The 57,671-nt window shown below is 38.4% G+C and carries 50 protein-coding genes, 1 tRNA gene and 3 pseudogenes (1 of these 54 running past the window's edge); 23 read left to right on the top strand and 31 right to left on the bottom strand.

Annotation, left to right across the window (positions count from 1 at the left end):
- On the top strand, window positions 1–710 hold the 3' portion of the coding sequence (locus A9Y75_RS13410) for an undecaprenyl-diphosphate phosphatase (RefSeq protein ID WP_071190145.1). The gene continues 226 nt to the left of window position 1, outside the view; only the last 710 of its 936 coding nucleotides appear in the window; its start codon lies beyond the left edge, outside the window; it ends in the stop codon at window positions 708–710.
- A 17-nt stretch (window positions 711–727) separates the two neighbouring features.
- Here A9Y75_RS13410 and A9Y75_RS13405 read toward each other — a convergent pair whose 3' ends face one another.
- On the bottom strand, window positions 728–1,102 hold the full coding sequence (locus A9Y75_RS13405; RefSeq protein WP_071190144.1) for a hypothetical protein: 375 nt from the start codon (window positions 1,100–1,102) through the stop codon (window positions 728–730).
- A 20-nt stretch (window positions 1,103–1,122) separates the two neighbouring features.
- Here A9Y75_RS13405 and A9Y75_RS13400 point away from each other — a divergent pair, with 20 nt between their 5' ends.
- Both A9Y75_RS13400 and A9Y75_RS13395 read left to right on the top strand, forming a co-directional pair.
- Window positions 1,123–2,451: a TIGR03279 family radical SAM protein gene (locus A9Y75_RS13400; protein WP_071190048.1), complete on the top strand. Its 1,329-nt coding sequence runs from the start codon at window positions 1,123–1,125 to the stop codon at window positions 2,449–2,451.
- Between the two features lie 93 nt (window positions 2,452–2,544).
- Window positions 2,545–5,610 carry a family 10 glycosylhydrolase gene (locus A9Y75_RS13395; RefSeq protein WP_236721396.1) on the top strand — a complete coding sequence of 1,022 codons (3,066 nt, stop codon included), beginning with the start codon at window positions 2,545–2,547 and terminating at the stop codon, window positions 5,608–5,610.
- A gap of 480 nt (window positions 5,611–6,090) precedes the next feature.
- Here A9Y75_RS13395 and A9Y75_RS30175 read toward each other — a convergent pair whose 3' ends face one another.
- The gene (locus A9Y75_RS30175; protein ID WP_269086296.1) at window positions 6,091–6,219 is read right to left on the bottom strand and encodes a hypothetical protein; all 129 of its coding nucleotides are present in this window, start codon (window positions 6,217–6,219) and stop codon (window positions 6,091–6,093) included.
- Between A9Y75_RS30175 and A9Y75_RS13390 the strand changes: the two genes are divergently transcribed.
- The 4 genes from A9Y75_RS13390 (at window position 6,214) to ung (ending at window position 13,374) form a co-directional block, all read left to right on the top strand.
- A complete protein-coding gene (locus tag A9Y75_RS13390) occupies window positions 6,214–10,908 on the top strand; it encodes a PAS domain S-box protein (RefSeq protein WP_071190047.1) in 4,695 nt (1,564 codons plus the stop codon). The genes A9Y75_RS30175 and A9Y75_RS13390 overlap by 6 nt on opposite strands.
- A gap of 3 nt (window positions 10,909–10,911) precedes the next feature.
- The gene (locus A9Y75_RS13385) at window positions 10,912–12,123 is read left to right on the top strand and encodes an EAL domain-containing response regulator (protein WP_071190046.1); all 1,212 of its coding nucleotides are present in this window, start codon (window positions 10,912–10,914) and stop codon (window positions 12,121–12,123) included.
- 184 nt (window positions 12,124–12,307) lie between these two features.
- Window positions 12,308–12,694, top strand: coding sequence for a phosphomannose isomerase type II C-terminal cupin domain (locus tag A9Y75_RS13380; protein ID WP_071190045.1), 387 nt, complete (start codon window positions 12,308–12,310; stop codon window positions 12,692–12,694).
- Window positions 12,694–13,374, top strand: coding sequence for a uracil-DNA glycosylase (gene ung, locus A9Y75_RS13375; protein WP_071190044.1), 681 nt, complete (start codon window positions 12,694–12,696; stop codon window positions 13,372–13,374). Before A9Y75_RS13380 ends, ung begins: the two co-directional genes overlap by 1 nt.
- 163 nt (window positions 13,375–13,537) lie before the next feature.
- Here ung and A9Y75_RS28485 read toward each other — a convergent pair whose 3' ends face one another.
- The 10 genes from A9Y75_RS28485 to dndC all read right to left on the bottom strand — a co-directional run bounded on the left by A9Y75_RS28485 (window position 13,538) and on the right by dndC (window position 22,217).
- Window positions 13,538–13,951: a hypothetical protein gene (locus A9Y75_RS28485; RefSeq protein WP_071190043.1), complete on the bottom strand. Its 414-nt coding sequence runs from the start codon at window positions 13,949–13,951 to the stop codon at window positions 13,538–13,540.
- Entirely contained in the window at window positions 13,929–14,687 is a 759-nt protein-coding gene (locus tag A9Y75_RS13365) for a HEAT repeat domain-containing protein (protein WP_071190042.1), read from the bottom strand. Before A9Y75_RS13365 ends, A9Y75_RS28485 begins: the two co-directional genes overlap by 23 nt.
- A gap of 97 nt (window positions 14,688–14,784) precedes the next feature.
- Window positions 14,785–15,297 (bottom strand): GNAT family N-acetyltransferase, encoded by a 513-nt coding sequence (locus A9Y75_RS13360; protein WP_071190041.1) that lies wholly within the window; start codon window positions 15,295–15,297, stop codon window positions 14,785–14,787.
- 101 nt (window positions 15,298–15,398) lie between these two features.
- Window positions 15,399–15,563 carry a hypothetical protein gene (locus A9Y75_RS28480; protein WP_177176177.1) on the bottom strand — a complete coding sequence of 55 codons (165 nt, stop codon included), beginning with the start codon at window positions 15,561–15,563 and terminating at the stop codon, window positions 15,399–15,401.
- Between the two features lie 39 nt (window positions 15,564–15,602).
- A complete protein-coding gene (locus A9Y75_RS13355) occupies window positions 15,603–16,004 on the bottom strand; it encodes an ABC transporter permease (protein WP_071190040.1) in 402 nt (133 codons plus the stop codon).
- Window positions 15,989–17,278, bottom strand: coding sequence for an AmpG family muropeptide MFS transporter (locus A9Y75_RS13350; RefSeq protein ID WP_071190039.1), 1,290 nt, complete (start codon window positions 17,276–17,278; stop codon window positions 15,989–15,991). Before A9Y75_RS13350 ends, A9Y75_RS13355 begins: the two co-directional genes overlap by 16 nt.
- A 94-nt stretch (window positions 17,279–17,372) precedes the next feature.
- Entirely contained in the window at window positions 17,373–17,768 is a 396-nt protein-coding gene (gene dndE, locus A9Y75_RS13345; RefSeq protein WP_071190038.1) for a DNA sulfur modification protein DndE, read from the bottom strand.
- Between the two features lie 70 nt (window positions 17,769–17,838).
- Entirely contained in the window at window positions 17,839–19,827 is a 1,989-nt protein-coding gene (gene dndD, locus A9Y75_RS13340) for a DNA sulfur modification protein DndD (protein WP_071190037.1), read from the bottom strand.
- A 214-nt stretch (window positions 19,828–20,041) separates the two neighbouring features.
- Window positions 20,042–20,476 carry an IS200/IS605 family transposase gene (tnpA, locus tag A9Y75_RS13335; RefSeq protein WP_071190036.1) on the bottom strand — a complete coding sequence of 145 codons (435 nt, stop codon included), beginning with the start codon at window positions 20,474–20,476 and terminating at the stop codon, window positions 20,042–20,044.
- Between the two features lie 124 nt (window positions 20,477–20,600).
- Window positions 20,601–22,217 (bottom strand): DNA phosphorothioation system sulfurtransferase DndC, encoded by a 1,617-nt coding sequence (dndC, locus tag A9Y75_RS13330; RefSeq protein WP_071190035.1) that lies wholly within the window; start codon window positions 22,215–22,217, stop codon window positions 20,601–20,603.
- A gap of 175 nt (window positions 22,218–22,392) precedes the next feature.
- On the opposite strand from dndC, the gene A9Y75_RS13325 reads away from it, so the two are divergent.
- Entirely contained in the window at window positions 22,393–23,991 is a 1,599-nt protein-coding gene (locus A9Y75_RS13325) for a DGQHR domain-containing protein (protein ID WP_071190034.1), read from the top strand.
- 7 nt (window positions 23,992–23,998) lie between these two features.
- Here the strand turns inward: A9Y75_RS13325 and A9Y75_RS13320 are convergent, their stop codons facing one another.
- From A9Y75_RS13320 to A9Y75_RS28475, 7 genes are all read right to left on the bottom strand, one after another.
- Window positions 23,999–24,895, bottom strand: coding sequence for an HNH endonuclease (locus A9Y75_RS13320; protein WP_071190033.1), 897 nt, complete (start codon window positions 24,893–24,895; stop codon window positions 23,999–24,001).
- A gap of 19 nt (window positions 24,896–24,914) precedes the next feature.
- Window positions 24,915–25,391 (bottom strand): DNA phosphorothioation-associated protein 4, encoded by a 477-nt coding sequence (locus A9Y75_RS13315; protein WP_071190032.1) that lies wholly within the window; start codon window positions 25,389–25,391, stop codon window positions 24,915–24,917.
- Between the two features lie 137 nt (window positions 25,392–25,528).
- Complete coding sequence (locus tag A9Y75_RS13310) at window positions 25,529–26,089, bottom strand: Uma2 family endonuclease (RefSeq protein ID WP_071190031.1); 561 nt, start codon at window positions 26,087–26,089, stop codon at window positions 25,529–25,531.
- Window positions 26,090–26,165: 76 nt separating this feature from the next.
- Window positions 26,166–28,058, bottom strand: a complete 1,893-nt coding sequence (locus tag A9Y75_RS13305) for a DUF3370 family protein (RefSeq protein WP_071190030.1) — start codon at window positions 28,056–28,058, stop codon at window positions 26,166–26,168.
- A 38-nt stretch (window positions 28,059–28,096) separates the two neighbouring features.
- Complete coding sequence (locus A9Y75_RS13300) at window positions 28,097–28,735, bottom strand: Uma2 family endonuclease (RefSeq protein WP_071190029.1); 639 nt, start codon at window positions 28,733–28,735, stop codon at window positions 28,097–28,099.
- Between the two features lie 42 nt (window positions 28,736–28,777).
- Window positions 28,778–30,850 carry an AAA family ATPase gene (locus A9Y75_RS13295; protein ID WP_071190028.1) on the bottom strand — a complete coding sequence of 691 codons (2,073 nt, stop codon included), beginning with the start codon at window positions 30,848–30,850 and terminating at the stop codon, window positions 28,778–28,780.
- Window positions 30,847–31,020, bottom strand: coding sequence for a hypothetical protein (locus A9Y75_RS28475; protein ID WP_177176176.1), 174 nt, complete (start codon window positions 31,018–31,020; stop codon window positions 30,847–30,849). The genes A9Y75_RS13295 and A9Y75_RS28475 overlap by 4 nt, the downstream gene beginning before the upstream one ends.
- Window positions 31,021–31,357: 337 nt before the next feature.
- On the opposite strand from A9Y75_RS28475, the gene A9Y75_RS13290 reads away from it, so the two are divergent.
- Window positions 31,358–31,915: a Uma2 family endonuclease gene (locus A9Y75_RS13290; RefSeq protein WP_071190027.1), complete on the top strand. Its 558-nt coding sequence runs from the start codon at window positions 31,358–31,360 to the stop codon at window positions 31,913–31,915.
- 61 nt (window positions 31,916–31,976) lie between these two features.
- Here A9Y75_RS13290 and A9Y75_RS13285 read toward each other — a convergent pair whose 3' ends face one another.
- The 4 genes from A9Y75_RS13285 to argF all read right to left on the bottom strand — a co-directional run bounded on the left by A9Y75_RS13285 (window position 31,977) and on the right by argF (window position 35,892).
- On the bottom strand, window positions 31,977–32,312 hold the full coding sequence (locus A9Y75_RS13285; RefSeq protein WP_071190026.1) for a hypothetical protein: 336 nt from the start codon (window positions 32,310–32,312) through the stop codon (window positions 31,977–31,979).
- Window positions 32,313–32,642: 330 nt separating this feature from the next.
- Complete coding sequence (locus A9Y75_RS13280) at window positions 32,643–34,115, bottom strand: DNA phosphorothioation system restriction enzyme (RefSeq protein ID WP_071190025.1); 1,473 nt, start codon at window positions 34,113–34,115, stop codon at window positions 32,643–32,645.
- Between the two features lie 93 nt (window positions 34,116–34,208).
- A complete protein-coding gene (lexA, locus tag A9Y75_RS13275; protein ID WP_071190024.1) occupies window positions 34,209–34,814 on the bottom strand; it encodes a transcriptional repressor LexA in 606 nt (201 codons plus the stop codon).
- 157 nt (window positions 34,815–34,971) lie between these two features.
- On the bottom strand, window positions 34,972–35,892 hold the full coding sequence (gene argF, locus A9Y75_RS13270) for an ornithine carbamoyltransferase (protein WP_071190023.1): 921 nt from the start codon (window positions 35,890–35,892) through the stop codon (window positions 34,972–34,974).
- Between the two features lie 311 nt (window positions 35,893–36,203).
- On the opposite strand from argF, the gene A9Y75_RS13265 reads away from it, so the two are divergent.
- The 3 genes from A9Y75_RS13265 to A9Y75_RS13255 all read left to right on the top strand — a co-directional run bounded on the left by A9Y75_RS13265 (window position 36,204) and on the right by A9Y75_RS13255 (window position 37,273).
- Window positions 36,204–36,275, top strand: a tRNA-Thr gene (locus tag A9Y75_RS13265).
- A 243-nt stretch (window positions 36,276–36,518) separates the two neighbouring features.
- Window positions 36,519–36,935 carry a hypothetical protein gene (locus tag A9Y75_RS13260; RefSeq protein WP_071190022.1) on the top strand — a complete coding sequence of 139 codons (417 nt, stop codon included), beginning with the start codon at window positions 36,519–36,521 and terminating at the stop codon, window positions 36,933–36,935.
- Window positions 36,932–37,273 (top strand): protein kinase, encoded by a 342-nt coding sequence (locus tag A9Y75_RS13255; protein WP_071190021.1) that lies wholly within the window; start codon window positions 36,932–36,934, stop codon window positions 37,271–37,273. The genes A9Y75_RS13260 and A9Y75_RS13255 overlap by 4 nt, the downstream gene beginning before the upstream one ends.
- A gap of 36 nt (window positions 37,274–37,309) precedes the next feature.
- On the opposite strand, the pseudogene A9Y75_RS13250 reads toward A9Y75_RS13255, so the two are convergent.
- Window positions 37,310–37,765: pseudogene (locus A9Y75_RS13250) on the bottom strand (IS701 family transposase); the annotation flags it as partial.
- A 171-nt stretch (window positions 37,766–37,936) separates the two neighbouring features.
- Between A9Y75_RS13250 and A9Y75_RS29610 the strand changes: the two are divergent.
- Window positions 37,937–38,119: pseudogene (locus A9Y75_RS29610) on the top strand (acetyl-CoA carboxylase, biotin carboxyl carrier protein); the annotation flags it as partial.
- Between the two features lie 16 nt (window positions 38,120–38,135).
- On the opposite strand, the pseudogene A9Y75_RS13245 reads toward A9Y75_RS29610, so the two are convergent.
- A pseudogene (locus A9Y75_RS13245) lies at window positions 38,136–38,807 on the bottom strand (IS701 family transposase); the annotation flags it as partial.
- 220 nt (window positions 38,808–39,027) lie between these two features.
- On the opposite strand from A9Y75_RS13245, the gene A9Y75_RS13240 reads away from it, so the two are divergent.
- The 4 genes from A9Y75_RS13240 to A9Y75_RS13225 all read left to right on the top strand — a co-directional run bounded on the left by A9Y75_RS13240 (window position 39,028) and on the right by A9Y75_RS13225 (window position 44,783).
- The gene (locus A9Y75_RS13240; protein ID WP_071190020.1) at window positions 39,028–40,095 is read left to right on the top strand and encodes an aromatic ring-hydroxylating dioxygenase subunit alpha; all 1,068 of its coding nucleotides are present in this window, start codon (window positions 39,028–39,030) and stop codon (window positions 40,093–40,095) included.
- Between the two features lie 84 nt (window positions 40,096–40,179).
- A complete protein-coding gene (locus A9Y75_RS13235; RefSeq protein WP_016953364.1) occupies window positions 40,180–40,428 on the top strand; it encodes a ribbon-helix-helix protein, CopG family in 249 nt (82 codons plus the stop codon).
- Window positions 40,425–40,796, top strand: a complete 372-nt coding sequence (locus tag A9Y75_RS13230; RefSeq protein WP_071190019.1) for a PIN domain-containing protein — start codon at window positions 40,425–40,427, stop codon at window positions 40,794–40,796. The genes A9Y75_RS13235 and A9Y75_RS13230 overlap by 4 nt, the downstream gene beginning before the upstream one ends.
- 309 nt (window positions 40,797–41,105) lie before the next feature.
- Window positions 41,106–44,783 carry a TaqI-like C-terminal specificity domain-containing protein gene (locus A9Y75_RS13225; RefSeq protein WP_071190018.1) on the top strand — a complete coding sequence of 1,226 codons (3,678 nt, stop codon included), beginning with the start codon at window positions 41,106–41,108 and terminating at the stop codon, window positions 44,781–44,783.
- A gap of 438 nt (window positions 44,784–45,221) precedes the next feature.
- On the opposite strand, the gene A9Y75_RS13220 is transcribed toward A9Y75_RS13225, so the two are convergent.
- The gene (locus A9Y75_RS13220; protein WP_071190017.1) at window positions 45,222–46,358 is read right to left on the bottom strand and encodes a cob(I)yrinic acid a,c-diamide adenosyltransferase; all 1,137 of its coding nucleotides are present in this window, start codon (window positions 46,356–46,358) and stop codon (window positions 45,222–45,224) included.
- 407 nt (window positions 46,359–46,765) lie between these two features.
- Between A9Y75_RS13220 and fraC the strand changes: the two genes are divergently transcribed.
- The 3 genes from fraC (at window position 46,766) to A9Y75_RS13205 (ending at window position 49,230) form a co-directional block, all read left to right on the top strand.
- Window positions 46,766–47,317 carry a filament integrity protein FraC gene (gene fraC / locus A9Y75_RS13215; protein ID WP_071190142.1) on the top strand — a complete coding sequence of 184 codons (552 nt, stop codon included), beginning with the start codon at window positions 46,766–46,768 and terminating at the stop codon, window positions 47,315–47,317.
- Window positions 47,318–47,367: 50 nt separating this feature from the next.
- The gene (gene fraD, locus A9Y75_RS13210; protein ID WP_071190016.1) at window positions 47,368–48,378 is read left to right on the top strand and encodes a septal junction protein FraD; all 1,011 of its coding nucleotides are present in this window, start codon (window positions 47,368–47,370) and stop codon (window positions 48,376–48,378) included.
- 72 nt (window positions 48,379–48,450) lie between these two features.
- Window positions 48,451–49,230 carry an ABC transporter permease subunit gene (locus A9Y75_RS13205; RefSeq protein ID WP_071190015.1) on the top strand — a complete coding sequence of 260 codons (780 nt, stop codon included), beginning with the start codon at window positions 48,451–48,453 and terminating at the stop codon, window positions 49,228–49,230.
- Between the two features lie 141 nt (window positions 49,231–49,371).
- Here the strand turns inward: A9Y75_RS13205 and A9Y75_RS13200 are convergent, their stop codons facing one another.
- Window positions 49,372–50,259 carry a sugar ABC transporter permease gene (locus A9Y75_RS13200; RefSeq protein ID WP_071190014.1) on the bottom strand — a complete coding sequence of 296 codons (888 nt, stop codon included), beginning with the start codon at window positions 50,257–50,259 and terminating at the stop codon, window positions 49,372–49,374.
- Between the two features lie 49 nt (window positions 50,260–50,308).
- Between A9Y75_RS13200 and purN the strand changes: the two genes are divergently transcribed.
- From purN to rdgB, 3 genes are all read left to right on the top strand, one after another.
- On the top strand, window positions 50,309–50,968 hold the full coding sequence (gene purN, locus A9Y75_RS13195; RefSeq protein ID WP_071190013.1) for a phosphoribosylglycinamide formyltransferase: 660 nt from the start codon (window positions 50,309–50,311) through the stop codon (window positions 50,966–50,968).
- Between the two features lie 69 nt (window positions 50,969–51,037).
- A complete protein-coding gene (locus A9Y75_RS13190; protein WP_071190012.1) occupies window positions 51,038–52,480 on the top strand; it encodes a phosphoglucomutase/phosphomannomutase family protein in 1,443 nt (480 codons plus the stop codon).
- 78 nt (window positions 52,481–52,558) lie between these two features.
- Complete coding sequence (rdgB, locus tag A9Y75_RS13185) at window positions 52,559–53,137, top strand: RdgB/HAM1 family non-canonical purine NTP pyrophosphatase (RefSeq protein WP_071190011.1); 579 nt, start codon at window positions 52,559–52,561, stop codon at window positions 53,135–53,137.
- A 145-nt stretch (window positions 53,138–53,282) separates the two neighbouring features.
- Here the strand turns inward: rdgB and A9Y75_RS13180 are convergent, their stop codons facing one another.
- The 4 genes from A9Y75_RS13180 to hetF all read right to left on the bottom strand — a co-directional run bounded on the left by A9Y75_RS13180 (window position 53,283) and on the right by hetF (window position 56,970).
- On the bottom strand, window positions 53,283–53,594 hold the full coding sequence (locus A9Y75_RS13180) for a HigA family addiction module antitoxin (RefSeq protein WP_071190010.1): 312 nt from the start codon (window positions 53,592–53,594) through the stop codon (window positions 53,283–53,285).
- A gap of 133 nt (window positions 53,595–53,727) precedes the next feature.
- On the bottom strand, window positions 53,728–54,009 hold the full coding sequence (locus tag A9Y75_RS13175) for a hypothetical protein (RefSeq protein WP_071190009.1): 282 nt from the start codon (window positions 54,007–54,009) through the stop codon (window positions 53,728–53,730).
- Between the two features lie 18 nt (window positions 54,010–54,027).
- Window positions 54,028–54,366 (bottom strand): P-II family nitrogen regulator, encoded by a 339-nt coding sequence (locus tag A9Y75_RS13170; protein ID WP_016953382.1) that lies wholly within the window; start codon window positions 54,364–54,366, stop codon window positions 54,028–54,030.
- 135 nt (window positions 54,367–54,501) lie between these two features.
- On the bottom strand, window positions 54,502–56,970 hold the full coding sequence (gene hetF / locus A9Y75_RS13165) for a cell division protein HetF (RefSeq protein WP_071190008.1): 2,469 nt from the start codon (window positions 56,968–56,970) through the stop codon (window positions 54,502–54,504).
- Window positions 56,971–57,671 lie beyond the last annotated feature (701 nt).

Raw genomic sequence — 57,671 nt, 5'->3', positions numbered from 1 at the left:
TAGGTTCTAAAGATTTTGTCGATGCCATTCAATTTGGCAGTGTTATCGCAATTTTGTTGTATTTTTGGTCGCTGATTTCTAGTATTATTAAAGGTGCAATTAAAGCACTAAAGGATAAAGATTGGCAACAGGAAGAGTGGAAAATTGCGGTGGGGATTGCAGTAGGAACTTTGCCTGCATTAATAATTGGCTTTCTTTTGAAAGACGTTTTACCTGATAGTGCATTAATTATTGCTATAATGTCAGTTATCATGGCGATTCTACTAGCTTTAGCCGAAAAAATCGGCACTCGCAAGCGAGATTTCAATTCATTACAAATTCGGGATGGTGTTTTAGTAGGATTAGGACAAACTCTAGCTTTGATTCCCGGCGTTTCTCGTTCTGGTTCGACATTGACAACTGCTTTATTTTTAGGACTAGAACGTGATACAGCCGCTAAGTTTTCATTTTTGTTAGGTTTTCCCACTCTGACTATTGCTACCCTGTACAAAAGTCTGAAAATATTCAAGCAATTTCAAGCTCAAGAATTGCCAGATAATATTGTTTTACTGTTAATTGTCGGGATCATTTCTACTTTTATTTTTTCCTACCTATCAATTGCCTTTTTGATTCGGTACTTACAAACCAAAAACACTTTGATATTTGTATGGTACAGATTAGCCTTTGGCAGTGCTATCTTATTAGCGATCGCCGCCGGTTGGCAAGGTTGAATGCTGACACTTACGAATTAAGAGACGCAGGGACAGGGATAAAATTCAGAATTACCGGATAACTGACCAATGACCAATGACCAATGACCAATGACCAATGACCAATGACCAATGACCAATGACCAATGACCAATGACCAATGACCAATGACCAATGACCAATGACCAATGACCAATGACCAATGACCAATGACCAATGACCAATGACCAATGACCAATGACCAATGACCAATGACCAATGACCAATGACCAATGACCAATGACCAATGACCAATGACCAATGACCAATGACCAATGACCAATGACCAATGACCAATGACCAATGACCAATGACCAATGACCAATGACCAATGACCAATGACCAATGACCAATGACCAATGACCAATGACCAATGACCAATGACCAATGACCAATGACTACTATTCATCCTGCCAAAATTACCAAGGTGCTTCCTGAATCAATTGCTGCCGAAATTGGCTTTGATGCGGGGGATGCGATTGTTGCTATTAATGGGACACGTCCCCGTGATTTAATTGATTATCAATTTTTATGCGCTGATGAAGTTTTAGAACTAGAAGTTTTAGATGCGACAGGAAAAACTCATCATCTTGAAATTGAAAAAGATTATGATGACGACTTGGGGCTAGAGTTTGAAACTGCTTTATTTGATGGTTTAATTCAGTGTAATAACCGTTGTCCATTTTGCTTTATTGATCAACAACCACCTGGTAAACGTTCTAGCTTGTACTTCAAAGACGACGATTATCGTTTGAGCTTTTTGTATGGTTCTTATCTAACTTTGACAAATTTACCTGAAAAAGAATGGCAGCGAATTGAACAAATGCGGTTATCTCCTTTATATGTTTCTGTTCATGCGACAGAACCAGAAGTGAGAATTAAACTATTGAAAAATAATCGTGCAGGACAAATTTTAGAACAACTTAAATGGTTTCAAGAAAAACGATTACAAATTCATGCTCAAGTAGTAGTTTGTCCAGGAATAAATGATGAAAAACATCTAGAACAAACATTACGAGATTTAACATCTTTTCATACTGGAGAAATACCTGCTGTGGCATCAATAGCCGTGGTTCCAGTCGGTTTAACTCGTTTTCGTCCCCAAGAAGATGAACTGATCCCAGTGACGCAGGAAAAGGCTCAGGAAGTGATTTCTCAAGTTAAATTGCTTTCTCAAGAATTTAGGCAAAAATTCGGTTCCAGTGTGGCTTGGTTAGCCGATGAATGGTTTTTAATTGCTGGTGAAGAATTACCTAGCGAAGCGGAATATGAAGAATATCCACAAATTGATAATGGTGTTGGTTCTATTCGCTTATTTGTTAAGCAATTCACCCATGCTGCTCAGGAATTATTACCGCCAAAAGTATCACCCCAAAGAAAACTCACTTGGGTTGTAGGTAACGCTGTTGAAAAAGCATTTAAACCGATAGTTAAACAGTTAAATGCTGTGCAAGGATTAGAGGTAAATATGCGGGCTTTATATAGCGATTATTGGGGACAAAATATCAGTGTGACAGGATTAATCACAGGACATGATTTACTCTTTCACTTAAAAGGGCAGGATTTAGGAGAGGGAATTTTATTACCCAATGTCATGCTCAAACATGGGGAATTGATCTTTTTAGATGATATGACTGTGGAGGAAGTAGCTCATCAACTGAATACAGAAATATTCCCAGTTGCAGGAGTTGAGGATTTAATCAATACCTGTATTAATTCGTAATTCGTAATTCGTAATAGTGCTTACAGCAGGCTACCGCCAACGTAATTCGTAATTAAGAATTTGTAGGGTGCGTTAGGCTTCCGTAACGCACCAATGCTAAAACTTAGACACCAAGAAACTTTTAGCACTGTCACCTGCTATAGGAATCCGGTTTGGTTTCTGAATTTACTCGTAGAGGTAGGGAACAGGGAACAGGGAACAGGGAACAGAAAAGAAGGAATCAAGGTATACGGAGTTCTGTTCAAAATTCAAATAGGAGTCCTATATATTATCTATTCTCACCATTTAGCTGTCTGTGTTTATCTACTAATTTTTGAGGTAGGACTCGTGAAAAATCACGAAGAAAAAGCTAAAAATAGGATCAAATTAAAAATTAGAATTGGGGGATTATTTCTTTTAAATTTTAATTTTTTAACAGTGAATTTGGGGGGAATGTTGCCGGCAAAAGCGGTGACAGAAGCAGCTGTATTGAGCGTAGTCAAAAGCCAAGATAATGCCAATCAATGGATAGGGATTACTAAACGCTTAGAGACTGTGGGGGTGAGATATTGTGTAATTCCCCTGGGTAGTGTGAACAATGTGGCAGATTTAGGAAAGCCACGGGTGTTATTGTTGCCAAATATAGAGACATTAACGACAGTACAAGCGATCGCACTCAAAGAATGGATGAATCGGGGTGGACGCTTAATTGCTAGTGGTCCTGTCGCCAGTTTATCAACACCGGGAGTGCGCCATTTGTTGCGAACTCTGCTAGGAGGTTATTGGGGATTTAGCTTAAATGCGGCTCAAGAGTTACAACCAGCAAAAACTAATCCCCAGGAATGGACAACCAGCAAAGAACTATTTGGTAAAGTTGTGGGTGCTGTAATGATTCCTGATCATCTTCATACTCAAATAGCTGCTGTTTGGAATTCCCCAGATCATCCGGCCGCAGTATTAACAACTGAGCAATCCACTTTTTTAGGCTGGCGCTTAGGAACAGATACAGCTTCAACCGCAGATTTAGATAGTATTTGGTTAAAAGCAGCACTCAATCGTTATCTAAAATTGCCAACGACAAAAGTCCCAGGAGATGCGTCAAACTGTCTTTCTGCTACCGCAAATCAAACCCAGCCAGTAAATTCTCCCAAAAAACCCAATTTAGCCAATTCACGGAATCAGCCCAAACGGGTAAATTCTCCCAAAAAACCTAATTTAGCCAATTCACGGAATCAGCCCAAACGGGTAAATTCTCCCAAAAAACCCAATCCCGCACGGGTGAAACCTCAAAACCCAAGACTGACAAGTACAGCACCCAAACCTGTTCCCAAAGTCAAACTCCAAAATTTCCCAGAGGCCATTGAACTACTACAAGAAGCAGTGCGTTTAGATGTCATACCCGATTCTAATCGACCGATTGATAATAAAGAGGCATTAGCTCTCCAACAAGAATTAGAAAATCTGATTGGTCGAGTGGAAAGCGCCAATTTAGCGGCTTCAGTTCATGGTGCTACTAGCGTCAGCAACACCCAATCATTGAAAGTCGAAAGCGAAAAATCCGCATCTACCCAAATAGAGAGAAAAGACCTCAGTTTAGAGCAAACCTTAGCCCAAGCCAGAGGAGTTGCCAAAAATATACCAGCGTTAATTGCCCGAAAGAACTATGCCTTAGCGCGTCAGCAGTGGTTAAAGACAAAGACAACTTTATGGCAGCAATTTCCCCTCAATCAGCGCATAGCTCAACCAGAAATCCGCTCAGTATGGTTAGATCGAGGGACAATTGTTAATGCTGGCAATGAAGCAGGACTAGCGAAGATTTTTGATCGACTGTCCCAAGCGGGAATTAACACTGTATTTTTTGAAACTGTCAATGCTAGTTATACAATTTATCCGAGTCAGGTTGCGCCACAACAAAACCCCTTAATTCAAGGCTGGGACCCTCTAAAAGTGGCTGTAAAGTTAGCCCATGAACGAGGGATGGAGTTACACGCTTGGGTTTGGGCTTTTGCAGCTGGTAATCGCCGTCATAATGAGATTATCAACGTCAGTCCTGATTATCCAGGCCCTGTGTTAGCAGCTAATCCCAATTGGGCAAATTATGATCAAAGTGGGAATATGATTCCCGTTGGTCAGACAAAGCCTTTTTTAGATCCAGCAAATCCCGAAGTCCGGCAGTATTTATTAAAGCTGTACGCGGAAATTGTTACTCGCTATCAGGTAGATGGCATACAACTCGATTATATTCGTTATCCTTTTCAAGACCCCTTGGCAGGTCGAACTTACGGTTATGGTAAAGCCTCCAGAGAGCAGTTTCAGCAACAGACAGGTGTAGATCCTCTAAATATTACTCCTAGTCAGCGGGTTTTGTGGCAAAAGTGGACGGCATTTCGCACTGAGCAAGTTGATAGTTTTGTGTCTGAAGTTTCGCAGATGTTAAAACAAAAGCGAGCAAATTTAATTTTGTCTGTGGCTGTATTTCCATTACCAGAATATGAACGAGTTCAAAAAATTCAACAACATTGGGAAGTTTGGGCAAGACGGGGAGATATAGATTTAATTGTGCCGATGACTTACGCTTTAGATACTCCTCGTTTCCAAAGATTAGCAAAACCTTGGATTAACTCTACTCAGTTAGGTTCTACTTTATTAGTTCCAGGAATTCGCTTACTTTCCTTGTCTACAGTGGGAGCATTTGACCAACTTCAACTGCTCAGGGATTTACCTGTCAGCGGTTATGCACTCTTTGCTGTCGAGAATTTTAATACTGAGTTTAACGAACTATTTAGTAATACCCAAGGTAAGGTGCAACGCTCCAAAAATGAACCTATTCCTCAGCGTCAGCCATTTCGCACTGCGGCTTTCCGCTATGCGGCTCTACAAAAAGAATGGCAATTTGTAAGAGAAAATAACCAATTATTAATACCTGCAAATAAAATTTCTGATTTTAATCACCAGTCCCAAGAATTACAAAATGCTTTAAATCAGCTTGCGGCTTTACCTACTGCTAGTAATTTAATCAAAGCCAGAAATATTCTTAATCGCTTCAAGTTTGAATTTAGGATTTGGATGAGTATGGAAATGAAGGAAAATCCTTATCAAGTTAAAGCATGGGAAAATAGACTGGTAACTATTGAAAGACTTTTACGTTACGGTGAGAGGAGAGTAATCAATAATTCGTAATTCGTAATTCGTAATTCGTAATTCGTAATTAAGTTATTCTTGATTTTCTCCGTGTCCCCGTGTCCCCGCGTCCCCGCGTCCCCGTGTCCCCACGTCTCCCTGTCCCCGTGTCCCCGCGTCCCCGTATCCCCATGTCTCCCTAATTACAAGTATTCAACCGCACACGATGCTAGGCAGGAGAATGTCAAAAGTAAGAAATAATAATGTAGTAATTTTTGATAAAAGAATTTACCGTATTTCTACTCCTTATAATCTTACCGATTTTACGTCACAATGTTGGGGAGTTACGTAAATAAATCAGTGGTTTGAGAGAAGGAATCGGGTTTGATTACTGATAGCTGGCGTAGCGTAACCATATTTACTCATGGAGGCTCGGAACTGTTAACTCTTAACAGGAAAGAAGCAAGCTAGAAGTTTAGGTATTTTTTCAAAAATCAAATATTCTTCTTACAGCAGATTGCAGATCAATGAGGTACAGAATCAAAATTGAAACCTAGACACCAAGCCAGTTTTACTCCTGACTCCTGTACGGGCGAACGGCCGTTCGCCCCTCCTGACTCCTGACTCCTGAATTCTGAATTCTGCTGTATATCTAACTAAAGTATGCAAACATCACTTCACTATCTTGTGATACAAAGCTTAGAGTCAGTTATTGACTTGTCGCCGCTGACCGTGACACCGGAAACACCTATACTAGATGCGATCGCTCTGATGGCTGCACAATCTAAAGGTGTGTTGGTAAAGTCAGCCTCGCAGGTAGTGGGCTGCTTGACACAACAAGATATAGTCAAACTTGTAGCTTCAGGGGCTGATTTGAACACAGCCCAAGTTGCACAAGTGATGCAAAACTCAGTCATAAAACTGAAGATGCAGACAATTAACGGTTTAGATTCAGTCATATCATTGTTATGTCAGCCGCAGTTGCAGCTAGTACCAGTAGTAGATGAGAATGATGAAATTGTCGGCACCATCACCCCTGAAAGTATTTGTCTAGCTCTTTCGGTAGTAGCGGAAATTAGTGATTTCGCTGACTATTGCCAGATGCTAGAAAATCAACTCCTGCAATTAATTATGGACACCATTCCCCATAGTATTTTTTGGAAAGATATAAATTCCATCTTCTGGGGTTGTAATCGCAACTTTGCGAAAATGGTGGGTTTTGACAATCCCGAAGATATCATTGGCAAAACAGACTATGATTTGATTCCCAACTATGAAGAAGCGCACTTCTACTGTGTTAGTGACGCTGAGATCATGAAAACTAATCAGCCCCAACATCAAACCATTACACTTACACAGCAAGCAGATGGTAGCCCAATTTGGCTAGAAACGAACAAAGTTCCCTTGTATAATACTAAAGCTGAGGTGGTAGGAATGTTCGGGATATTAGAAAATATCACTGAGGGCAAACAGGCACAAGCTGCTTTAGAAACAAGTAAAGAACGCTTTCGCTTTTTAGCAGAATCTATCCCTCAACAAGTATGGATTGCTCGTCCAGATGGCAGCCTTGAGTATATCAACCAGCAAGCCCTTGAGTACTTTGCCTGTACCTCAGAGCAAGTCTTAGATTGGAAATGGCAAAAATTGGTACATCCTGATGATTTGTCAACAAGTATTGCGGCTTGGAGTAAATCTCTAGCCACAGGAGACAATTATGAAGTAGAATTTCGCCTGCTTCAGCAATCTTCTGGAACTTATCGCTGGCATTTGGGACGGGCTTTATCATTGTGTGATCAAGAAGGAAAAATTGTTGGTTGGTTCGGTACAAACACTGATATTGATGATCGTGTATCCGCAGAAATTGCCCTGCGGGAGAGCGAACGTAAATATCACACTATGGCGCAAGTCTCGCCTGTGGGGCTGTTTTATACAGATGCACAGGGAAATTGTCTGTATGTCAATGATCGTTGGTGCCAAATAGCAGGACTGACACCAGAAGCAGCCTTGGGAGTTGGCTGGTTGAGTGCTATTCATCCTCAAGACAGAGAACGAATTGCTGTGGAGTGGAATGCAGTTGCCCAACACAACCAGTCTTTTCGTTCAGAATATCGGTTTTTGCGTGCGAATGGAGAAATTAGTTGGGTAGTTGGTCAAGCCATTAGCGAACAGTCAAAAACCGGAGAAGTTATAACTTGCTTTGGCACAGTTACTGATATCAGTGACTTGAAACGAGTTGAGGCAGCGCTGGCAGAACGTGTGCGTTTAGCTGATTTTCTGGCTCATGTATATGCTGTCTTGACTCAGGCAGAAACTTTGTTCAGCATCATGCGTAATTGTACAGAGGCTTTTGTCAAACATATTGATGCTGCCTTTGCTCGCATCTGGATGTTGAATACAGAAGAGAATGTACTAGAATTGCAAGTCAGTTCTGGGATGTATAACCATATTGACGGACTCCATAGACGGATACCAGTCGGTCAATGGAAAATTGGTTTAATTGCTCAAGAAGGCAAACCTCTGATCAGTAACACTGTCCAGGAAGACCTTCTTATTAGTGACAAAGAATGGGCAAAGCGAGAGGGAATTGTTGCCTTTGCTGGCTATCCTTTAATTGTTGAAGGTGAGACATTAGGGGTGATAGCTATGTTTTCCCGTCAACAATTTACAGAATCGACTTTTACGGCCATGGGAATTGCTGCTGATGAAATTGCCCTGGGGATTAAACGCAAACAAACTCAAGCTGCACTCCGAAAAAGCGAAGAACGTTTTCGTAACTTAGTGGAAACTAGCAGTGATTGGGTGTGGGAAGTTGATGAAAACTGCGTTTATACTTATGTCAGTCCCAAAGTCCGCGATATTTTGGGTTACGAAACGCAAGAGATATTGGGAAAAACTCCTTTTGAATTGATGCCACCAGCAGAAGCAGAACGTGTGATGCAGATTCTTGCACCGATAGCTGCTGAACGACAATCATTTAAATGTCTGGAAAATACAAATTGTCATCAAGATGGTCATCTGGTGGTTCTGGAAACTAACGGAGTTCCTATCTTTGATGTTGAGGGTAGATTCCGTGGGTTTCGTGGTATTGATCGAGATATTACAGACCGCAAAAGAACCCAAGAAGAACTCCATAAAAGTGAAGAACGCTTCCGCTTATTAGTAGAAGGTGTTAAAGACTACGCAATTTATATGCTTGACCCGGAGGGACGGGTGATGAGTTGGAATTCTGGTGCTGAATGTATTACTGGATATCAGGTGGCAGAAATTATCGGGCAGGATTTTTCTTGCTTTTTTCCACCGGAAGATATTGTTAACGCTCTACCGAAGCAACAATTAGATATAGCAGCAGGGAATGGTCGGTGTGAATGTGAAAGTGTTTTTGTTCGCAAAGATGGTTCCTATTTCTGGGCAAATTGTATTTTAACGGCATTACGTGATCAAAGTGGTAAGCTACGTGGTTTTTCTAAAGTCACCCGTGACATTACAGAACGTAAATTAGCAGAGAAGTCTTTGTTGCGCTTGCTTAAGGCTATAGAAAGCACAAGTGATGCTGTTAGCATTGCGGATATTTCCGGTCAGTTAAGTTATGTAAATCCTGCATTTATAGATATATTTGATTATACAGAAAGTCAATTAAATGCAGATGAGGGACTCTCAACTAATTTTAAGACCAAGGAAGTATTTAGAAGAGTATTTGAGACAGTCCACAGAGGTGAATCTTGGCGTGGTGAAGTGATCATGCAAAGTCGTAGTGGTGAAAGTCTACATATAGACCTACGAACTGATGCGATTAAAGATGATACGGGCGAAATAGTCTCAGTGGTAAGTATCTATACCGATATTACTCAGCGCAAGTTGATAGAGGAAGGGTTAAGATTGCGCGATCGCGCGATCGCTGCTAGTAGTAATGGTATTGTGATTGCAGATGTCTCCAGCCCTGATAGTTCAATTATCTACGTCAATCCGGCTTTTGAGCATCTAACCGGCTACTCGGCAGATGAAGTTATGGGGCAAAATTTTCTTTTGCTCCAAGGTGCTGATATTAATCAACCAGGATTACAAGAACTCAGTAATGCCATGCAATCAGGACAAGATTGCACAGTAATTTTACGCGACTCTCGTCCAGACGGCAGCCTATTTTGGCATGAGTTAAATATTTCTCCTGTTTATGACATCGATGGTTATCTCAGTCACTACATTGGTATTCAAACGGATATAACTGAGCGTCAACAAGCTGAAACAGCGTTACTTGTCAGTCAAGAGCGGCTACAGTATTTACTAACTTCCAGCCCGGCTGTAATCTATACCTGCAAGGTATCTGAAGATTTTGGCGCTATATTTATCAGCGAGAATATCAAAGACATGGTAGGCTATGAAGCGCAGGAATTTATACAAAGTTCTGACTTTTGGTTTAGTCATCTCCACCCAGAAGACGCACCAAAGGTTATTGCTGAACGATCGAGGGCATCTGAAAAAGCTGATTACAGCTTAGAATATCGCTTTTTACACCAAGACGGTATCTATCGTTGGGTATATGATCAAGGGAAAGTCGTCTGGGATGAAGCAGGCAACCCATTGGAACTAGTTGGTTACTGGGCAGATATTAGCAATCGCAAGCAATTAGAGCAAGAACTAAGAATAGCATTAGAGACAGAGAAAGAACTTAACGAACTTAAATCCCGCTTTATCTCTATGACTTCTCACGAATTCCGCACGCCCTTGAGTACTATTCTTTCTTCTTCTGAGTTGCTAGAACACTACAGCCACAAATGGACACATGAAAAACAACTCACTCATCTGCATCGTATTCAAGCGGCTGTAACCCGGATGACAGAAATGTTAAATGATATTTTGGTGATTGGCAAAGGAGAAGCAGGAAAACTAGAGTATAGACCCTTATTATTTGATTTGGTCAAATACTGCCGTCATCTGGTGGAAGAAGTTAGGTTAAATTTGAAAAGTCAACATTTAGTCTATTTTAGTAGTCAATATCAATCTATATGTTGTTATATGGATGAAAAATTACTGGGATATATTCTCAGCAACTTACTATCCAATGCCCTCAAATATTCCCCAGATGGCAGTTCGGTTAATTTTACTCTTTCTTGTCAAGGAGGGCAAGCAGTATTTGAAATTAAAGACCAAGGAATTGGCATTCCCGAAGAAGATCTGCCCCGATTATTTGAATCTTTTCATCGCGCTAGAAATGTCGGTAATATTTTAGGAACTGGATTAGGATTAGCAATTGTAAAAAAGTGTGTAGATATTCACCAAGGTACAATTAATGTCAATACTCTACTAGGAGTTGGCAGCAATTTTACTGTTACCTTACCATTAAAAAAATATCATATGAGGTAAATTATGCCAAAAATTTTAATAATTGAAGATGAAGAATCTGTGCGTGAAAATCTTTTAGATTTACTAGCTGCTGAGGATTTTCAAACGATTGCTGCTGCTAATGGCAAAATAGGATTACATTTAGCTATGTCTGAAATACCAGATTTAATTTTATGTGACATGATGATGCCAGAATTGGATGGATACGGAGTATTAACAGCTTTACGACAAGAGCCATCAACTGCGGCTATTCCCTTTATTTTCTTGACTGCTAAATCCGCAAAAGCTGATTTTCGTCAAGGTATGGATATGGGCGCAGATGATTATCTAACTAAGCCATTCACTAGGGCTGAATTATTGAATGCGATCATGACTAAATTGGAAAAATATGCCAATTTAAAAAAATCTTTATCGACTCAGAATAAAGGGCATAAATTAACTGAGAGAATGCAATTTTTAGAACCAAAATTACGTTGGGCAATCCAACAAGATAATTTTCAAGAATTTGAAATTTATTATCAACCAATTATTGATATATCTACTGGTGGAATAATCGGCGCTGAGAGCTTGTTAAGGTGGCAAAGTAGCGAATTGGGTTCAATATCACCTAATGAATTTATTCCTTTAGCTGAATATAATGGTTTGATTGTGAATATTGGTAAATGGGTATTAAAAAAAGTTTGTCAACAAATTAAAACCTGGCAGGATTCGGGAATTAATTATTTGACTATAGCTGTCAATTTATCGGCAATTGAGTTTAATCAACCTGATTTGATTGCTACAATAGTTAACTTAATCGAGTTGAATAATTTAGAAAATCCTGGACTAGAAATTGAATTGACAGAAACCATGGTTATGCAAGATGTTAATAGTGCGATCGCTACCATGAATCAATTACGCTCGTTGGGTATCAAAATTGCAGTTGATGATTTTGGGACTGGACAGGCTTCATTAAGCTATATAAGTCATTTTCCTATGAATACACTCAAGATTGACCGTTCTTTTATTCAAAATATTACTCATGATTATCACAAATCAGCTATTACTAAATTCTTGATAAAAATGGGACATGAACTAAATCTCAAGATAATTGCTGAAGGTGTAGAAACAGAAGCAGAATTCTCCTTTCTCCGCCAAGAAAAATGTGATGCTATCCAAGGTTTTGTATTCAGTCGGGCATTACCCGTGTTAGAATTTGAGAAATTGTTATTTTCCAAAAAATGCTTTTATATCTAAACAATGTAGCCATACAGCAGAATTCAGGAGTCAGGAGTCAGGAGTCAGGAGTCAGGAGTAAAACTGGCTTGCTGTCTAGGTTTCAATTTTGATTCTGTACCTCATTGATCTGCAATCTGCTATATTCAAAATCTAAAATCTAAATTCTAAATTCTAAAATTGTGTAAAGTGGAGAAATTTAGTTATGAATCAGCATAAAAATGAGCTTGATTCCAATATAAATCCAACTTCTTCCCATTCAGGTGAACGTTACTGGGGTAATGTAGAAGTTATAGAAGAGGGCGAAAATTATAGAATTAGTCGTGTGGAAATTAAGCCTAGACACGGCATTAAACCACAAATCCATTATCATCGCCATGAACACTGGGTTGTAGTTTCTGGTGTAGCCAAGGTAACTTGTGGTAATGAAGAAATATTGCTCAATTGCAACCAGTCAACCTATGTACCAGCAGCAACGCTGCATCAAGTAGAAAATCCTGGATCTATTCCCCTAGTAATTCTAGAAATTCAAAATGGTGAGTATTTGGGTGAAGATGATACAGAGCGTCCTTTGGAGCTTTCTTCAGTTTAATGAAAAATATCCAACTTCCCAGTTCTTGGCAAGCAGTTCTAGCTGAAGAATTGCATAAACCCTATTTTGGTAAACTCCAAGATTTTTTGGCAGAAGATAGGCTATCTTATACTATTTATCCACCTGAAGAAGATGTCTTTTCTGCCTTTGATTTGACACCCTATGAACAAGTGAATGTGTTGTTGTTAGGGCAAGATCCCTACCATGATCAAAATCAAGCACATGGCTTATGCTTTTCCGTCAAACCTGGCATCAAACCACCCCCATCTCTGGTGAATATTTTTAAAGAACTCAAAGCAGATTTAGGTTTTGATATCCCCAATCATGGTTATCTGGTGCAGTGGGCTAAACAGGGTATGCTGATGTTAAATGCGGTGTTGACTGTGAGGGCGCATACGCCAAATTCTCACAAGAATCAAGGCTGGGAAATATTTACAGATGCGGTGATTAGCAAAGTTAACGAGAAAAAAGATCCTGTTGTCTTTGTCCTTTGGGGTGGATATGCACAAAAGAAATTGAAGTTGATAGATACCAATCGACATAAAGTTATACAGTCAGTCCATCCTTCACCACTTTCTGCACGGAACGGCTTTTTTGGTAGTAAGCCATTTTCAGCTATTAATTCAGCCTTAGCTGCTTGGGGTAAACCGGAGATTGATTGGGAAGTTGGTGATTGGTGATTGGTGATTGGTAATTGGTAATTGGTAATGGGTAAGTATTCAGGATAGAGAATACAGAAGACGCTACACAGACCTGCGGTTCATGAAAATAAAGGCTTTTCGAGTCAGTTTTGAGAATTTTGATAAAATCTCACTTCTCTCTATTCTTCATTTCATAAGCATTCTAACTCCTGACTCCTGACTCCTGACTCCTGACTCCTGACTCCTGACTCCTGACTCCTGACTCCTGACTCCTGACTCCTGACTCCTGACTCCTGACTCCTGACTCCTGACTCCTGACTCCTGACTCCTGACTCCTGACTCCTGACTCCTGACTCCTGACTCCTGACTCCTGACTCCTGACTCCTGACTCCTGACTCCTGACTCCTGACTCCTGACTCCTGACTCCTGACTCCTGACTCCTGACTCCTGACTCCTGACTCCTGACTCCTGACTCCTGACTCCTGACTCCTGACTCCTGACTCCTGACTCCTGACTCCTGACTCCTGACTCCTGACTCCTGACTCCTGACTCCTGACTCCTGACTCCTGACTCCTGACTCCTGAATTCTTAAATTAAAACCAGCCTTCTTGTTCAAGGGTTTCAATTAATTGCAAACCACGAGGATCGCCCACTCCTAAAAGTGATGCTTTTGCGTCTTCTCGTACTCCTAAATCTTTGTCTTCGGCAAAGGCTTGAATTAAGGCATCAATGGCTGTGGCATAAACTACATTAGAAGGAAGTTCTTTGCACAGTTGACCAATTGTCCAAGCGCTGTTACTCCGCACTGCGGCGATGGGATCTTGAACTAGGGCTTCAATTAGGGCGGGAATTGCGCCCACTACTGCCTCATAACTGACTCCTGCCATCTGTGCTAGGGCGCTTGCTGCCCAGAGACGCACGGCGGAAATATCGGTTCTTAAAGCGTCGGTGAGAGGGACTAAAGAACGGCGATCGCGGCAATTTCCTAAAGCCCAAACTATGCCTTTTCGCACATAGCCATTAAAATCGCGGTTAAGTTGAGTAATTAATGGCTCAACTGCATCCTTGCGGGGATTACGTCCGATGCCATAGGCTGCACTGACTCGCACGAGGGGACAGTTATCGGTTAGTAAGCGAATTAAATGGGGAATGGCTCTTTGATCTTGAATATCACAGAAAGCACGCGCAGCTAACATCCGTTGCTGGGACTGGGGATTTTCCAGGAGTGCCAGCATTAATTCAGGATCAGGTCTTACCACTTCTGATTCAGCAGTAAGTGGCTCTATATGGTCTAGGGGGCTTTCTAGCTCCACCCCGGCATCAAGTAGGCTTAGGTCGTCTTCGTCGTACATAATTTTTCTATTTTCTATCCCTACTAGGGATCAACTGATAACCCCCTATACCAGCCAGAAAAACCCTGATAGATATTTAGTTATCTCATTCTACAGGTTAACGGAGAGATTTTATCATCCACAGGGATTGTGTTTGATAACCAAGCTGATGATAAAGCTGTAATGCTGGTGTGTTCGACTGAAATACTTGCAGTCCGATTTGGCGATTACCCCTTTGTTTTGCCCAATTTTCTACATGGTTCATTAAGGCTGTACCGATACCTTTGCGGCGATGTTCTGGGGCTACATAGAGGATAAAAATGTGAGGATGGCGATCGCCCTGTAATTGGTCTATGGCATTACCCACCCAGAGGCAGGCTATGGGGGCGGGGTGCGGAGGTGAAAATTGCCCGCTCCCGCTCCCTGCTCCCTGCTCCCTTGCTTCTTCATTGACCCACCATAACGGGGTGTCAGTGGAGAAATATTGTTCAACTGTAAGGGCGAGGTGGGAAAAATCTTGATGAGGGAACATCTCCTCATAAGTCCGCTGCATAAACTTGACGAGGAGGGCGCGATCTACGGTGGAGCCTCGGCGAATGTTGTAGCCGGGTACAGAAAATTTTAAGTTCAAAATTCTCAATTAGGGAGATGGGGAGACGCTCAAGACGCGGGGACGCGGGGATGGGGAGACACGGGGACTCGGTGACGCGGTGAAAATGAAGAATAACTTAATTACCTATTCCCAATGACCAATGACCAATGACCAATGACCATCCCAATTGGTGCGGGTGCTGCCATATCGGAGGGTAAAAAGATGCGAGCGCTGACTGCCACTAAAGCAAAGGTAAATATCAGCACTGCGAGCAAAGGAGCGATGTATTGACGAAATATAGCCATAAACAAGTTCACAATTCACAATTTTAAAAGCTGACAGTTTTAACGCTGATCACGATCCAAATCATCCAGTACTCTTTCACAATACCAATTTTCTGGCATACCAGGATAATTCTGCTTGGCCTGCTCTATTAACCTTTCGGCAGCGGCAACATCACCAGATAATCTGGCAATTAGTCTGTTTTTCAAATAATTACCGGTGATTTCTTCGTCTACTTGGTTGGGGATGCTGCCTTTGAATGACTGTGATGGCTCTTGCCGTAACTGCCAAAATAAGACGTAATAGAGTGTGCCAAAAATTAAAATTAGGCTGATTGTGCCTAGGAGAGTGAGGAGGTTAAACCCTAGAAATCCTAGAACTAACTGGGAGAGTACGTAGCCCAGTAATAAACCTGTGACGATGAGGACGAATGTACCGACAAGAATAACTACTTGGTTCCCCATATATCCTCTTCTTCTTCTAGTCCTGGTCTGGTTGCTGCCATTGGTTTGGGATTCCAGGGGGCAAACAATGGTAACAGGAGAAGTCCTGGTACAGCAGCAAAGATACTAATTACGAAAAATAACGGCCAACCTGTACTTTTTGCTAAGGAACCTGCTGGCGCAACTAGAATATCACGACTTACGGCCATAAAACTAGAAAGTAAAGCATACTGAGTAGCGGAATAACGCGGATTACACATATTCATCAAAAAGGCAACAAAGGCGGCTGTTCCTAACCCAGCACAAAAGTTTTCTATATTAATTGTCAGTACGAGAACCTGATAATTTTTTCCCACTTGTGCAAGTATAAGATAAGCTAAGTTGCTAACTGCTTGCAAAGCACCAAATACCCAAAGTGAACGATTCAGTCCAATTTTACTCAAAAATGCTCCACCTGCAAGTGTGCCGACTATTGTTGCTATCAGTCCCATTCCGCCTTGAATTGCCCCAATGTCGGTTTGTGTGAAGCCTGTTTGCAGTAAAAACGGCGTGGACATATTGTTGACAAAGGAATCGCCGAGTTTATAAAGGACGATAAATAACAGAGTTAGTAGGGCTTGAACTACGCCTTGACGTTGAATAAATTCCCCAAAGGGAAGGATAACGGCATCGGTTAAGGACGCTGGTGGATTGACTTCTTTTGGTTCTGGTGCAAAGAGGGTGGCAATAATGCCTAGTGCCATGCCGACTGACATTAATAGATATACTGATGACCAAGCTATTCTATCGGCGAGAATCAGGGCTAATGATCCTGTGAGTAGTAGGGCGATGCGATAACCTAGGACGAATACTGCTGCACCTGCGCCCATTTCTAGTGGTTCGAGAACGTCGGTGCGGTAGGCATCAGCGGCGATGTCTTGGGTGGCACTTAGGAAGGCGATCGCAACGGCGTTGATGGCTAACAGTTGTAGGGCTTGTTTGGGCTGTTGTAATGCCATGCAAGCGATCGCTATTAGTAACCCAATTTGAATTGTAATTAACCAACCCCGTCTTCTGCCCAAAAATGGCAACGTAAACCAGTCTAACAGAGGCGACCAGAGAAATTTTAGCGAATATGGCACACCTACGAGACTAAATAAGCCAATGGCGGTTAAATCTACCTTTTCAACGGTCATCCAAGCTTGTAAGGTCTTGCTGGTCAAAAACAAGGGCAACCCGGATGAAAAACCTAGTAATATCAAGGCAGCCATTTTCCGGCTACCGAAAACTTGCAGTAGCGATTGCACTGGATTCATTAGTTTAAATTTCCTTCTCACCTAAGAGAGTTGCAGTTATCTTGCCATATTGGCTATGTTTTTTCCTGCCTACACGCCAATTGGTATTGCAAAATCAAGATTGTATGTTCTTTGTGGCTAGTTGAATTAAATCTTCAATTTTCTTGATATTCTGATCGCCGGCTAGGTAGCCAATTCCACGATGTAAATGTAGGCGAAATTGCGTAATTAAAGTTTCTCTATCTGTATCATATCCGTCGTTGTAGCAGCGTTGTTTGAGGGCTAAAAGTAAAATATCGGATATTTCCCCACCGAAAACGCGCCATGTCAGTTCGACGTTGCTATCTTGGGGGATAGGTACGGGTGAGGGTGGGGTAATTTCTGCGAGGGAACGACAAAACGCCCACCGACATAATATGTTCCATTGGTCGATTTTTGTGCTGCGTTTGAGTTTGAGTAGTTGTTCTTTGGCTGTTTGGGAAAGTTTAATACGTTCTATTGGTGATTCCATAATTTCGATAATGATGAAGTTAGATCCCCGACTTCTTAAAGAAGTCGGGGATCTGAAAGTATTGCACAAGTTACCAAAAATAACCGGGTTTTATTGTGGTTTCTCTTTTGTTGGAGTTGTATTGGAGTAGGTATTCGCGGGCTATTGCTTCGGTTTCTTTGAGGTTTTGATATTCTTTTTTTGCTATTTCGGTGTCGGTGGAAAGGAGGATTACTTGATGGCTGGCTGAGGGGAAGTATCTTTCTACTAGGTTGTTGCGGTGTGAGGAGTCAAGTCTTCCGAGGGGGGTGTCTATGGCTACGGGTAAGCGTCTTCCTGATACTTTGGCTAATCCCCACAAAAATGCGATCGCTAATAGTTGTTTTTCACCAGCAGAAAGGCGATGTTTGGGGACTGGTTTCCCGGTTAAATCATATAATGATAAGCCGAATGTTTTACTGTCAATAGCTATGCGATGTACTAAATCAGATTTATGTAATAAATATAGAAAACAGTTTTTTACTTCTTCTTCTAATTTATTCAATTTCCTCAAAGTCAATCTTTCTCGAAACACTTTTAATGTTTGTTGAACTTTTAAGGCTGAATCAATAATGTGTTCACTATTTTGATATTTGAGATTGTCTACTGTATATTCATTTAGTTCTTGTCTCAATTTTTTGGTTTCTGTGTCTAATTCTATCAGTTTTTGATTCATTATATCCGACTGAGATTTAAGTTTATTAAATTCAGTTTGTGCTTCTTTTACTGCTTTTTGTAGTTTTGTATATTCTTCGGGTGCAGCCGCAGTTTGTACTTGTCTTTCTAAGGTGAGTATTTCTTCTTCATAATTATTTAATTCATCTAACTGCTTTTGGGCTGTATTTTGGGAAATTTGCAAACGATAAGTTGTATTGTCAAGTAAACTTAAACTTTCTTCATCTCCATTTAACCAAGTATTTTCTGTTGATAAATTCTTGGTATATAAGTTATTGATATCTTCAGCTAGAAAAGATTGAATATTAGTAACTTTATTAGATTCTAGATTTAATTGTTGTAGCCAATTTAATAATCTTTCATCTCTGGCTATTAATACATCTTTAGCTAATTGGATTTGTTGAGTTTTCAGTTCTTTATCTCCCTGTCGTTGGACTTGCGATAATAAAGGACTAATTAAGGCTAAAGGTAAAACATCAGCAGCTAGTTCACACAAGGATTCACGGACGTTATTCGCAACTTTAATTTTTTCTTCTTTTTGTTGTTCTAATTGGCTACGTTCAGCGGCAATTTTACCACCTTCATTCACAAATCTATCTAAAGCTTCTTCATGGATTTTTTCTAATTCTGTAACTTGAATATTTATATCTTCTAGTTTTATTTGATTGTTTTCGTATTCTGCTTGTTTTTCCTGGATTCGGGTTTCGATTTCTTCTAATTTGGCTAAATCTTTTGTATCTGCAAATTCTCGTTTTTTGCGATTTACTAAAATCTCTAAATCAATTGCTAATTTATCGGCTAATTCTAAACCCAAAAGTCCATTAATTGCATCAACAACTATGGGCGGTGGTATTTCCTGTTCTGCAAGTTCTTTAACTTGTTCACCGTCGAAGAGAAATAAGTTGGAAATACCTAAAGGTAAGATATTTTCTATATATTCATCCCAGATATTTGCTAATGAATCAATTGGCCAGGTTTCATCATCTCCTAATATTCCTAAATGGTCTTTACCGTCTTTAGGATTTTTTTCCCATGTCCGCACTACCCGATATTTTATTGGTTTGTCTTCTTCAATATGTTCAAAAACTAATTCAATTCTGGTTTTTTCTGTAGGGGTGCTTTTACTATTTACACATTGGGTTAAAAAGTCACTATAACTCAGATTTCCTCTGGTTGAACATTGTGCGCGTTGTCCATATAATGCGAGGCGAATGGCATCCATAAGGGTGGTTTTTCCGCCGCCGTTCATTCCTCCTAAAAGGATAATTGGACGGGCGTTATCTTCGTCAATTTGGGGGTTGAGGTTGATGATTTGTTTACCAGCATAAGGACCGAAGTTTTGCAGGACTAATTCTAGAAATATCATGGTTTTTAATAATGTTGGTTTATAGAATATGGGGCAAATGATACCGGGCGAATGGAATTCGCGTCTACACAGGCAAAACCCACCTTCGTGGGTTCAATTTATTGATTTTTTCTTAGTCCACGTTCGCGTAGCGTTCCGAAGGAAGAGGTGGACTTTGTTTGTGTAGCCGCGATTTTCAATCGCCGGGTCTTTATTGTTTGTATCACCGCGATTTCTAATCACCGGGGCTTTTTTTCGTTTCCGGGGGTAGTTCCCATGTAGGAATAAGTGATTTTTGTTGATGGTGTGTTTGTTGGTTTCTGATGTAATTGACTACAGTATCTATGGCATCATAACTGACTGTAAATGCACCATAACTTCCTTGCCATTTAAAAAATTCTTTGGGTTTAATTTCATGATTAACAAAATGAGAAGAACTACCTTTTGCTTGTTTGATAACTTCCGATACGCTGACGGTTGTGGGAAATCCTGTTAAAAGATGAACATGATCCTCAATTCCCCCAATGGCAATTACCGTACATTTTAATTCCTCACACTCTTTAATAATTGCTGCATAAACTAATTGCTGAATTTCTGGTGTAATTAATGGCAATCTATCCCATGTTACCCAAACATAATGTAAATACAATTGTGTGAAATTTTCCCTCATATATTTTCTAATCCGTAAAACTTGATATTTTCTGAACCCGCGAAGGCGGGTTTCGCCCGTGTAGACGCGTTCGCCCTTGGCGTTGCGAAGCAATATTCTATTCGCCCGTTATTCCATTCGCCCTTTATTCCCCATTATTATCCTTTTGTGTATATTTGAAGTTAGCCCAGGTCTGAGGTTTAGCCTCTTGTTTGTCGGCGGTATCTCCTAAGCTTAATTGTTTGAACTTTTCCCGAATTGTGGCAACATCTCCTTCTAATGCTGCTTGTCTTAAATCCCGTTTTAAATGGGCATTTTTAATGGCTTGTTCTGGAGAACGGGAACTTGTATCAAAGCATTTTTCTAGGCTTTCGTAGATACCTACACGGCGGGTTTTTTTCTTGAATTGTCTTTCTGTATCTAATAGTCTGGCCATTAATTCTAAGTGCATTCCGTCACCGTCACAGATTTCTTCTAATACTCCCCATTCATCACTACCAAGTATGCTTTGATCTGCACCAGGACGGGAGTCTTTAAAGACTTCTCCTGTCACTTCTTCATATATTTGGGGTAAACTATCATCAAATTCGTGTTTATCTTCTAACCATATTCGGCGGATAGCACTCAATTCTTCTAGAGTAATTAGAGTAATATCACCCATATCTTTAGGTGCTGTTTGACGGACTTGTGTTTGCGCTGTTAATACTCGTTTTAGCCAATGTTCTCGCCAATATTTTGTATAGGGACCATGTATAGGTTCAACAGATGTTTCACCATTTACATTACGTTCAAATAATTGAACTTCTCCCCAAATACGACGAAAATCCCTTTTACTTCTGTCATCTTTAATATCTAAGTCATTGCGAATATCTAATAGAGGCTGCATCCATTCTTTTTCTTCATCATTTTGGATCATTGCCTCCATTGATTTATCTTTACTAACAATTGTGCATACCCAGCAACCAAATCGAGAATCGCCACAGCTAGGTGTAGAAGTATCAACTACTAGGGGGCATTCATTATCTGCGGTTGCACCTCGATACATTACGAATAAATCTTTATTGCTATATCCCCAAGGATTTTGAAGTTGATTTAGGTAAATCCAAACTTCATCAGTACGCCAATCTTCGATAGGAAGATAAATCATAGAATTAGGTCTATTTGGATTCAAATTCATATGATCACGTATTCGCCATTCTCGATGTTTAGCCATCGTAATAGAACGTTTAATACTTTCAGATTTCCGAGTACCCAATACAAGAATGACTTCACCGTTAGTTTGAATTACTTCCCGAATAAAGCTGTCAGTGGGTTTAATTTTTAATCTGTCGGTACACCAACGCATACGATTACGTGGTGCTGGATAGCCTTTACCTATTAAGTTCACCCAAAAGGTATCTTTAATTGCTGGATAAAGTAGATGGGCTTGAATTGGCATTCCTTGTTCTTCAGCGGCAACTCTCATCCGTTCTAAAGAGTTGCGTACCCAAACAGAGACTACAGGGTTTTCTACTAATGTATCTGTTGTAATTACATGAATTGGCTTAGTTTTTTTTTCCGGTGGGAGTTCAGCGATCGCATTCCAAATAAGCTGTAAAGTAGCAGTGCTGTCTTTTCCACCTGAATAGCCTACTACCCAAGGTATCTCATCTAAACAATACAATTCTTGAATTTCTGTAGAGAGAACTTGGATATACTCCACTAACTCTGCTACAGTACGATTCGGCTGATTTTTATTTTCTGGCTGTTGTGCTGTAGTCATTTTTCCCCACCTACGTATATATGGACTTAAACTCAATACTTCCCTGCGGGGGAAATTATCTGGTATATAAATAAACTTAACTACGGATGCAATATATTTTTAAAAATTGCATCCTTAGTATCCATTTTTTTTGACAATAAAGCAAGAGTTAGTTACTAAGTTTTCAAAAAGCAATATGAATGATAGTACAAACACACTAAATGATCAACTCGCTAACGAGTATTTAGAACGGGAAAATAAGGATAAACAGGTATTAGCTTTGCTGCTAGAGAGGTTTTTAGAGAAGAAAGACCAAATTCTTGTCCAAAAGACTGAAATGGGTGGTACTGAGGCTTATGTAGGTTCTGTGACATTGGAATGGTTCGCGGGACGGGTACATTTTGCGTCTGGTTTACCCCTGCTGCAAAAAAAGTACAACCCAGAGACAGAGAATATTGAAATTGACGCTGATAGTATTGATGAAATTCAACAACGTCCTGTTGATTGGTCGCGTCAAGCCCCGTTAGTACAGTATTTAGCAGCGAGAAAAAACCATAAATTTCCGGCTGTGTTGGTGGTAATTAATCAACCTTGGGTGGATAACCCCAAAGCAGCGGAGTGGGATAGTCAAGGACGGGCTAAAAAAGCGACTACTGATTTTATACCTTTAGATAAAGATGGTAAAGTTGGTTTACTGAATATTTCTGAAGAAAATGTGACAATTTATGCTTTAGATGGTCAGCATAGATTAATGGGTGTACAAGGTTTAATGGAGTTAATTAAATCTGGTAAACTCCAACGTTATAAAAAAGATAAAACTGCTGATGAAAGTTTTATTACTTTGTCTGATTTGATTGAGAAATATCAAGTAGAACCTGCTTATTTACAAAATTTACGCCAAGAAAAGATTGGGATTGAATTTATTTGTGCGGTGAATACTGGGGAAACTCACACAGAAGCAAAACGACGGGTAAGATCAATTTTTGTTCATGTCAATTTAATGGCTGCACCTTTAACTAAAGGTCAGTTAGCACAATTAAATGAAGATGATGGTTTTGCTATTGTAGCGCGAAAAATTGCGGTGACACATCCACTTTTAGAACAAAAACCAAATCGCAATCCCCGTGTTAATTGGAATAGTGCCACAGTCGCCGCTAATTCTACAGTTTTAACGACGCTGCAAGCCTTACAAGATATGTCTGAAAGGTATTTGGGGCAAAAGTTCCCCCATTGGAAACCTTTGGAAAAAGGGTTAATTCCCATGCGTCCAGAAAATGAAGAAATTCAGGAAGGAATTGCTGATTTTAAGCTACTTTTTGATAATTTAGCTAATCTTCCCAGTTATAAAATATTGGAACACGAAGAGACAACTGCTTTGCGTCGCTTCTATTTTGAAAAAGATGGTGGTGAGGGAAATATGTTATTTCGTCCAGTTTCTCAAGTTGCTTTAGCGCAAGCTTTGGGAACTTTGGTATTTAAAAAAGGTTTTGCTTTGATGGATGTTTTTAAGAAGTTGGAGAAATTTGACCGTCAAGGGGGTTTTAGCGGTATGGAATATCCTCAATCTTTATGGTATGGGGTTCTCTATGATCCAAATAAAAAGCGGGTACAGGTAGCAGGAAAAGATTTAGCTGTGAAGTTATTAATTTACATTTTGGGGGGAATGACTGAAAAAATGGAAGTTACTGCTTTACGTAAAGCCTTAGCTAATGCTAGGACTATTGAAGAACAAACCATAAGTTTTGATGGTAAGTTTGTCAAACCCCAGGATGTAGGACTTCCAGTTATTATATAATGGCTAATTATGGCTGAAATATATGATCACGATGCCATTGTAAAGCTTCAATATCTGGAAAATATTTTTCTACTTTAGGTAATATGAGTATTTCTCCATGAAATTCCGTCATTGTTTTAGCATGGGGAGATACTTCTTCTAATTCTTTACTAACGATAATTTTGTATTTATCATCAACAGCAAACCAACCTCTATCAAAAGCCCAATGATGATTTTTACAAAGTGCTATTCCGTTATGTATTCTACTGTCATAAAATGCAGAAAATGGCTTTATATGTGCGCCGTCAACAATATTTTGATTACCAATTTTAGTAACTTTTAACCCACAAAAAGCGCATTGACAATCATATACAGAAACAACGGCTTTTCTAAAGAAAGCATTTCTAATTAGGGTTTTTTTTAAACTCCATTTAGGAATAGTTTTTAATGTATCTGTTGATTCGGTTATAGTTTCTTGTTCTAAGGATTCATTTTGAAAATTTTCATTAATTTTTAAAATTTCTCCTATCTCATTTTCATCAGATGAAAGCCAACTTGATACAAGTGCATCAATTAATTCTTTTCTGGTACTTTCATCTTGTATTAAACTAAAAAGTTCGTCATCCAGAAAGGCGTAGTTAACATCATCTCTAATTTTAGGAATTGATTGAGGACGGCCACCCTCATATTCAGAACTATACTTGAGATGCCAATACTTTTTAAATGTCTCAATTAAGTCATCCGAAATATAAATATTTTTATCTGTTATTACATTTTGCGTAATTAAATCAATTACGGACAAAAGTAATATTGGCTTATTTAGTGCATCACCTTTTTTCTGAGTTTTATATACTTTAAGATTAGAAAAACATTCACAATAATAAGCTAAATTTTTCTGATTGTATGATTGTTCTACTTTACTCATTTTTACCTGTTACCTATTACTACGAGGATATAAATCTTCTTAAATCATAATCTTCACCTTCAAATTTTTCATTAAACCTTTCAGAATTGAGAAATAATAAAATTCTATCAGAATAATCTACTGCACCTCGAATTTCTACTTCTAATATTTCTAAACCACCATTAGCATACTCTTCAAATATATGATTACGCTTTTCATTGTTATTACCATCTTGAAAAGATAAAATTCCTATATCTTCAGTTTCAATAAGTCCTAAAAGATTTATTACCGTATCATAGCCTCTAACAATAAATTGTTCTTGAGGAATTGGTGATGGTTCACGTTTAGAAATTTCCCACAAAGGAACACGCTTTTTATACTTTACACCCAAAGCAGCAGCAAAAACAATCACATCAGCAAAAGTCTGAAAAGGACCAGTTCCCCCATCAGCAGAAGTTAAACTTTTCACTAACTCAGCTTTATCCTTAGCAACCCTAATTCTACCAGTTTCCGCCATAATTGTAAAACATACACCCTAAATATATTAAACCAAACCTAACTCACTAATACCACATTATTACATTCTTCTTTGCGTCTTTGCTCCTTAGCGTCTACCCTTCGGGATCTCTAAGAGAGATTGCGCGAAACAAAAAATCAAAAAACATCCTCATAAACCAGAGAAAGAGGAAAAGTAAAATCAACACTAACTAAATGTACCTCATCACCCTCAACAAAAGGATGTAACTCCCATAAACCCCTATCATTTAAACGAAAACAATCCAAACCGATTTTATCAGCACTAATTAAAACATATTCTTGCAAAGATTCAATCCGTCTATATAGCTGAAACTTTCCCCCCCTATCATAAGCTTCCGTACTCGGAGAAAGCACCTCAACAATTAAACTAGGAAATTGAATAAACTTAATTGCTTTTTTATCCCGTTCATCACAACTTACCATGACATCTGGATAAGTAAACGGACCATTTTCCGATATACCTACTTTAGCATCTGCCATAAAAGGACGACAATTACCACCCCGCAAATGATTTTTTAATGCAGAAGCTAAATTTAAAGCAATAGTAGTATGAGGAATAGTTCCCCCAGTCATAGCAAAAACTTCACCATTGATATATTCATGTTTAATATCTTGCTGTTCCTCCCACTCCAAATACTCCAAAGGACTCATATAACTTTTATCAGAACTAGCAACCATAACTTTTTAACTCCTGATTTTGCGTTAAAAAAATTAATAATGTTGGGTTTCCTTGCGTCAACCCAACCTACTGAAATTATCCCTCAGTTTTCACAGTCAAAACCTGCGGAGGAGTAGAATCAGGAGGATACAAAAAATCAACCTGAACCCGTCTTTTTGTACCCCCCGCTAACCGCAACCTTACCAAAACTTCCCCAGGTTGTCCTCGACGCTGAACCAAATGCACATAGCGCGTTTTTTCCCCACCATTATCATCTGTATAACGGACCCGCACAGTCCCCCGAAAAAATATTTGTTCCACTGGTGGCTTCAAAAACAACAATCTATCAGTACCACCTTCATCCTTAAGAGGGGTTTGGATTGATACAGCTACAGTTCGGGTTTGACTACTAGAATTATGTAAAGGTAACGTCAGATTATATTCTACACCGTAGTTACTATGGGCAAAATACGCCGTATCAGGATAGCGTCTGAGCATGGACGCACTCTGTATTTGTCCCGTACTGAGTGTAATTAAATGTACCGTTCCTAAAGGATAAGAAATAGCCTTTCCTCGTTGAGGTAAAGTTAAATTAGGGACATTTGCATGATCTGTAATATTTGCTTCCCATTTTGTCCCCTGAGAAACACCAGCAACACGACTAAATACAGTTGGTTCTCTGGGAGGATCTAAAGGCGTAGGAATAGGGTCACGCTTTCCTGCTAAACTGCCATTATCTAATAGCTGTAGCCATTCTACAATAGTTGGAGGGCGATCGCTCCTCTTGGCTAAATTTGCCATAAAAATCGGTTTATTGCTACTCAACCGCATCATCACTGTGCGACCATTAGAAGAAGGTGCTTGAACCCCAATTGGTAAATTCGCTAAAATTTGACTTTCCCCTGGTTTTATCACCAATTTATCAGGAAATATCTGTTGCTTAACCCCTCGCAAGACATCATTCATAGTCCGACTACCAGGACCAGCATAAACCGTACCTTGGGGATTATCTACCATATCCGGTAGATTAATAAAAGGTGCTTCCCGTGACAGATAACTAGCAGCTTGTAAAACTTCCAAAGTCACCGCTTCATTACCTGGATTATGAACAATAATTCCCTGATAAACAGTCCGATTTTGAGACGTAGTTTCGGCTCTAATAATGTGATGAGAAAATACATCAAATCTACCTTGAAAAAGATAATTTAAATGCGCTTCTTTGCTCTTTTTCCCTACAGGAGAAAACGTAGAAAGTAAAATTCCATCAGTATCCACAAGTTCAGGACTATTACTATTAAAAGTAGGAAGAGAATCAAGTTTTCCTGGTAAAGCGCGTACCTCTTGGGGTTGTACTTCCACACCAGCAATATATTGAGGAGGGACAGCATAAATATTTAAAGCTCGACACATTAAAGCAGCAACTTCACCTCTAGTAGCAGTTGCTTGAGGTTTTAACTTTTTGACATCAGGATAATTAACAACAATACTATTAATAGTTCCCGCAGCTATAGAATTTTGAGCATAATTAGGAATTAAATTAGCATCTTCAAAATAACGTTGTAATATCTGCGCGGGGTTAGAGACAGAACTATAATTTTTTCCCCCAGCGACAACACCAATAATTTGCGCTCTGGGAATTGCTTGATTAGGTTGAAAAATATTTCCTGGATAACCAGAGAAAAACCCTTTTTGATAAGCAGTATTAATTGCTTTATATCCCCAATAATTAGGAGATACATCTTTAAATATCACAGAATCGCGTTTTATTGGTGCATTAGGAAAAGCATTCAACATCAAAACTGCTGCTTCTGCGCGGGTAACAATTGCATTAGGACGAAAACTACCATCAGGATAACCAGTTAGTAACTTCCTTTCTCCTAATTGTTGAATACAATCTTTACCCCAATAGCTTTGAGTATCAGAAAAAGCCAAAACACGAGAAGGTAAAAAACTTAAACCAACCACCAACAAACAATTTCTAAATAACATTCTTCCTTTGCGTCCTTTGCGACTTTGCGCGAAACAAATTAACTAAAAATTCCCAACAACCACCGATTAACTTCACCATCATCTTGAGTTAAACTGCGTTGAATAGCTTCCTGAACAGTAGATATTTGCAACCCTGGTAAAACCTTTGACTCCTCAACTCTCCTACTTCCACCATCAATAATTTCAAAAGCAATAATATCATTATTATTAGCATTCATTACCCAATATTCTTTTACCCCCAACCGTTCATAAAGTAACCGCTTAAAACCCAAATCATCATTTACAGACGAAGCAGCAACTTCTATAACTAGAGTTGGTGCTGCTAACTCATTAATATTGACAGGAGAATTATTCAAAGGTGGAAATTTTATTTTGTCACCAATATAAAAAGCTAAATCAGGTTGACATTCAGTTTCACCTATTTTTCTAAAGCTGGTATTAGTAGCTTCAATAATTTGGATATTTTTGAGAGTAGCAAATAAACTCACTACCTTAGAAACAATAGAATTATAACGGCCATGAAGAAAACCAACTGGTAACATTTCTACCCTCATATAATTTTGATAATAATAAAATCTTCCTTGCTGATAATCAGAATGTTCAACAACTTCCATAAACTCATCCCAACTTACCTTTACCCACGTATCAGTAACCAAACCTGAAGAACTAACAACCATTTCTTTCTTCCTTTGCGCCTTTGCGCCTTTGCGTGAGATATATTAATTTCGTTCCACTTCAACAATTTCAGTATATTCAAAACCATTCAAACTCTGTCTTACCAAAGAATATCTTTCCTTCCCCAACTCAATAAAATCCTGTTCACAATTAGGCTTAGAAGAATAATAAACTAACACATATTCCTTCCCAATTTTATCATAAATTTCCTCCTCAACTTCTACCCTCCACTGAGTCTTAGTCACCAAAACAATTAACTGATTTGCTAACTTAGGAATAGTTCGCGCAATGTGACGACGGGAATTAGCATCTAAACTTCCAAAAGGAGAATCCATGACAATAGGAAAAGTGCTACTATCAGGAACCATCATCATTTTTCGCTTCTCACTCCAGTCGCGCACTTTATCAATAATACTAGCAATAAAAGATAAACTGAGAATTTGATTTTCCCCGGTAGAAGCTGCAACTGGTGCTTCAATTCCCGTCGTATTTTCCACCAAACTCAACTCATACTTTTCGCTAATTTTGGGAACATAAGGAGTAAAAGACATATCCGAGAAAATTTCCTGTACTCGCTGTTCCAATTGCAGACGAAACTGGTTTTCTTGACGGTTTTTAACTTCCGATAACCGTTCAATAGCATCTTGAGTAGCATTAATGCGACGCTGTGCTAAAGATTGTTTTTCCTCATTTTGTTTTTGCTTAGATATTTGTTTTATCAAAGCATCAATATCTGTTTTCAGATGTAAAACTTCCTGTTGATTTGCACCTTGTTCTCGATTTAATTCATCAATTTGGGCTTCAATTTCATCAAGACGTTTTTGTAAACTGCTAATTTCCTCATTGGGATCTTTTCGCAGTTGTTCTTGAATACCTGCTAATTCCAGTTCAACTTGATTGAGATTTTCCCTTAACTGTTGAATTCGTGCTTGTTCTCTATCCGCTTCCTCCCAAAAAGAAACTGCTTGTTTATCAATTTCTTCAACTTGTGCGCTCATTCTAATTGCGGTTTCTTCCACTGTTGAAGAACCTGCTTTTTTCATTAAATTCTTGACATGAAAATGAGTATGAGTTCCTTCTCTTAAATCAGCACCACAAATACAACGTCCAGAATTGAGTAAATCATTAACAAATTCCCGCGAAATTCCCGCAGTTAATTCACCTTTTTGTTTTAAATCTGTAAATATTTCCCGAAACTTAGCCGTTGTTTCTGACAACAGAACAGTATAACCCCGTGCGGAAATAACTTTTTTCAAATTTTCCCGTGTTTTCTTCAATTCTTCCCGTAAGCTATCCCTTTGCGATTCTAAATTTTGCTTTCTTTCCTGTAATTCCTTAACAGCACTCAATTCTCGTAATTTATTACTGACTTCTTTTTTAAATGTCTGTTGATGTTCTAATTCTTGATTTATTTCCGTTTGACGTTTATTGATGGTTTCAATTTCCAATTCTTGCTTTTCTTGCTGATTTAATAACTGTTTGGTTTCTGCGTCACCAATATTTTTTAACTCAGTTTCTAAACTCTTTTTAGCGTCTTTCAGGTGTTTGATAGAAAGTTCAATGACTTCCACACCTAAAAAAGTCCTAATTGCTTCTGCAATTTCCGCTTTATTATCAGAACGCACGATTTCTTCAATGCGTTCACCGTCAAAGAAAAAATATTGATGTAAACTTGCTGGTAAAATCTGGGTGATGATTTCTTCAGCTTGCTGAAGGGGAAAATACCATTTTCCGTCATCTCCAGCAACTTGAATTTTTAACTGAGTTTTACCAAGTTCAATAAAATTACTTTCATTTTTATAAACCCGACAAGAACGAGTAGCGCGGTAACGGTTGCTTTCATGTTCCCAACCAACTTCTACTGAACATTCTACAGGATCTCCTGGTTGAGATTCCGCAATTGCGCGTTTATTTACTAACTGTTCTGTTGACGCAAATGCAGCACTAAATTTTTCATATAATACCCAGGTAAACGCATTCAAAATACTGGTTTTACCTGCGCCATTACTACCATAAATCATTGTAGTATTGCGAAGATCTCCACCAGCTAAAGTTATCTCTGGGGTTTTTCCATAAAAGGAACGAAAATTACATAATTTAATTGAAGTTAGCTTCATTGCACTGCTTCCTTCACTATTGTGAGAATATCATCATTAATATGACCTTTGCTCTTTCTATCTAATCTACTTTTCTCTAATTTACATACCTTATCAATTATTTGCTTGACTTCTGGTGGTGCGGTGGTAATTGGTTCTTGTACATCTTCAATATTTGCTTCTGGTATCATTTCCCAACAATAATAGATTTATTTTCTATTTTAACCATTTCTGATACTATTTTTATTTGTCTGTACTCATCCCACTCCACTTTATATAATGGGTTGGGCTACATGGAAGTCTAATTTATTACCTACCTGGCGACTAGAAGTCGCGGCTACACATACAAAACCCATCTATTCCTGCGGAACGCTACGCGAACATGGGTTTCAAATCCTTAATTTTTCGTTAGTCCACGCAGGTGGACTTTGCTTGTGTAGTAGCGACTTCTAGTCGCCCAAAACTTTTAAAAGTATATCAAATTCAAGTTAAAATCGAAATCGTACCCTAGCTTTAGGAAAACTAACCATGACAGTTACTATTGCTAAATGGAGTTTAGACGACTATCATCGTATGATTGAAATTGGCCTTTTAGCTGGTCGTCAAGTTGAACTACTAAATGGAGAAATTATCAACATGGCACCGGAAGGACCAGAACACGCGCAAATTAATACTGACTCGGCTGAATATTTGCGGGAATTACTCGGTTCAAAAGCACTGGTAAGAGATGCAAAACCTATTACAATACCTAATAGCAATTCAGAACCAGAACCAGATTTAGCAATAGTTGAACCACTGCGGGCTATTTATCGCAGTCACCACCCTTATCCAGAAAATATATTTTGGTTAATCGAATATTCTAAAACTACCCTAAGTAAAGATTTAGAGATAAAACGCAAAACTTATGCTGCTGCATTAATTAATGAGTATTGGGTGGTAGACTTAAAAAATCAACAATTAAAAGTGTTTAGAGAACCAATAAATGGTAATTATTCTAGAGAATTAACATTTACTTGCGGTGAAATATCTCCCTTAGCATTTCCAGAAATTAAAATTTATATTCAACGGTTAATACAAGGATTTTAACAACTGGAGTTTAGACTAAATTTGATTTTTAAAGCTACAACCCTTCTGTGACAAAGGTTTTCTATTTTGGATTTCTATCAATCGTAAAAATCATCAAAGCCTTTCTGGATAAGACTTTGGCGTGGCTATCAACTAGAACCGAACGGGTTGGTATTTCTAAGTTAGAATACATAATAGATATTTCTTTTAAAAGGTAAAAAACATCTTTAATCTGTTTTTCTAAAATCAATTCTTCCGCAGGAGATATGATATATGATAGTGTAATCTCATTTGTTGAATGCTGATATTTCTTCCAATCATCAGTTTCTAAGTAATAACAATTATTCTCTTTACTCTTATAAAAAATAATTAATGCAAATAATTTGCCTAGTAACAAATGTAAAGATTGTAAGGTCATAATTAGACAATTTAGGCTTATTCCTATGAAAATCAACAGATTCGCCAGGGCATAAATTTTGACACCTGACTAAATTAATATCCTATTTACCGAGGGTTGTGTCAACCCATCCGAGGGATAAAGGCTTTCATAATCGTCAAATTTTGAATTTAAATGGTTTTGGGGGTTGACTTGCGGCGCTAGGGATGATATTTTTATAATGGGAACGCGTGCCTCTTTAAAAATTTTGCTTATGTCCCATTATATTAATATACCCCAGCCGACAGCTTTTAGCAATACTTTTCTAGAATTTTTTGCGCCGCCAATAAAACATCTGCGGTGATCTGCGGTTCAAATATCCAATAACCCGTATCTTTTTTGTAAAGCCAGTAATTTCATCCTTGCTTCTCCAGCATTATCAGCCAAATCAGCAAACTCAACAAAACGCCGCAATTCTTTCCTTAACAAATTCCGTTCCACCTCAATAGTTTCTCTATCTAAATCTGGCGGTAAAACAATCATATCAAAAATCGTCGCCCTCTCCTTACCAGGGTGAGGACGTAAAACTCGTCCGCGACGTTGGATAAATTGACGGGGATTTCCTGAACTTGATAAAATCACCGCAGTTTGAATAGCCGGAATATCCACACCTTCATCTAAACAGCGAATAGCAACTAAACCTTGTAATTCTCCACTTTCAAATTGACAACGTAAAGTTTCTCTTTCTTCTAAAGAAGTGTGTGCGGTGTAAGTGCTGACTTTATAACCTAATTCTACCCCCAAAATTTTAGAAACAGCTTTGAGTTGACGCAAAGATGAACGTTGTCCGATGTCTTGAGAACCATCACTACAATAAAATAGAGTATGGCTTGTTTCTTTGCGAGTTTCCATTAATTCCCGCAAAGCTATTAACTTATTTTCTGCTGTACCAATTAACCTAGCACGTTGTATTAATAAGGATTTTATATCTTCGTTGTCTTCAAAATCTCCATTATCTCGTTCTCGATATAAAAGAGAACGTCCGATTTTTTTTGTTAACTTAAGATAGGCAATACTTTCAGCCTCCGTTAACTCCACCAAAACTGGATAATAAAGATAATGTACCAAAGCTCCTTGTGCGATCGCATCCTGTAAACTAAACTCAGGTTGGAGAACAGAACCGAAATAATCTAATAAAGATTCTGTTCCCCCATCATCAAAATACCTTTCCGGAGTCGCAGATAAAGCCAGTCGCAAACCTACCTTCCGGGGTAAACTTTCCTCTAACTTAGGTGCGCCTAAATTATGGGCTTCATCACCAATAATTAAAGTTTTAGCCGGAAAATATTTAAGTTGCGACTGAAAACCATCACCAATTAAAGTCGAGTTAGTGGTAATTACCGTCACAAAACCTTGAGAACCTGAACGCAGATTATAAATTTGCGTTGATAGTTGACCTTGCCAACTACGTAAATTCTCGAAAGCCAAAATCGGCTCTAAGTTAAATTTCTCACATTCTCTAGCCCATTGGCTAACAAGATGACGATAGGGACATACCACCAACAAGACTTGTAACCCAATCTGCTGATACAATTCACAAGCAATAGCCAGTGCCGTAATAGTCTTACCACTACCAGTAGCCATTTTTAAAGTCCCCCTGCCATTATTAGCAAACCAGCTAGTAATAGCTTCACGCTGATATCCCCGCAATTGCAGAGATAAAGGCATTTTCGGACATCCCGGTAATGGCTGCTTAACGTGATAACTGCCCTTTTTCTCCCCCACATAAGGTAACTTGAGAGAGAAAGAAGGCAATTTCTGCACTGGTTTTTGCGTCAGATACATAAAGATTGGTAATTGGTAATTGGTAACTAATCATAGGGAAAAAACCGGAGTACTTGTGAATTTAGAATTGATTTGTCTCCATCTCCCCAATCTTTAGTTATAATCTCGCCAAACACCAACTAAAGAACCTTGTACCTGTACTTGCATTGCTGGTACTTCAATGGGATTGTACTTAGGATTTGCCGGTTTGAGAGTCACAAGATCATCATGACGATAAAAACGTTTTAATGTTGTACCATGTCCGTCCACTCTCGCAGCTACAATAGTCCCATTTTTCAACTGATTCGGTTCTGCTACCGGACGCAAGAATACCACATCACCATCAGCAATAAAATCTTCAATCATGCTATCACCAGCAACCCGCAAAGCGTAACTATGGGCAGGTAATGATAAATTAGCCAAGTCTAAATGTTCAACAGCATCCGTAAAAGGTTCAATTAATCCACCAGCAGCAATAGTACCTAAAATTGGCACACCGAGCTTAACAGAACGCAAAACCCGAATCGTTCGCGCCTTACCTTCCTTCCATTCAATATAGCCCTTATTGCGTAAATGCTCCAAACGGCTTTGAATGGGCGCTGGTGACTTCAGGTTCATACCTTGCATCATTTGGCGAATAGAAGGCGAATGCTGATTCATTCGGATATATTCTGTCAACCATTCGTATAATTCTTGTTGAGCTTCTGTTAGCCTTTCCATAATTTTTTCGGGAAGTAATTACAAATGTCTCTAGAACATTAGTACTACAAAAATCTTCCCTTAACAAGATAGAAGTAAAGATTAATGGTAATTGGGGAGGAGGTAATGGGTAATAAATAATGGTGATTGTTATTTCTCTTACCCATTACTGAGAAAACTATTTAGCCCCTAAAATACTAGCCAGTAAAGCTTTTTGAGCGTGTAATCGATTTTCCGCCTGATCCCAAACTTTTGATTGAGAACCTTCGATTACTTCCTCAGTAATTTCTTCACCGCGATGGGCTGGTAAACAGTGTAAAACAATTGCGGCTGGATCTGCAAGACTTAATAATTGCTGAGAAATTTGATAAGGTTGAAAAATGGGGAAACGGTTATCAGCTTCCGCCTCTTGTCCCATACTTGCCCAAACATCAGTGTAAAGTACAGATGCACCTTTGGCAGCTGCTTCGGGGTCATGAGTGAGAACAACTTCAGTTTTATTATTAGCTATTTTCCTAGCTTTTTCCACAATTTCTGCATCTGGTGCATATCCCGAAGGAAAAGCCACCCGCACATTCATTCCCACCAAAGCACAACCCAGTATGAGGGAATTAGCGACATTATTCCCATCACCCACATAAGTCAAAGTTAAACCAGCCAAAGTCCCAAAACATTCTTGAATTGTTAATAAATCAGCTAACACCTGACAAGGATGTTCTAAATCTGTCAGGGCATTAATGACAGGAATCTGGGCATAATTAGCAAAAGTCTCTAACTCCTGCTGGGCAAAAGTGCGAATTGCGAGAATATCCATATAACGCTCCAACACTCTGGCTGTATCCTGAACAGGTTCTCCTCGACTCACCTGAGTCACATTAGGGTTGAGATCGATTACCTGTCCACCCAGTTGGTACATCGCCACTGTAAAGCTCACTCTCGTGCGAGTTGAAGCTTTAGAGAATAACAAACCCAACACTTTATTACACTGCAACTTTAGCTGTTGCGACTTTAGCAGAGTTGCCAATTCCAGAAGTTCTTGCAGTTCTGTGGAACTAAGATCCGCCAGACCTAATAAATCTCGTCCGATCAATGCTGCCATGCTGATGATGTTTAAATAATAATGATCTGTATCTGTGCCTTCACTCAGCCGCCTCAAAAGGGATACAGTCTTAAAACTGTACCAAATATTGTTACTTTGAGCTACAGAATTGAAGTCAGCTTTGGTAATGAATCACATTAGGACTCATAGCCGCTTCCCCCTGTTCGCTTACACGTTCCCGCATCCTTGTGCTTTTGCTCAGAAAGTAGCTAGAGTTGGGGGAGAAATTTTTTTATTTTAGACTCTAGACAAATTTAAAATTTATGATATGATTGTTAATCAGTGAGTGCTTAAAGCTTACTTCCCAAAACGCCAGCATAGCACAGTGGTAGTGCATCCGACTTGTAATCGGAAGGTCGCGAGTTCAAATCCCGCTGCTGGCTCTATGTATATTCGCAAATTCAACTGTCAATTGCCAGATTATTTGACCGCGTTGACAAACGCTCTTGAGTAGAATTTGACAGTAAGAAAGCGATGTCTAACGCGTCTACGCATCCCTAGATGAAGGTAATGCTGTGATTCCCGTGTGGTTAGATATTATTTATCAGCAGTTACAAGAAAAATTTAAATATCAAATAAACTAAGAAAAACTTAGAACAATTTCAAAGTTAATCAAAATAGAATTTATGGTAAAAGCAATTGGCTTTAGAGTTGAACCTCAAATTGTTAATTATGCTGTTGTTGAAGGAACCAAACAAGAACCTATCCTTGTTGCCCATGATAAAATGAGTCCACCAGATAGTTATGATAAAGAGTGTGATAAACTTGTTTGGTATAGAAAGCGTTTGTTGACCATCATTGAACAATATCAGCCTCAGTATGGTGCAATTCGTCTTCCTGAGCCTAGTTCTTTTAAAACAGCTAACAAAGACTCTTTACTTCAAAGGGCAAGGATTGAAGGTGTCATTCTTGAGGGTTTAGGAACAAAAAAAATCGAGTGTATAGTAGGAGCTTTAGCAACAATCTCTTCTGAAATAAATTCTAAAGCTGCAAAAAAATACTTATCTAATTTTGTCAAAATCCATTATCGCTTAAAGAAGTGATTAGACTTGCTCAAGGTGTACTAAATGGGCTTCACCATATCCATATTAAAAACTATCTACACCTTGATGTTAAACCTTCTAATATCCTATTTTCTGACACAGATGAACCAATGATTGCTGATTTTGGACAGTCAGGATTACTCAATCAAAATGGAGTCTTAAATCCACCACCAATGTACATTTTTGGCTTTCCTCCTGAAGTTTTTCAAAATATTGTAACAATTGAATCAGATATCTATTTAATGGGAGTTACCTTGTATAGAGCAATTAATGGAGATATGCTTTTTAATAATCAAAAAAACTCTATTGATTCTAAAATTGATCTGCAAAATAAATAGGACTTACGCATTGACAAAAAATATCATCTATGTAGTCTAGATAATGGCATCCTTGCGAAGGTTGGCAAAAATATGCTCACGGACAACAGAAGTAAACAGATTCCTTTGTACTTCATACCAATTGCTAATTATATTTTCAGAGCGCATAAACTCCAATTTCACAAAAGCTTGAAGTGAACAAAATATATGAGTTTTGATTGCACAGGTATCTCTAACCATGAACCGACAAATTCCACATACTTGTTTTATGGCTCGATGAAATGTTTCAATACCCCAATGGGTATCATGAATTGTGATAAAGGTACTTCTGGTTATGTCTTTGATTTTCTCCTCATCTAGTAGATATAAAATATAATGTCTAGAGTCTTCCTTTTTAAAGTCTTTCCTAAACAATTTTATAAATCCAAATTCTTTCAGATGAGTCCTTAATCCTTCTTGGGGAATAGCCAGAGTGCTTACTTGACAATACTTGTGTGGCTCATTTGAAACAGTTCAACAAAGTTTCTACACCTGATAGTGACTGGGTAATAGGGAATCATTCTCCAATTACCAATTACCAATCCAAAATTGGTATTACCGATTTCAATCCCTTGTTTATAAAGGGATTAAATCTCTGCCACACTTAAGATTTTCATTTACGTTTAGGTCGAGGTAAAAAAAACTGTGCCATTAGACTTTAATGAAATCCGCCAACTACTGGCAACTATTGCACAAACGGATATTGCAGAAGTAACGCTCAAAAGCGATAATTTTGAGTTAACGGTACGGAAAGCTATCGGTAATCATGTACTCGCGGTAGGTCAAGCTACACTAAGTGGTGTGGTGGGTTCGGGATTGACATCGGTAACGACAGGAAATCAGATTCATCTAGTAGATATAAAATATAATGTCTAGAGTCTTCCTTTTTAAAGTCTTTCCTAAACAATTTTATAAATCCAAATTCTTTCAGATGAGTCCTTAATCCTTCTTGGGGAATAGCCAGAGTGCTTACTTGACAATACTTGTGTGGCTCATTTGAAACAGTTCTATTTTTTTCAATTCCGAATAGGAAACCCAATTTCTGGTTTTTTAGAAATTTCAAGTTTTCTACTCCAGAATACCAACTATCTCCTGTTACCATTCTGGGTTTGACTCCCCAGCTTATTATTTCAATTACCATTTCTCTAAAATAATCGTTTTTTGTTTTTCCCTCCTTTTTATCATATATTCTATAATTTATTGGTACTGAATTACCATTAATATCACTGTAATATAGACTAATTAAATTTAAGCCAATAATAGTTTTATGGGCTTTCCCTGACCAAAAATAACTGATTAATTCCGCATTTTTAGGGTCGCTGTAAATCTTTTCTATGACTGTATCGTCTACACTTAATATCCCTCCTTCCAGATTGATAATTTTCTCTATTATGCTGAATAAATCTTTGGGTTCGTATCTCTCTCTCAATAAAAAGCGGTTTACACTATCATGTGAAACATCTCCCAATATCTCCGCTAACCTACTGCACCCTCCATACTTTGGCTCTGACAGCAAAAATAAGGTGTAGATGTCTAGATTGCATTGTGCTGTCGAGGGTTTAGTAATTTCTCTCATTCTCTCATACCCATTACTCGACGACTCTTATTTATCAATGCACTATTTTGTTATTCTGTCAATGCGTAAGTCCTAGGAATATAGAATTTATCTGCAAAGAAAACTTGTTCTCTACCGCTATTGTCGGATATATTGCCTTTAGTTATACGTTAGTTATATTGTGATAGATAACAAAAACCTTTTATTACGTAATCTTTGGTACTATGCACTACCTAGTTGTCTGCTCAAACCAGGTAAAATGGTTGCTCGGATTTTCTTAGGAGAACCAGTGCTACTGATGAGAAGCCAAGATGGTAAGGTTTCTGCGGTGCGCGATATTTGTCCTCATCGGGCTGTACCCTTGAGTTGTGGTCGATTCGATGGGCAAGAAGTAGAATGCTGTTATCACGGTTGGCGTTTTGACCCTGCTGGACATTGTGTCACAATTCCATCTTTATTGCCTGAGCAAGATACGGATTTGAGTCGCTTCGATGTGCAATCATATCCTATCCATGAAACTCAAGGCAATATTTGGATATATATGTCCGATGGGGATAAATCTCAAGCCAATGCTTCAGAAATGGAAGTTCCCATAGTTCCAGGTTTTGCTGCTGAACAACAACCCCAACTAGTTGAGGTAATGCGGTTTCCTTGCTTTATTGATCATGCGGTGACAGGTTTAATGGACCCTGCTCATTCTCCTTATGTACATCGGGTATGGTGGTGGAGAAGCGGGGAACTGCATGAAGAAGTAAAACAATTTGATCCTTCACCTTACGGGTTTACCGTCCGACGACATAAGTTGTCAGAGAATATGGAGAATATGAGCCGATTATATTGGTTAGTCGGTGGGGGTATTCCAGAAGTAGAAATTTCTTTTCGCTTACCAGGTGTGAGAATAGAAGAGATTACCTTTGGTAAACATCGACTTTGTAATTTGACAGCGGTTACACCGATTTCTGATACAGAAACTGAGGTAAATTTTGTTCTTTATGGAATGCCTTCTTGGTTAACTGTATTCAAACCTTTAATTCATGTACTAGCGCGGAAATTCCTGGGACAAGATCGCGCAGTGGTAGAAAAGCAGCAAATTGGACTTAAATATGAGCCAGTGCTGCGATTAATTAAAGATTCAGATATGCAAGCCCAATGGTACTACCAGTTAAAGCGGGAGTTTGCTCGCGCAACATCTGAAAAACGGGAATTTATCAATCCTGTTAAGAGTGTTTTACTACGATGGTTTGCTTGAAGAACTAGTTAATTGTACAATTAGTTAACAACAGGCTGAATAGGTTTATTGTTATTGTCAAATTAAGACAATATAACATCCGACATGAAAGAAGAACGTATTACCATCTGTATTGATGAACAGGAACACTCTCTTTTAAGCAGTCTCTCCCTCCGGGAGAATAAGACTGAATCGGAGATAGTGCGAGAAGCACTGAGAATGTATTTTCAATCTGTAGGTTCTCAAATGTCCTGTTACGATTTGGCTAAGGATTTAGGAATCATTGGTGTTGCTGGAGATATGCCATCTGACTTAAGTACCAACACAGATTATTTAGAGGAGTTTGGCAAATGAGCGGCATTCTCATTGATACAGGTCCTATTGTTGCCATTCTTTCTTCAGCCGATAACCATCATAAAATCTGTGTTGAAACGCTTAAAAAACTCTCCCCACCTCTTCTTACTACATGGCCTGTGATAACTGAATCTCAGTATCTTCTGCGGAAGAATAAAAAAGCTCTCCAAGGATTATTTCATGCATTCTCTGGAGGATTATTTGCGCTAGAAGAGTTACCTTCTGAATCACTACCTTGGCTAGAAAATTTTCTTACAAAATACGAAGATATAAATTCTCAGATTGCTGATGCCAGTCTTATGTATGTAGCAGAGCAAAAAAACATTGACACTATTTTTACTCTAGATAGAAGAGACTTTTTTATTTAACGTTTCAGTAATAAAGAAGCGCCAAAAATCATTCCTACAATGCTTTAAATTGAATTTTGGTGATGGATCACCCAGAAGAACTGGGTGAAAATGATTAAATTATTTCTTGGTGCTGAAGATGGTAGTGAACATCATCAACATCCCACCTACCAAAATAGCGATCGCTAATCCTCCTGTGATTAAATCTAAAGTATTGTTATCCATATTGATCCTTTTTACGAACACGCGAATAAACTACTATACTACTATATTAGATATATTATAAATGACTTAAAAAACTACCCATAATAAATATCAAGGTGTGAAAAAATGAATTTACTAAAAATACAACCTAGACAAGCATTAAATAAAGCTTTCTTAAAAATTAACCCTACAAGAAATGATATTGACACTTTTAAAAATCATCTGCTGAATCTAATTGAGAAAATCAATGAATCTGAATCAGAGGAATTTCATAAAAATCTGATTAGCGATTTCTTGAAAACTACTTATTATAGTAAAAATCATTTTATTAATACTAAAGGACGTAATGATTTAGTTATTCATAATGGTAAAGATGCTAAAAGCAGTGTAGGTGTAATTTTAGAAGTTAAAAAGCCAAGCAACAAAAGCGAAATGCTAAAAGTTGACAATTTGAATACTAAAGCATTTCAGGAATTGGTTTTATATTTTCTGAGAGAACGTCTGATAGAGAAAAATTTAGAACTTAAATATTTAATAGCTACTAATATTTATGAATGGTTTATTTTTGATGCTCAGAGTTTTGAAACCTTATTTATTGGTAATAAATCTTTTGTTAAACAATTTAATGATTTTGAAGAGGAGAGATTAAGTAGCAAAAAAACCGAGTTTTTCTATAGAGAAATTGCTCAACCTGCTATTGCAGAAATTGAAGATAAAATAACTTTTACACATTTTGATATTCGAGAATATCAGCAATATTTAACACTGGGTATAAATGCAGATGATTATAAATTAATTGTTCTGTTTAAGCTTCTTTCTCCAGAACATTTATTAAAATTACCTTTTGCAAATGATATTAATACCCTTGATAAAGGATTTTACAGCGAACTATTACATATTATTGGTTTAACAGAAACTAAAGAAGGTAGTAAAAAACTCATTCAACGTCAAAAAGAAAATGAGAGAAATGTAGGTTCATTGATAGAGAATGCTATTTCCCAAGTTGATAGTTTAGATAAAATTTCTCGTTTAGAAAAACCGGAACAATTTGGAGAAACTTATCAAGAACAACTTTTTAATCTGAGTTTAGAATTAGCAATTACCTGGATAAATAGAATCCTATTTTTAAAATTATTAGAAGCTCAATTAATTAAATATCATAAAAATAATCAATCTTTAGGATTTTTGAATTTAGAGAAAGTAAAAAATTACGATGATCTCAATAGTCTATTTTTCAGTGTCTTAGCTCGGAAATCACAGGAAAGAAACCAAAATTTACAAAAAATATTTTCTCATGTTCCTTATTTGAATAGTTCTCTATTTGAACCTACAGAAATGGAACAAGCAACTATTTTTATTAGCAATTTGAGAAATGAGCAGCTTGAGATTTTCCCTGCGACTATCTTAAAAGACAACAACGGAAAAAAACGCACCAGTGAAATTAATGCTTTAGAATATCTATTTGAATTTCTCAATGCTTATGATTTTAGTAGTGAAAGTGGTGAAGAAATTCAAGAAGAGAATAAAAGATTAATTAATGCGTCTGTTCTAGGTTTAATTTTTGAGAAAATTAATGGTTATAAAGATGGTTCTTTCTTTACTCCCGGTTTTATTACTATGTATATGTGTCGGGAAACCATTAGGAGAGCAGTTGTACAAAAGTTTAATGAAGTTAAAAATTGGAGTTGTGAAACTATTGATGATTTATATGAAAAAATTGAAGATAAACAAGTAGCTAATAATATTATTAATAGTTTAAAAATATGTGATCCTGCTGTGGGTTCAGGACATTTTTTAGTTTCTGCGCTGAATGAAATTATTGCTATCAAAAGTGAGTTGAGAATTTTACTTGATAGACAAGGTAAAAGATTAAAAGAATATAATATTGAAGTTGCAAATGATGAATTAGTTGTTACTGATGAGGATGGTTTATTATTTGAATATAATCCTAAAAATCAGGAAAGTCAACGAGTACAAGAAACTCTATTTCATGAAAAACAAACGATTATTGAAAATTGTTTATTTGGTGTGGATATTAACCCCAATTCTGTAAAAATATGTCGATTACGTTTGTGGATTGAACTTTTAAAAAATGCTTATTATAAAACCTCACCCCTAACCCTACTCCTACGAGGAGCAGGGAATAAAGAAGAGAGAGAATTGGAGACTTTACCCAATATTGATATTAATATTAAATGTGGTAATTCTTTAATTAGTCAGTTTTCGTTAGATGCTAATTTGCGAACTGCTTTAAATAAAAATAAATGCAGTATTGAAAGTTATAGAAATGCTGTCCAAACTTACCGCAATGCTGAAAATAAGGAGCAAAAGCGGGAAATGGAAAGGTTAATTAGGGAGATTAAAGGTAATTTTAAAACTACTTTACAGGGAATTGATCCTAATAAGACTAAGTTAAGAAAGTTAGAAGGTGAAGTGTATAATTTAGAGAATCAAACTTTTTTATTTGAGGAAACTAAAGCTGAGAAAAAAGCACGGGAGAAAAAGATTGCTAAGTTAAATAATGAGATTGATAAGTTACGGGTTGAGATTGAGGATATAGAAAGTGGTAAGATTTATGAAAATGCTCTTGAATGGCGTTTTGAGTTTCCTGAAGTGTTAAATGATGATGGTGTTTTTGTCGGTTTTGATGCTGTTATTGGTAATCCTCCTTATGGTATATTACCTTCAAAATCAGAATTAGCTCTACTACGGAATAGATATGAAAAACTAGGTATAAACAATTTATTAAAAGATAGCTATTTTATATTTTGTTTATTAGCATTAAAAGATATTTTAAAACCACATGGATATCTATGTTATATAATACCTAATACTTGGAAATTAATTGATGCAGCACAGGAGTTTAGACAGAACTTAATTAGAGAATTCCGTCTGCTATGTATAGATCAATTTCAAACTAAAGTATTTGATGAAGCAACAGTAGATTGTGATATTATCTTGATGCAAAATAGTCAAATATCAGAATATGATATCAAAATCAACTTGAGAAATAGTGAAACAATTGAAATTATTAATATTTTATCAAAAAATACTCTTTCCAAACAAGATTTCTTTAATTTTTTGCTTACCGAGGAACAACTTTTATTGTTAAATGTCATTTATTCCAAATCTTTGTTAGTTAAAGATTATTTTGATATTAAAAATGGTGTAAAACCTTATGAAGTTGGTAAAGGTTATCCACCGCAAACAAGAAAAATATTAGATGAAAAACCTTATACTTCTGAAACTAAATTAAACGATACTTTTCAACCTTTAATTGGTGGACGTTATTTTAATAAATATGTAATTTTATGGAATGGCAATTTTTGGATTAGTTATGGTAAATGGCTTGCAGCACCTAGAGAAGAATCCATATTTAAAGCAAAAGAAAAACTGATTTTTAGACAAACTAGCGATCAGATTATTGGAACTTTGATTGAGTCTGGATTTATCATGCGAGATAATACTCATATTATTCTCAAAAAAGATGAAAAATTTAACCTTAAATATATACTCGGTATATTAAACTCAAAACTAATTGATTTTGTGTATACTAGCATTAATCCAGAAAAAGGAGAAGCATTGGCACAAGTTAAAGCTTTTCATTTAGGACTTTTACCATTTTATCCAATTTCTCTAAAAGAACAAATTCCTTTTATTGAAATAGTTGATCAAATCCTCACTGCTAAAAAGTCCGATCCTAATGCAGATACAACCGCATTAGAAGCAGAAATTGACCAAATGGTTTATCAACTTTATGATTTAAAAACAGAGAAAATTCAAATTATAGAAAGTTCTAGATAATATCGCTTTATCCATATCTCCAATTTCTGATATTAATTAGTTTTCGTAGGTTGGGTTAAGCGACAGCGCAACCCAACAAATGTTTAAAAATGTTGGGTTTCCTAATGTCAACCCAACCTACCCAATTTCTAATTCAGACAATTTAACTTTATAACCCTAATTCACCTCAAGGTTTATTATCCCAAATTGCTAATAATGTTGCTAAAATTGCAGATAGGGAGACTAAGCAGGATATTGCAGCTTACACAGAGATTTTAGGGTTGGCTTTTCTCAACCCAAATAAAAATATTATGCGTTAAGTTACGCCATACACATTTGATGTAAAAAATCAAGACTTTTGTTGCCAAAATGTCCTTGTTTAAAAACCAGATCCCCGACTTCTAACATCAATTGATAATTTATTTACAGGATACAAAAGAAGTCGGGGATCTTATGGTTCTAAAAATCAACTCCGCGCTTCAGTTCTACCCCTTGATTAGCGTAGTGTTTATGACAATAAACCTCAGAATGAATACTGGCTAAATCAAAATATGCAGGTTGATTTTGACAGCGACCAGTAATAATAACTTCTGTATCGCGGGGTTTACGCAATAAAGCTTGAACAATCGGATCAACAGGAAGTAATTCTAAATCAACAGTGGGGTTGAGTTCATCGAGAATGATGGTTTTATAGATTCCAGATGCGATCGCAGTTTTGGCAATTTCCCAACCTCTTTCTGCTTCTATATAGTCTAATTCTTGCCGAGAATTGCGCCAAACAATCGCATCTCTACCACAGCGTAAATGATCCACCACTTCAGGATAAGACTGCTGTAAAGCGGCTATGGCTGCATCTTCAGTATAACCACTACCACCCTTCAACCACTGCATAATTAATACACGAGTAGAACCAGGATGATTTATTCCCCTACCAATTGCTTGTAAAGCCTTCCCCAAAGCACTAGTAGATTTACCCTTACCCGCACCTGTATAAATTTCAATCCCTTCAATTAACAGTGCTGCTGCTGTCGGGTGGTGGTGAGGTTTCATTTCCGAATGCAAATCCGCAATATCCAGTAACTGTTGCGGTGTCGCTCGTCCAGTAGCAATAATTTCCAATTCCTGGGGTTTAGATTTTAAAGTTTTTACTACCTCATCGACAGGAAGCAAACCCAAATCCAAAACCGGGTTAATTTCATCTAAAACCACAACCGAGTATAACCCTGATGCGATCGCACCTTTAGCCACATCCCAACCCCGCAAAGCTTCCTCTCTGTCAAAAGGGGTAATCTCATCATGTCCAAAAAACTCGGCTCTCCCCGTGCGAACCTGATCAATCAAATGGGGAAAACCGCGCTGTAAAGCTGCGATCGCTCCATCCTCATCATAATCACGTTCTGGCCCCTTGAGAAACCGCAGCAGTAGAACGCGATTAGAATCACTCGGTGTATTTATTCCCAAACCAATCGAGCGCAAAACCACCCCTAAAGCCGCTTGGGACTTACCTTTGCCAATACCATCATAGACGTGAATTTGGCCAATGAGCCGTTCAGAACGCACTTGTGCTGTGCGAATACCGATGCCATTTCTTGTCATTTCTGGAAAAGCTGTAACGTCGCAGTCTCCTATTTTACCTAAACTAGCACCGCTGCGCGGAATTAAAAATTAAAAATTAAAAATTAAAAAAGCTTATTGCAAATACTTTTCAGAAATTTTGTAGCTGGCTTCTCCGTAAGTGCTTAGTCGCTTAATTTACATATTTTTGTACTAATGTGTAGAGAAAACTGTTGTCTGTTCCCTATTCCCTTCTTTGATGAGATAATTGCCACCATTATCCGTATCATCTCAGTTATACTCTACAATTTAAACAATTTAACCCGGACTCTTGACAAATGCTACATTTTAGATTTAGGTTGCTGACTTAATCCTTTAATTCTCATCCTTTCGTGGGTGGCTTCAATCCCAAATCCCAAATCCCAAATTTATTGAACTTATTGAACGTTATGACTGAAGAATTATCACTTCCCAGAATTTTACCCATTGGTGCGATTTTATTTGAAACTTTGTTCTTACTAATTGCCATTCCCATAGAAGGTTACATTCTCCATCGCTGGCTAAAATTTGACAAAAAAACTAGCATCTTTTATGCCATTGCCATGAATGTTTTTTCCAGTGTCATTGGCTGGACTATATTTTTTCTAGTAGAGCCAATATTACCCGTACCAATTAAGTCAGAATTAATTAGCTATGTGTTTTTTAATAACTTCAAAAATCCCAGTACTCACAGCTATCTAGTACTCTCTGGTTTTATTATATTTTTTAGTACATTTTTAATTAAGTTTTTCTTATTAAAGACCTTAATTATCTCTTTGGGAGAATTTACTAAAAATGAAGACAATACACTAATCTCTCAACGCCAAAGATTAAAATTAATGAACAAAGCAAAATTACGAAACACAAATTTAATTACTACTACTTTAATAGCAAACTCCCTTAGCTATACTGCTATCACGATAATTTTATTAATTCGCAGCTACTCTGGAGGATTGAAGTAATTAAACAGTTACAAAAAATCTGGATGATTTAAGAAAATAGAGGTAAAAATATGAATTCACCAATTTTCAAAGAAATAACAGTTCTCTTTAAATTTGTTCAAGACTTATTCTCAGGAGTTCAAAAGCTTTTAATGCCTCCCAAGGCTTACTCTTGGCAAACACTAATCTATTTAAGTGTTTTTTCTTGGGCAATGTCATATTTTTCTATAGGTTATATAAAAGATATAATTGCATTTTCAGGTTGGGTCTTCTTAATGGCTGGTACAGCCTGGTATACCACCGACGACCCTTTAAGAGTTCCTGGGACTTTTATGCCAGTGGGAGCATTGATAACTAGTTTCTTAGTCAGTGCCTTTGCTTTTAGACATAATGTGAATTTAGTTACACCTAAAACCATAGTTTATTGGCCAACAATTGCTGCAATCATTACCGCAATACCAGAATTTTTTGTAGGCACAGGTACAAAATCAAAAGCTACTCTTCCTAAACAAAAAGAACGCCAAAAAATCATCATTTTGATTGCTTGGTCAATGCTAATAAGTTGCTGGATTCAGTTTTACTTTGTCATCGATAAATGGTTAAAGGAATATCCCAGTTTACTAGTAGATAATTTTCAAAATAGCGCCTTTGTCATTAAACTAGAGCCAAAAGCCAAAACGCCACAAAATGGGGCGATGATTTTGAATAAAATTCAGCCTTTAATAGAAGAACAAATAGTGACACGACCTTGGTCAGAAGTAGAAAGATGGCTATTAGAAGCAAACCAGCAAGTAGGAAACTTGGGTAAGAGAATGATAGACAAAAACCTAGTGAAATATGAAGAACAAGAACTATGGCGAATTGAACCCCGTGTAGTCAATGTCAATTCGGGATATAGATTAGATATCCTCAGTATTTGGACAGGCCCTAGTGCAAATAAAAACGGTTTTTATCTCCAAAAATCCTGTCGCATCCAACCAATTGCAGCCGTCAAGCAACCAGAGAATAAAAACGCAGTTGCAGGAATTGAATGCGATCGCACCAGCAAATTTTTCCTCGGCTCACCACCACCACAACAGTAGGGGAATAGGGAGATGGGGTGATGGGGAGAAAATGACCAATGACCAATGACCAATGACTAATGACTAATGACCATGAATATAACTAGAACCTTTGTGATGTCAAAAAATGTGTTTCAGGAAGTGATCCGCGATCGCATCCTGTACATCATTGGTTTTTATGCACTCATCCTCGCTGTTGCTAATCGGGCAATTTTTGAATTTGCAGCTACAAGCCAGGACAAAATATTTTTAGACTTTGGTTTAGCAACAATGAACGTAATTGGTTTAATTGTTGTCGTTTTTATAGGTACAGGACTAGTTAATAAAGAAATTGAAAAACGTACTATTTTAATGTTAATTGCCAAACCCATAAGTCGTAGTGAATTTATCACTAGTAAATACTTAGGTTTATCCGCAGTTCTAGCTGTAATAATCGCCGCTATGACAGCTATTTATCTGGGATTTTTACAATTTGGTAAAATGTCTTATCCAATTTCTAGTATTCTGATTGCTGCATTTTTCTTGTTTTTGCAGTTAACCTTAATTACAGCAGTAGCTATCACATTAGGAGTTTTTACCAGTTCTCTCATAGCCACAGCTTTAACATTTGCTGTCTATTTAATGGGGAATATTACTCAAGATTTGGTCGCACTTGGTCGTCTGAGTCAAAACCCAGGTGTAGAACGCTTTACACAAGGTTTATATCTTATCCTCCCAGATTTATCTCGCTTAGATTTGAAAAATGATGCTGTCTATGGATTGCAAGCAATACCTGACACAATGACATTAATTGGTAATGCCGGCTATGGCTTGATGTACAGTTTCATGCTATTAGCAATTGCCATCTTAATCTTCTTACGACGAGAGTTTTAAATAATTCGTAATTCGTAATTCGTAATTCGTAATTCGTAATTAAGTTATTCTTGATTTTCTCTGTGTCTCCGCGTCTCCGCGTCTCCCCATCTCCCCATCTCCGCGTCAGCCCTAATCATAAGTAGTCAACTGGACACGATATTACTCATCTTTCCAAGTTCTTAACTGCAAATAAACTAGTAACAAAGTAATAATTAACAACACCGTGGCTACAGCTGCGGCATAACCAAAATCAAATTGACCAAAAGCTTCTTGGTAAGTGTAATAAACCAGCAAATTAGTAGAATTTAAAGGACCACCACCTGTAATCACATAAACAGGCTCAAAACTTCGCAATGTGAAAATAGCAGTCGTAACAGTGGCAAAAATTAAAGTCGGTCGTAGTCCAGGTAAAGTAATATGCCAAAATTGTTGCCAAGCATTAGCTCCATCTAATTCTGCTGCTTCATAACGACTAACAGGAATTGCTTGCAACCCAGCTAAAAAAACCACCATATTGAAACCTATTTGTTTCCAAATACTAAATAAAATGATGACTGGCATTGCCCAAAAAGTATCTCCTAACCAAGATATTTCGGGAATATCAAATATCTTTAAAAGCTCATTTACAGGCCCCGTATTTTGAAACAACCAGCGAAATCCCAAACCAGCGGCCACAAGAGAGGTAATTGAAGGCAGAAAATAAGCACTTCGCAAAATTAAGAGCCAAGCGAATGAGCGATTTAATAACACTGCTATTCCCAATGGAATTACCAAACTAGGAACAAGGCTACCAAGAGTAAAATAAACTGTGTTAAAAATAACTTGCCAAAAGTCAGAGTTTAGTAACAAACGCCAATAGTTTTTGAAGCCAACCCAATGAATGCCGTTAGAGGTGAAAATACCCGCAGTAAAACTGAGATAAAACAAATAAGCAATTGGCCAAATAACAAATACACCTAACAAAATCAGTGCGGGTGTTAGAAAAACCCAAGCCGCGACTGTATCATTATCTAGTAGTTGCAGACGGGAAGAACGGGATGTTTTCATGGCAATATTGGTGATTAAATGTTTATCTATGTAATTTTATCGACATTTTATGAGTCAAGTTTCCCCAATTGATGCTGCTAGTCTGATTTCTCCCCATATTTCCCATATTTCTAGTGAAAAATTACAACTAGCCACTCCCTTGAAACTGGGGATTATGGCTTCTGGAAATGGCAGCAATTTTGAGGTAGTTACCCAAGCTATTGAGGAAGGAAAACTAAACGCCGAAATTCCAGTTTTAATTTACAATAATCCCGACGCTAAGGCAGCAACACGGGCAGCAAATCGAGGTGTAAAAGCTGTACTTTTAAATCACCGAGACTACAAAAACCGCAAAGACCTAGACAGGCAAATTGTGCAGACATTGCGGCAGTATGATGTAGATTTGGTAATTATGGCAGGCTGGATGCGTCTGGTGACACAAGTATTAATTGATGCTTTTCCTCACAAAATTATCAATATTCATCCCAGTCTCTTACCTAGTTTCAAGGGTGTTCGGGCTGTAGAACAAGCTTTAGAAGCAGGGGTGAAAATTACTGGTTGTACTGTGCATCTCCTGTGTTTAGAAATGGACAGTGGTCCCATTTTGATGCAAGCAGCAGTACCTGTACTTCCAGATGATACAGCAGAAACACTTCACGCTAGAATTCAAGTTCAGGAACATCGAATTTTACCATTAGGGATTGCCCTAGCGGCTCAAACTAATTTGTAATTAACATCCTAATTACGTAATACCTTGTATAAATGCTAAAATCCTCAGTTAGAAATTTAGGATATATCCATGCCAGTTTTAACTAATCCAATCAAGTTTGGTACAGATGGCTGGCGAGGCGTAATTGGCGAAGAATTTACCTTTGAACGCCTAGCCTTAGTAGCAACTGTTGCCGCCAAAGTGTTACATAACACTTATTTTTCTACGGTTGGTAGCCGTACAATCATTGTCGGTTACGATCGCCGCTTTATGGCTGAAGAATTCGCCCGTGTGGTTGTTGATTCTGTCACGGCTGCTGGTTTTGATGTACTATTTAGCGAAACTTATGCCCCAACTCCAGCATTTAGTTGGGCTGCTAAAGAACTCAATGCTTTAGGGGCGCTAGTGATTACAGCCAGTCATAATCCTGGTGCATATTTAGGACTAAAAGTTAAAAGTGCTTTTGGCGGTTCCGTACCACCTGAAGTTACCCAGGAGATAGAAGCACTGTTAACGGTGGATGTTCCACTTGCAGCTACCCCAGGGAAGGAACAGAAGTTTGATGCCTGGCCAAGTTATTGTCGTGCATTAGAAGGTAAAGTTGATATTGACAAAATTAGGCAAGCAATCACATCTGACAAATTAACATTATTTGTGGATGTTATGCACGGCGCAGCGGCTGGGGGACTAGCAAGATTATTAGGTGAACAAGTAAAAGAAATCAACAGCAACCGTGATCCCCTATTTGAAGGTGGTGCGCCAGAACCTTTACCTAAATACCTTTCGCGGTTATTGACAGTAATTAAAAATCATGGGGAAACTAATACATCAAGTTTAACTGTGGGTTTGGTATTTGATGGAGATTGCGATCGCATTGCCGCAGTAGACAAAGACGCTAATTTCCTCAGTTCCCAAATATTAATCCCCATCTTAATCGACCACCTCACCCGCAGGCGTAACTTTACCGGCGAAATCGTCAAAACAGTTAGCGGTTCTGACTTAATTCCCCTTGTCGCTGCATCACTAAACTTGTCTGTATTTGAAACCGCAGTCGGTTATAAATACATTGCTGACCGAATGTTAGCTTCAGAGGTATTACTAGGTGGTGAAGAGTCCGGTGGGATAGGCTACGGTAGCCACATTCCTGAACGAGATGCCCTACTTTCAGCATTGTATGTGTTAGAAGCAGTTGTAGAATCCGGTTTGGATTTAGGTGAATATTATCGCCTCTTACAACAACAAACTAATTTCAGTTCAACCTATGATCGCATAGATTTACCTTTAGCAAATATGGATGTGCGAGGACGGTTATTGCAACAATTGCAAAGCCAGCCTTTAACAGAAATTGCAGGTAAACCAGTAATTGATTGCAAAACAATTGACGGTTATAAATTCCGCCTCGCTGATCAAAGTTGGTTAATGATTCGCTTTAGTGGCACTGAACCAGTTTTACGTCTCTACTGCGAAGCACCCACATTAGAACAAGTCCATCAAACTCTCGCTTGGGCGAAAACTTGGGCTGAATCTAATTAATGAGTAATGGGTAATGGGTAATGGAATCAACAAACAATTACCCCTTACTAATGACTAATAACTAATAACTAATAACTAATGACAAAATTACTCGTAGTAGCCACAGGAAATCCCGGTAAGTTAAAAGAAATGCAAGCTTATTTAGCTGATTCGGGTTGGGAATTAACTCTCAAACCCGAAGATTTGGACGTTGAAGAAACAGGGGACACTTTTACTGCAAATGCTTGTCTCAAAGCCTCTGAGGTTGCTATAGCTACCGGAAATTGGGCGATCGCAGATGATTCTGGTTTAAAGGTAGATGCCCTCAATGGTTCACCGGGTGTATACTCTGCTCGTTATGGCAATACCGATGCAGAACGCATTGCTAGGTTATTACGAGAATTAGGAAATACAGAAAATCGTCAAGCCCAATTTGTCTGTGCAGTAGCGGTTGCAAATCCTGCGGGAGAAATAGTTTTGCAATCTGAGGGTATTTGTCGCGGTGAAATTCTTTATTCAACCCGTGGTGAAGGTGGTTTTGGTTATGATCCTATTTTTTATGTCCCAGAAAAGCAATTGACTTTTGCCCAAATGTCACCGGAATTAAAAAAGTCAATTAGTCATCGTGGTAATGCTTTGAAAAGTTTAGTTCCTCAGTTGGTTAAGGTGTTAAGGTGATGTTTTTTGGGGGTAACTCGTTTTCCCTTGAGGATGATTTTAACGAACCACGTATCGCTAAAGCGAAAGCTCCGCTAACGCGTAGCGTACCGTAGGTATAGACGCAAAGAGCGCGAAGGTAAGAGGAAGAATAATAAAACTAATTTTACGCTAGAACTTGCATATTCCTAGTTGATAAACGAGGAGAAATAGTTACTTTAATTTCCTTACCAACTTTTTCTTCAGCCAGTCTAAGTTCATAATTTTTCTGCAAATTCATCCAAAATTCAGCACTAGTACCAAACCATTGTCCTAGCCGTAATGCAGTATCAGCAGTAATTGACCTTTTACCATTAATTATTTCGGTAATTCGATTTTTAGGGACATGAAGCAAACGAGCTAATTCACTTGCACTCATTCCTAATTCATGCAGTTCATCAGCTAGAATTTCTCCAGGATGAATAGGTGGACGTGCCATATAATTCTCCTTCAGTGATAATTTGTAATTTCTATAGCGGTTCTTGGTTGAGTGAGATACAAACACCCCACCCCCAACCCCCTCCCCGCAAGCGATGAGGGGACTATGATGTATCTCATTCAAGTGCATACCGCTATATCTTGAAAGTAAAAGGTTCTAATTCATCGTCTAGCCAATTACAGCAGGTTTCATGTAGACTACACCCTAAATTATAAATTAATCTATTTCTTACTTTGCGCCTTTGCTTCTTTGCTTCTTTGCGCGAAACCTGAGCAAAATGTGGTTCATTTATTTGAAAATCGCTATAAAACAAATGCGCTATTTTTCCTAAAATCAAACCACAAAAGGCGCTGCTGATGCTAGAGATGAAGAAAAATCTTGAAAATTCCTCATCCCCTAATTCAACAACGCCCACTCTCTAGATATTCAAAACTTACACGGCTTCCGTGTTCTTTTCCCCAGTGCGAATCCGTACAACTTGCTCAACAGGGGAGATAAAAATCTTACCATCACCGATTTCACCAGTCCGGGCTGCGGCGATAATTTTATCAACCACCATATCTACTTGGTGATCTTCAACCACGATTTCCACCTTCAGTTTTTGCAGAAACTCAACTGTGTATTCCGAACCACGATAGCGTTCAGTTTGACCTTTTTGTCGTCCAAAACCACGGACTTCAGAAATAGTCATCCCCACGATTCCCGCATTAACTAGGGCAATTTTCACCTCATCCAGCTTAAAGGGACGGATAATAGCTTCGACTTTTCTCATTTTTTTCAATTCCTAACTTCTAAGAGCATTGTTTATATATCTAACCAGATTAGTTGTCTAAAGCTGTAACTATAAAGCTACTTGTTTAACTTGAGGTTGATGTATTGTATTTCACCACTGCTCAGGTGTCTAGACTTACTGACTCTGTTCTTGAAGGAGCGATCGCCAATCTGTAATAGCTTGTTCTGTCCACAGCCAATTCTGAGCCAATTTATCAATCGTAAAGTTGACAGGTTCATTCTCAATCACAGTTTGACGTAGCTTAATAGCTTCTTTAATATATTGCCCTTGTTTGGCAGCAGATTGATTATTTGCAGATTTATATAAACCTAAGGCTAACCCCGCATAGGCAGTTAAAGCCTCCTGTGGCATAACTAAATTGGCAGATGGTGTTGCTGTCGAAGTGGGATTCTGGGACTTGAGGGCTAAATTCAAAGCCTTGAACCAAGCATCATTAGCCCGATTGAGATTTCCCTCAGCATAGTAAGCAAATCCCAAAGCATTATTATACAAAACAGAATCTGGCTGATCCCGCACCGCAATTTCCCAGTAACGACGGGCATCATCAATGCTATATTTTTTATCGCTTGTTTGAGCAAATTGCCAAGCTAATCGACCACGTAAAAAGTTGACAGATGGTTCGTCAATTTGTTTAGCGGGAATCAGCGCCAAAGCAGTTTCTGCTGAAGCTAAAGCGCCACGATTCAGTAGTTCATCTACAGCATCCAGCCCAGGTTGTAAATTCCCTTGACTCAACTGTTCTGTAGCCGTAGCGGTGACAATTCCCGTTGGTGATGTTTTTAAGTCAATAGGTAATTGACTCTTGACAAAAGGCTGAGTAGGAATAGGTGGAATTTCCGGAACTACCGACCTGCGATGATACCACCACCAATTTAAACCAATAATTAGTGCGATCGCACTTGCACCCACAATCCCCAAAATTGGCCACGGCCGACGTTGCCGGCGACGTAGTTGCTTCATTGGTGGTAATGTGGGCGGCGGAGAATTTCCTTGATTACCTACCATAGTTGGGGCATTTGGCACAATTTCAGAGCTATCTGCCCATTCAACTACATCCTCCTTAAGCTGTAAATGATCCCTGAGAGCATTATCATTGTCGCGTACTGGTGGCTCTAGTTCCGCCGTGATTGAAGTTTCTTCAGTTGGGGCTGGGGGATTACCCATCTGGCGAAACAAATCAGAAACTATTGCCGAATCCTCATCATAACTAGGGTTATCATAATCAATCTCATCCAAGAGATCCCCCCAAGTATCATCCCCTAGCCAATCTAGCTCAGAAGCATCCCGTCCTAAACCAGAAGGCATGATATCCTCCATAGCTAAAGGCATTTGGGGATCAGTTGTCACCCCCGAATACATCAAATTAGCGGATGTTCCCGCTGATGACTGATATTCATTCAGTAACTCAGAATTGGCAAACAAACCAATTTGCGGGGTGAGAAAGCCTTCAAATTCCCGCTGGAGATACAACATTGGTAACGCCCAGTACATCTGGTGAGAACCATAGGCAGAAATTAAGCCCTGACGTACCCTACTCACACACAAATCCAAGGGATAGCCTTGGCTTAAATTGCGGTAAAACAATTGTGTCAACGTCAGCGCCACTTCATCAGGAATCCGTTCTGACATGGCCAAAACGCTCCTCAGACCTCTTTTCACCAAGCTTTCAGTGAGGTTGCGTTCTCCCGTCTCCCCAGAGGTATCAGACTTAGCTCTGTATGCTCCCAAGCAAGAGTTAAACACTGCCATTTGGATATTATTATTCACCAGCAAGCCGGCTAAATCATCACCGCTGAGGGTTTCTGTTAAGCCAGTTCTTCTACTAACTAAATAAATTTCTCCCCCATTAGCCCCCAAGTTACTATGACCAGAGTAGTGCAGAACATGATATCGTCCCTGTTCTAGGGCTTGGGTTAACTCTTCTCTTCCTGGTTGATCGAGGATAGTCAGTTCAATTTCTGGGACATAATTGCCATTTTCAGTTCGGGGGGATTGGCGATGAAGTTCGGCTTGTAGGTCAATCGCTTCTTGTTTGAGCAAATCAAGACGCACTTGATCAGTGGGAGAAGAAATAATCATCAACACCTTGACTCCGCTTTCTTCCTGTGGCGAGGGAATGTTGCGTGTGGGGAGTCGTGATGTTGAGTGAATGCCGCTTTGATAACGAGAAAAAGTGATATAAGGCCCAGTAGCTAACGGGCGATCGCCTGCGTGCATCACTTCCCAAGGCAAACGCGCTAACCTAGTATCTTTGAGTCCCAAGCGTAAACGCAGTACCTGTTGCTGATTTTGGGCAATACCTTGGGCAGTAATCCAACTATCTCTCAAAGTGCCTTGAAACAGAGCATTATATAATTGCTGACCCAGTGCCACCCAGTTTACAGAGTTCCTGGCCATGACATCTCCCTGTAGCACTGACTGTAACGGGTCATTCATCAAATGTCCTGCGGCCGCTAACCACTCAGCGACCGTCCAAGTCACCAGTTCTTCTGCCAACGGCACCCCAGGCGCGACTTGTTCCGTCCGCACCAAGTAGTCATTTTGCCCTACTGGGGTTACGGAAATATGAAATTCCTGGGTCACAACTTCTCCTGTTTGCCTCCTAAATCTACTTTAAACTGCGAAAGTCTCTAGTCTTGGATTTCTACTTGCTGATACTTTAGATGCTGATTGTCACGGAATGTTTCTGATTCGGCGTGGTTTGGCTTGTTTTGCTGAGAGAACTTTATCCGGATGTGATTACTTCAGACGAGAACACTTTATTGGTAGATGCACCTTGATCTTCAATACCCCTGGTAGGCTAACACCCGCCTAGGGGTTTTTTTTATTTTGGCAAACAAAAGTAATCTCTGACCCAGGAAAATCTTCTCAAACCATCGCAATTTCAAACCCTGATAACTAACTCCCCTAACCAGCTAACAACGACAGGAATTTTTTCCGTAAGTGCCATACAGCGGCTTTTGGGCAAATTCATCCGGAGCATAGTGGTTCAACTCAGAACGTTTAATTGGTAGATGCACCCTGATAACTAATCTCCCCTAGCTGGCTAACACCGCTGGGGGTTTTTTCTTGAGTTCATAAACAACAATAACGAAGATGCAACCCAATTGATCCGGAGCATGACATTAAACTCAGAACACTTAATTAGTAGATGCACCCTGATAACTAATCTCCCCTAGCTGGCTAACACCACTGGGGGGTTTTTTTTTGAGTTCACAAATAACAATAATGAAAATGTGACCCAATTGTTCCGGAGGATGATATTAAACCCAGAACATTTAATT

The organism is Trichormus sp. NMC-1 (assembly GCF_001858025.1).
In the GTDB taxonomy this organism is placed as follows: Bacteria; Cyanobacteriota; Cyanobacteriia; order Cyanobacteriales; family Nostocaceae; genus Anabaena.
The sequence above is the reverse complement of the archived record's forward strand: the minus strand, read 5'-3'. Positions and strand labels throughout refer to the sequence as shown.

What these genes read in the sequence shown, in the direction of transcription:
- A9Y75_RS13400 (WP_071190048.1), top strand. Translation starts at nt 1,123, where the DNA reads ATGACTACTATTCATCCTGCCAAAATTACCAAGGTGCTTCCTGAATCA.
- A9Y75_RS13395 (WP_236721396.1), top strand. Translation starts at nt 2,545, where the DNA reads ATGCTAAAACTTAGACACCAAGAAACTTTTAGCACTGTCACCTGCTAT.
- A9Y75_RS13390 (WP_071190047.1), top strand. Translation starts at nt 6,214, where the DNA reads ATGCAAACATCACTTCACTATCTTGTGATACAAAGCTTAGAGTCAGTT.
- A9Y75_RS13385 (WP_071190046.1), top strand. Translation starts at nt 10,912, where the DNA reads ATGCCAAAAATTTTAATAATTGAAGATGAAGAATCTGTGCGTGAAAAT.
- A9Y75_RS13380 (WP_071190045.1), top strand. Translation starts at nt 12,308, where the DNA reads ATGAATCAGCATAAAAATGAGCTTGATTCCAATATAAATCCAACTTCT.
- ung (WP_071190044.1), top strand. Translation starts at nt 12,694, where the DNA reads ATGAAAAATATCCAACTTCCCAGTTCTTGGCAAGCAGTTCTAGCTGAA.
- A9Y75_RS13365 (WP_071190042.1), bottom strand. Translation starts at nt 14,687, where the DNA reads ATGTACGACGAAGACGACCTAAGCCTACTTGATGCCGGGGTGGAGCTA.
- A9Y75_RS28480 (WP_177176177.1), bottom strand. Translation starts at nt 15,563, where the DNA reads ATGGCTATATTTCGTCAATACATCGCTCCTTTGCTCGCAGTGCTGATA.
- A9Y75_RS13355 (WP_071190040.1), bottom strand. Translation starts at nt 16,004, where the DNA reads ATGGGGAACCAAGTAGTTATTCTTGTCGGTACATTCGTCCTCATCGTC.
- A9Y75_RS13350 (WP_071190039.1), bottom strand. Translation starts at nt 17,278, where the DNA reads ATGAATCCAGTGCAATCGCTACTGCAAGTTTTCGGTAGCCGGAAAATG.
- dndE (WP_071190038.1), bottom strand. Translation starts at nt 17,768, where the DNA reads ATGGAATCACCAATAGAACGTATTAAACTTTCCCAAACAGCCAAAGAA.
- dndD (WP_071190037.1), bottom strand. Translation starts at nt 19,827, where the DNA reads ATGATATTTCTAGAATTAGTCCTGCAAAACTTCGGTCCTTATGCTGGT.
- tnpA (WP_071190036.1), bottom strand. Translation starts at nt 20,476, where the DNA reads ATGAGGGAAAATTTCACACAATTGTATTTACATTATGTTTGGGTAACA.
- dndC (WP_071190035.1), bottom strand. Translation starts at nt 22,217, where the DNA reads ATGACTACAGCACAACAGCCAGAAAATAAAAATCAGCCGAATCGTACT.
- A9Y75_RS13325 (WP_071190034.1), top strand. Translation starts at nt 22,393, where the DNA reads ATGAATGATAGTACAAACACACTAAATGATCAACTCGCTAACGAGTAT.
- A9Y75_RS13320 (WP_071190033.1), bottom strand. Translation starts at nt 24,895, where the DNA reads ATGAGTAAAGTAGAACAATCATACAATCAGAAAAATTTAGCTTATTAT.
- A9Y75_RS13315 (WP_071190032.1), bottom strand. Translation starts at nt 25,391, where the DNA reads ATGGCGGAAACTGGTAGAATTAGGGTTGCTAAGGATAAAGCTGAGTTA.
- A9Y75_RS13310 (WP_071190031.1), bottom strand. Translation starts at nt 26,089, where the DNA reads ATGGTTGCTAGTTCTGATAAAAGTTATATGAGTCCTTTGGAGTATTTG.
- A9Y75_RS13305 (WP_071190030.1), bottom strand. Translation starts at nt 28,058, where the DNA reads ATGTTATTTAGAAATTGTTTGTTGGTGGTTGGTTTAAGTTTTTTACCT.
- A9Y75_RS13300 (WP_071190029.1), bottom strand. Translation starts at nt 28,735, where the DNA reads ATGGTTGTTAGTTCTTCAGGTTTGGTTACTGATACGTGGGTAAAGGTA.
- A9Y75_RS13295 (WP_071190028.1), bottom strand. Translation starts at nt 30,850, where the DNA reads ATGAAGCTAACTTCAATTAAATTATGTAATTTTCGTTCCTTTTATGGA.
- A9Y75_RS28475 (WP_177176176.1), bottom strand. Translation starts at nt 31,020, where the DNA reads ATGATACCAGAAGCAAATATTGAAGATGTACAAGAACCAATTACCACC.
- A9Y75_RS13290 (WP_071190027.1), top strand. Translation starts at nt 31,358, where the DNA reads ATGACAGTTACTATTGCTAAATGGAGTTTAGACGACTATCATCGTATG.
- A9Y75_RS13285 (WP_071190026.1), bottom strand. Translation starts at nt 32,312, where the DNA reads ATGACCTTACAATCTTTACATTTGTTACTAGGCAAATTATTTGCATTA.
- A9Y75_RS13280 (WP_071190025.1), bottom strand. Translation starts at nt 34,115, where the DNA reads ATGTATCTGACGCAAAAACCAGTGCAGAAATTGCCTTCTTTCTCTCTC.
- lexA (WP_071190024.1), bottom strand. Translation starts at nt 34,814, where the DNA reads ATGGAAAGGCTAACAGAAGCTCAACAAGAATTATACGAATGGTTGACA.
- argF (WP_071190023.1), bottom strand. Translation starts at nt 35,892, where the DNA reads ATGGCAGCATTGATCGGACGAGATTTATTAGGTCTGGCGGATCTTAGT.
- A9Y75_RS13260 (WP_071190022.1), top strand. Translation starts at nt 36,519, where the DNA reads ATGGTAAAAGCAATTGGCTTTAGAGTTGAACCTCAAATTGTTAATTAT.
- A9Y75_RS13235 (WP_016953364.1), top strand. Translation starts at nt 40,180, where the DNA reads ATGAAAGAAGAACGTATTACCATCTGTATTGATGAACAGGAACACTCT.
- A9Y75_RS13230 (WP_071190019.1), top strand. Translation starts at nt 40,425, where the DNA reads ATGAGCGGCATTCTCATTGATACAGGTCCTATTGTTGCCATTCTTTCT.
- A9Y75_RS13225 (WP_071190018.1), top strand. Translation starts at nt 41,106, where the DNA reads ATGAATTTACTAAAAATACAACCTAGACAAGCATTAAATAAAGCTTTC.
- A9Y75_RS13220 (WP_071190017.1), bottom strand. Translation starts at nt 46,358, where the DNA reads ATGACAAGAAATGGCATCGGTATTCGCACAGCACAAGTGCGTTCTGAA.
- fraC (WP_071190142.1), top strand. Translation starts at nt 46,766, where the DNA reads ATGACTGAAGAATTATCACTTCCCAGAATTTTACCCATTGGTGCGATT.
- fraD (WP_071190016.1), top strand. Translation starts at nt 47,368, where the DNA reads ATGAATTCACCAATTTTCAAAGAAATAACAGTTCTCTTTAAATTTGTT.
- A9Y75_RS13205 (WP_071190015.1), top strand. Translation starts at nt 48,451, where the DNA reads ATGAATATAACTAGAACCTTTGTGATGTCAAAAAATGTGTTTCAGGAA.
- A9Y75_RS13200 (WP_071190014.1), bottom strand. Translation starts at nt 50,259, where the DNA reads ATGAAAACATCCCGTTCTTCCCGTCTGCAACTACTAGATAATGATACA.
- purN (WP_071190013.1), top strand. Translation starts at nt 50,309, where the DNA reads ATGAGTCAAGTTTCCCCAATTGATGCTGCTAGTCTGATTTCTCCCCAT.
- A9Y75_RS13190 (WP_071190012.1), top strand. Translation starts at nt 51,038, where the DNA reads ATGCCAGTTTTAACTAATCCAATCAAGTTTGGTACAGATGGCTGGCGA.
- rdgB (WP_071190011.1), top strand. Translation starts at nt 52,559, where the DNA reads ATGACAAAATTACTCGTAGTAGCCACAGGAAATCCCGGTAAGTTAAAA.
- A9Y75_RS13180 (WP_071190010.1), bottom strand. Translation starts at nt 53,594, where the DNA reads ATGGCACGTCCACCTATTCATCCTGGAGAAATTCTAGCTGATGAACTG.
- A9Y75_RS13170 (WP_016953382.1), bottom strand. Translation starts at nt 54,366, where the DNA reads ATGAGAAAAGTCGAAGCTATTATCCGTCCCTTTAAGCTGGATGAGGTG.